49 protein-coding genes and 2 pseudogenes (1 of these 51 only partly in view) are annotated in these 56,675 nt (G+C 71.8%); 19 read left to right on the forward strand and 32 right to left on the reverse strand.

All coding sequences use genetic code 11. The features are described from left to right. Window positions 1–160 precede the first annotated feature (160 nt). Together ACIP93_RS07170 and ACIP93_RS07175 are read right to left on the reverse strand one after the other, a co-directional pair. Window positions 161–526: an ATP-binding protein gene (locus ACIP93_RS07170; RefSeq protein ID WP_345228777.1), complete on the reverse strand. Its 366-nt coding sequence runs from the start codon at window positions 524–526 to the stop codon at window positions 161–163. A gap of 164 nt (window positions 527–690) precedes the next feature. Then, on the reverse strand, window positions 691–1,833 hold the full coding sequence (locus ACIP93_RS07175) for an adenosine deaminase (RefSeq protein ID WP_401756549.1): 1,143 nt from the start codon (window positions 1,831–1,833) through the stop codon (window positions 691–693). 102 nt (window positions 1,834–1,935) lie between these two features. Between ACIP93_RS07175 and ACIP93_RS07180 the strand changes: the two genes are divergently transcribed. Together ACIP93_RS07180 and ACIP93_RS07185 are read left to right on the forward strand one after the other, a co-directional pair. Continuing rightward, window positions 1,936–2,679 (forward strand): alpha/beta hydrolase, encoded by a 744-nt coding sequence (locus tag ACIP93_RS07180; protein ID WP_345228779.1) that lies wholly within the window; start codon window positions 1,936–1,938, stop codon window positions 2,677–2,679. A 174-nt stretch (window positions 2,680–2,853) separates the two neighbouring features. Further along, window positions 2,854–3,957, forward strand: coding sequence for a calcium:proton antiporter (locus ACIP93_RS07185; protein ID WP_401756551.1), 1,104 nt, complete (start codon window positions 2,854–2,856; stop codon window positions 3,955–3,957). Here the strand turns inward: ACIP93_RS07185 and ACIP93_RS07190 are convergent. After that, window positions 3,947–4,936: a LysR family transcriptional regulator gene (locus tag ACIP93_RS07190; protein WP_401756553.1), complete on the reverse strand. Its 990-nt coding sequence runs from the start codon at window positions 4,934–4,936 to the stop codon at window positions 3,947–3,949. The two genes, ACIP93_RS07185 and ACIP93_RS07190, sit on opposite strands and share 11 nt — an antisense overlap. Window positions 4,937–4,998: 62 nt before the next feature. Between ACIP93_RS07190 and ACIP93_RS07195 the strand changes: the two genes are divergently transcribed. The 3 genes from ACIP93_RS07195 to ACIP93_RS07205 all read left to right on the forward strand — a co-directional run bounded on the left by ACIP93_RS07195 (window position 4,999) and on the right by ACIP93_RS07205 (window position 8,483). Then, window positions 4,999–6,318: an MFS transporter gene (locus tag ACIP93_RS07195; protein WP_401756555.1), complete on the forward strand. Its 1,320-nt coding sequence runs from the start codon at window positions 4,999–5,001 to the stop codon at window positions 6,316–6,318. Window positions 6,319–6,477: 159 nt separating this feature from the next. Further along, a complete protein-coding gene (locus tag ACIP93_RS07200; RefSeq protein ID WP_345228783.1) occupies window positions 6,478–7,200 on the forward strand; it encodes a L,D-transpeptidase family protein in 723 nt (240 codons plus the stop codon). A gap of 128 nt (window positions 7,201–7,328) precedes the next feature. Continuing rightward, on the forward strand, window positions 7,329–8,483 hold the full coding sequence (locus tag ACIP93_RS07205) for a sigma-70 family RNA polymerase sigma factor (protein ID WP_401756557.1): 1,155 nt from the start codon (window positions 7,329–7,331) through the stop codon (window positions 8,481–8,483). A 33-nt stretch (window positions 8,484–8,516) separates the two neighbouring features. Here the strand turns inward: ACIP93_RS07205 and ACIP93_RS07210 are convergent. The 4 genes and pseudogenes from ACIP93_RS07210 to ACIP93_RS07225 form a co-directional block, all read right to left on the reverse strand. Further along, window positions 8,517–8,762: pseudogene (locus ACIP93_RS07210) on the reverse strand (STAS domain-containing protein); the annotation flags it as partial. A 43-nt stretch (window positions 8,763–8,805) separates the two neighbouring features. Next, window positions 8,806–10,230, reverse strand: a complete 1,425-nt coding sequence (locus ACIP93_RS07215; RefSeq protein WP_401756559.1) for a hypothetical protein — start codon at window positions 10,228–10,230, stop codon at window positions 8,806–8,808. 187 nt (window positions 10,231–10,417) lie between these two features. Next, window positions 10,418–11,695, reverse strand: coding sequence for a thymidine phosphorylase (locus tag ACIP93_RS07220; protein ID WP_345228786.1), 1,278 nt, complete (start codon window positions 11,693–11,695; stop codon window positions 10,418–10,420). Window positions 11,696–13,418: 1,723 nt separating this feature from the next. After that, entirely contained in the window at window positions 13,419–13,730 is a 312-nt protein-coding gene (locus ACIP93_RS07225) for a hypothetical protein (protein WP_401756561.1), read from the reverse strand. A 532-nt stretch (window positions 13,731–14,262) separates the two neighbouring features. Here ACIP93_RS07225 and ACIP93_RS07230 point away from each other — a divergent pair. Continuing rightward, the gene (locus ACIP93_RS07230; protein ID WP_401756563.1) at window positions 14,263–15,153 is read left to right on the forward strand and encodes a helix-turn-helix domain-containing protein; all 891 of its coding nucleotides are present in this window, start codon (window positions 14,263–14,265) and stop codon (window positions 15,151–15,153) included. Beyond that, window positions 15,150–15,443, forward strand: coding sequence for a DUF397 domain-containing protein (locus ACIP93_RS07235; protein ID WP_345228789.1), 294 nt, complete (start codon window positions 15,150–15,152; stop codon window positions 15,441–15,443). The genes ACIP93_RS07230 and ACIP93_RS07235 overlap by 4 nt, the downstream gene beginning before the upstream one ends. Before the next feature lie 74 nt (window positions 15,444–15,517). Here ACIP93_RS07235 and ACIP93_RS07240 read toward each other — a convergent pair whose 3' ends face one another. The 10 genes from ACIP93_RS07240 to ACIP93_RS07285 all read right to left on the reverse strand — a co-directional run bounded on the left by ACIP93_RS07240 (window position 15,518) and on the right by ACIP93_RS07285 (window position 27,641). After that, window positions 15,518–15,916, reverse strand: coding sequence for a cytidine deaminase (locus ACIP93_RS07240; protein WP_401756564.1), 399 nt, complete (start codon window positions 15,914–15,916; stop codon window positions 15,518–15,520). Beyond that, window positions 15,913–17,193 (reverse strand): ABC transporter permease, encoded by a 1,281-nt coding sequence (locus ACIP93_RS07245; protein WP_401756565.1) that lies wholly within the window; start codon window positions 17,191–17,193, stop codon window positions 15,913–15,915. Before ACIP93_RS07245 ends, ACIP93_RS07240 begins: the two co-directional genes overlap by 4 nt. After that, on the reverse strand, window positions 17,190–18,308 hold the full coding sequence (locus ACIP93_RS07250) for an ABC transporter permease (RefSeq protein ID WP_345228791.1): 1,119 nt from the start codon (window positions 18,306–18,308) through the stop codon (window positions 17,190–17,192). Before ACIP93_RS07250 ends, ACIP93_RS07245 begins: the two co-directional genes overlap by 4 nt. Next, window positions 18,305–19,969 carry an ABC transporter ATP-binding protein gene (locus ACIP93_RS07255; RefSeq protein ID WP_380837330.1) on the reverse strand — a complete coding sequence of 555 codons (1,665 nt, stop codon included), beginning with the start codon at window positions 19,967–19,969 and terminating at the stop codon, window positions 18,305–18,307. Before ACIP93_RS07255 ends, ACIP93_RS07250 begins: the two co-directional genes overlap by 4 nt. 274 nt (window positions 19,970–20,243) lie before the next feature. Then, a complete protein-coding gene (locus tag ACIP93_RS07260; RefSeq protein ID WP_345228793.1) occupies window positions 20,244–21,287 on the reverse strand; it encodes a BMP family ABC transporter substrate-binding protein in 1,044 nt (347 codons plus the stop codon). 281 nt (window positions 21,288–21,568) lie between these two features. Further along, window positions 21,569–22,792 (reverse strand): amidohydrolase, encoded by a 1,224-nt coding sequence (locus ACIP93_RS07265; RefSeq protein ID WP_401757019.1) that lies wholly within the window; start codon window positions 22,790–22,792, stop codon window positions 21,569–21,571. Window positions 22,793–22,925: 133 nt separating this feature from the next. Next, complete coding sequence (locus tag ACIP93_RS07270) at window positions 22,926–24,092, reverse strand: hypothetical protein (protein WP_401756568.1); 1,167 nt, start codon at window positions 24,090–24,092, stop codon at window positions 22,926–22,928. Between the two features lie 5 nt (window positions 24,093–24,097). Next, the gene (locus tag ACIP93_RS07275) at window positions 24,098–25,036 is read right to left on the reverse strand and encodes an N-acetylneuraminate synthase family protein (RefSeq protein WP_345228795.1); all 939 of its coding nucleotides are present in this window, start codon (window positions 25,034–25,036) and stop codon (window positions 24,098–24,100) included. 11 nt (window positions 25,037–25,047) lie between these two features. Beyond that, entirely contained in the window at window positions 25,048–26,331 is a 1,284-nt protein-coding gene (locus ACIP93_RS07280; RefSeq protein ID WP_401756570.1) for a cytidylyltransferase domain-containing protein, read from the reverse strand. Continuing rightward, on the reverse strand, window positions 26,331–27,641 hold the full coding sequence (locus ACIP93_RS07285; protein WP_401756572.1) for a DUF6716 putative glycosyltransferase: 1,311 nt from the start codon (window positions 27,639–27,641) through the stop codon (window positions 26,331–26,333). Before ACIP93_RS07285 ends, ACIP93_RS07280 begins: the two co-directional genes overlap by 1 nt. 175 nt (window positions 27,642–27,816) lie before the next feature. Between ACIP93_RS07285 and ACIP93_RS07290 the strand changes: the two genes are divergently transcribed. Together ACIP93_RS07290 and ACIP93_RS07295 are read left to right on the forward strand one after the other, a co-directional pair. Beyond that, window positions 27,817–28,794, forward strand: coding sequence for a glycosyltransferase family 2 protein (locus ACIP93_RS07290; RefSeq protein ID WP_401756574.1), 978 nt, complete (start codon window positions 27,817–27,819; stop codon window positions 28,792–28,794). Further along, complete coding sequence (locus ACIP93_RS07295) at window positions 28,791–30,092, forward strand: polysialyltransferase family glycosyltransferase (protein ID WP_401756576.1); 1,302 nt, start codon at window positions 28,791–28,793, stop codon at window positions 30,090–30,092. Before ACIP93_RS07290 ends, ACIP93_RS07295 begins: the two co-directional genes overlap by 4 nt. Window positions 30,093–30,890: 798 nt before the next feature. Here the strand turns inward: ACIP93_RS07295 and ACIP93_RS07300 are convergent. The 5 genes from ACIP93_RS07300 to ACIP93_RS07320 all read right to left on the reverse strand — a co-directional run bounded on the left by ACIP93_RS07300 (window position 30,891) and on the right by ACIP93_RS07320 (window position 36,782). After that, window positions 30,891–32,255, reverse strand: coding sequence for a hypothetical protein (locus ACIP93_RS07300; RefSeq protein WP_401756578.1), 1,365 nt, complete (start codon window positions 32,253–32,255; stop codon window positions 30,891–30,893). Then, window positions 32,255–33,022: an RNA polymerase sigma factor gene (locus tag ACIP93_RS07305; protein ID WP_401756580.1), complete on the reverse strand. Its 768-nt coding sequence runs from the start codon at window positions 33,020–33,022 to the stop codon at window positions 32,255–32,257. Before ACIP93_RS07305 ends, ACIP93_RS07300 begins: the two co-directional genes overlap by 1 nt. Window positions 33,023–33,402: 380 nt before the next feature. Then, entirely contained in the window at window positions 33,403–33,948 is a 546-nt protein-coding gene (locus ACIP93_RS07310; RefSeq protein ID WP_345228804.1) for a hypothetical protein, read from the reverse strand. 288 nt (window positions 33,949–34,236) lie between these two features. Then, window positions 34,237–34,749, reverse strand: coding sequence for a hypothetical protein (locus ACIP93_RS07315; RefSeq protein WP_345228805.1), 513 nt, complete (start codon window positions 34,747–34,749; stop codon window positions 34,237–34,239). 266 nt (window positions 34,750–35,015) lie between these two features. After that, a complete protein-coding gene (locus ACIP93_RS07320) occupies window positions 35,016–36,782 on the reverse strand; it encodes a family 20 glycosylhydrolase (protein ID WP_401756582.1) in 1,767 nt (588 codons plus the stop codon). A gap of 234 nt (window positions 36,783–37,016) precedes the next feature. Here ACIP93_RS07320 and ACIP93_RS07325 point away from each other — a divergent pair, with 234 nt between their 5' ends. From ACIP93_RS07325 to ACIP93_RS07345, 5 genes are all read left to right on the forward strand, one after another. Beyond that, on the forward strand, window positions 37,017–37,583 hold the full coding sequence (locus ACIP93_RS07325) for a 2-oxo-4-hydroxy-4-carboxy-5-ureidoimidazoline decarboxylase (protein ID WP_380837333.1): 567 nt from the start codon (window positions 37,017–37,019) through the stop codon (window positions 37,581–37,583). 148 nt (window positions 37,584–37,731) lie between these two features. Further along, on the forward strand, window positions 37,732–38,112 hold the full coding sequence (gene sdhC, locus ACIP93_RS07330) for a succinate dehydrogenase, cytochrome b556 subunit (protein WP_345228808.1): 381 nt from the start codon (window positions 37,732–37,734) through the stop codon (window positions 38,110–38,112). A gap of 8 nt (window positions 38,113–38,120) precedes the next feature. Further along, complete coding sequence (locus ACIP93_RS07335; protein WP_345228809.1) at window positions 38,121–38,600, forward strand: succinate dehydrogenase hydrophobic membrane anchor subunit; 480 nt, start codon at window positions 38,121–38,123, stop codon at window positions 38,598–38,600. Between the two features lie 22 nt (window positions 38,601–38,622). Next, the gene (gene sdhA, locus ACIP93_RS07340) at window positions 38,623–40,377 is read left to right on the forward strand and encodes a succinate dehydrogenase flavoprotein subunit (protein ID WP_401756584.1); all 1,755 of its coding nucleotides are present in this window, start codon (window positions 38,623–38,625) and stop codon (window positions 40,375–40,377) included. After that, a complete protein-coding gene (locus tag ACIP93_RS07345) occupies window positions 40,377–41,159 on the forward strand; it encodes a succinate dehydrogenase iron-sulfur subunit (RefSeq protein WP_345228811.1) in 783 nt (260 codons plus the stop codon). Before sdhA ends, ACIP93_RS07345 begins: the two co-directional genes overlap by 1 nt. Window positions 41,160–41,237: 78 nt before the next feature. On the opposite strand, the gene ACIP93_RS07350 is transcribed toward ACIP93_RS07345, so the two are convergent. Further along, on the reverse strand, window positions 41,238–42,794 hold the full coding sequence (locus tag ACIP93_RS07350; RefSeq protein WP_401756586.1) for an ABC transporter substrate-binding protein: 1,557 nt from the start codon (window positions 42,792–42,794) through the stop codon (window positions 41,238–41,240). 229 nt (window positions 42,795–43,023) lie between these two features. Then, entirely contained in the window at window positions 43,024–44,280 is a 1,257-nt protein-coding gene (locus ACIP93_RS07355) for a metallophosphoesterase (protein ID WP_401756588.1), read from the reverse strand. Window positions 44,281–44,421: 141 nt separating this feature from the next. On the opposite strand from ACIP93_RS07355, the gene ACIP93_RS07360 reads away from it, so the two are divergent. Next, the gene (locus tag ACIP93_RS07360) at window positions 44,422–46,017 is read left to right on the forward strand and encodes a DUF2079 domain-containing protein (RefSeq protein ID WP_401756590.1); all 1,596 of its coding nucleotides are present in this window, start codon (window positions 44,422–44,424) and stop codon (window positions 46,015–46,017) included. Between the two features lies 1 nt (window position 46,018). Here ACIP93_RS07360 and ACIP93_RS07365 read toward each other — a convergent pair whose 3' ends face one another. Then, window positions 46,019–46,276, reverse strand: a complete 258-nt coding sequence (locus tag ACIP93_RS07365; RefSeq protein ID WP_345228815.1) for an SCO4848 family membrane protein — start codon at window positions 46,274–46,276, stop codon at window positions 46,019–46,021. 124 nt (window positions 46,277–46,400) lie between these two features. On the opposite strand from ACIP93_RS07365, the gene ACIP93_RS07370 reads away from it, so the two are divergent. Next, window positions 46,401–47,630, forward strand: coding sequence for a D-alanyl-D-alanine carboxypeptidase family protein (locus ACIP93_RS07370; protein WP_401756592.1), 1,230 nt, complete (start codon window positions 46,401–46,403; stop codon window positions 47,628–47,630). Here the strand turns inward: ACIP93_RS07370 and ACIP93_RS07375 are convergent. From ACIP93_RS07375 to ACIP93_RS07390, 4 genes and pseudogenes are all read right to left on the reverse strand, one after another. Further along, window positions 47,581–48,516: a YihY/virulence factor BrkB family protein gene (locus ACIP93_RS07375; protein ID WP_401756594.1), complete on the reverse strand. Its 936-nt coding sequence runs from the start codon at window positions 48,514–48,516 to the stop codon at window positions 47,581–47,583. The genes ACIP93_RS07370 and ACIP93_RS07375 overlap by 50 nt on opposite strands. A 23-nt stretch (window positions 48,517–48,539) precedes the next feature. Further along, a pseudogene (locus tag ACIP93_RS07380) lies at window positions 48,540–48,662 on the reverse strand (GtrA family protein); the annotation flags it as partial. A gap of 32 nt (window positions 48,663–48,694) precedes the next feature. After that, a complete protein-coding gene (locus ACIP93_RS07385; RefSeq protein ID WP_401756596.1) occupies window positions 48,695–49,684 on the reverse strand; it encodes a decaprenyl-phosphate phosphoribosyltransferase in 990 nt (329 codons plus the stop codon). Next, on the reverse strand, window positions 49,677–50,309 hold the full coding sequence (locus ACIP93_RS07390; RefSeq protein WP_401756598.1) for a phosphatase PAP2 family protein: 633 nt from the start codon (window positions 50,307–50,309) through the stop codon (window positions 49,677–49,679). The genes ACIP93_RS07385 and ACIP93_RS07390 overlap by 8 nt, the downstream gene beginning before the upstream one ends. Before the next feature lie 185 nt (window positions 50,310–50,494). On the opposite strand from ACIP93_RS07390, the gene ACIP93_RS07395 reads away from it, so the two are divergent. Beyond that, entirely contained in the window at window positions 50,495–51,865 is a 1,371-nt protein-coding gene (locus ACIP93_RS07395; RefSeq protein ID WP_401756600.1) for an FAD-binding protein, read from the forward strand. Between the two features lie 20 nt (window positions 51,866–51,885). Next, window positions 51,886–52,641, forward strand: coding sequence for a decaprenylphospho-beta-D-erythro-pentofuranosid-2-ulose 2-reductase (locus tag ACIP93_RS07400; RefSeq protein ID WP_401756602.1), 756 nt, complete (start codon window positions 51,886–51,888; stop codon window positions 52,639–52,641). Between the two features lie 23 nt (window positions 52,642–52,664). Here ACIP93_RS07400 and ACIP93_RS07405 read toward each other — a convergent pair whose 3' ends face one another. Together ACIP93_RS07405 and trpS are read right to left on the reverse strand one after the other, a co-directional pair. Next, window positions 52,665–53,246 (reverse strand): 2'-5' RNA ligase family protein, encoded by a 582-nt coding sequence (locus tag ACIP93_RS07405; RefSeq protein WP_345228822.1) that lies wholly within the window; start codon window positions 53,244–53,246, stop codon window positions 52,665–52,667. Between the two features lie 173 nt (window positions 53,247–53,419). After that, a complete protein-coding gene (gene trpS, locus ACIP93_RS07410) occupies window positions 53,420–54,430 on the reverse strand; it encodes a tryptophan--tRNA ligase (protein WP_345228823.1) in 1,011 nt (336 codons plus the stop codon). Between the two features lie 240 nt (window positions 54,431–54,670). Here trpS and rocD point away from each other — a divergent pair, with 240 nt between their 5' ends. After that, window positions 54,671–55,921: an ornithine--oxo-acid transaminase gene (gene rocD, locus ACIP93_RS07415; protein WP_401756604.1), complete on the forward strand. Its 1,251-nt coding sequence runs from the start codon at window positions 54,671–54,673 to the stop codon at window positions 55,919–55,921. Between the two features lie 6 nt (window positions 55,922–55,927). Here rocD and ACIP93_RS07420 read toward each other — a convergent pair whose 3' ends face one another. Continuing rightward, window positions 55,928–56,675 carry the 3' portion of a glutathionylspermidine synthase family protein gene (locus ACIP93_RS07420; RefSeq protein WP_401756606.1) on the reverse strand. 437 nt of this gene lie beyond the right edge of the window, so the window shows 748 of its 1,185 coding nt (coding positions 438–1,185); its start codon lies off the right edge, out of view; the stop codon is at window positions 55,928–55,930.

Raw genomic sequence — 56,675 nt, forward strand, 5'->3', positions numbered from 1 at the left:
GCGGGGTGTGTATAGCCCGGCGGGGCGATACCACCCCCAAGCCCCCCGGGCCCCCGGGGGGCCGTCCGGGCCCGCCCCCGGTTCCTTCCCCGGGGGGCCGGGGGGGGGGCCCCCCCCCGGGGGGCGCCCCGCCCCTTGTCGTGTGCCCGGGTGCGGCGGATCAGGCGCCGAGGCCCGGGAGGGCGCCGGTCGGCAGGCCCTGGGTGGGCAGGCCGCCCAGGAGGCCCTTGACCGGGTCCTGGCCCTCGCCGTTCGGCATGACCTGCGGGAGGGCCTTGTCGGCGGTCTGGGGGGCGGTCATCGCGCTCTTGCCGAGCGCTTCCTGGCCTGCCTTCAGAGCCTCGGGGCCGCCGGCCGGGAGCTTGCTGGCCACCTGGTCGACCGGCAGGGCCTGGGTGACCGCGCCCAGCGCGGCGGCCACGTCCGGGGCGGCCGGAACGGCGGCGCCGGCGGTACCGGCGGCAGCGGCGACGAAGGCGGCGCCGAGAGCGGCGGCACCGAGGGTCTTGGCAGCAGACTGCTTCATGGAAAAACGTCCTCAGAAAGGGGGGAATGAGCGGCCCTGCAAGCTAGTCAGAGCTTTCCGCACCCCGCAAACACCTCCAATCGGCCGAGGCTTGATGTTCCCGGCCGATTGTGAAAGGCGTGAGATCGGTTCTTTCCGATGACAGAACCGCTGGTCAGACGGGCTTACCGAAAGAGCCACTCCGACTTCAGTTCGGCATAACCGGGCTTGATGACCTCGCTGATCATGGCGAGTCGTTCATCGAAAGGAATGAAAGCGCTCTTCATCGCATTGACGGTCGTCCACTGCATGTCGTCGAGCGTGTAGCCGAAAGCGTCGATCAGGTGCTCGAACTCGCGGCTCATGCTGGTGCCGGACATCAGACGGTTGTCGGTGTTCACCGTGACCCGGAACTGGAGCTTGCGCAGCAGGCCGAACGGGTGCTCGGCGTACGAGTCGGCCGCCCCGGTCTGGAGGTTGGAGGTGGGGCACATCTCCAGCGGGATGCGCATGTCCCGTACGTACGCGGCCAGCCGTCCGAGCTTCACCGCGCCGGTGGCCGCGTCGACCTCGATGTCGTCGATGATGCGGACGCCGTGGCCCAGGCGGTCGGCGCCGCACCACTGGATGGCCTGCCAGATGGAGGGGAGCCCGAAGGCCTCGCCGGCGTGGATGGTGAAGTGGTTGTTCTCGCGCTTGAGGTACTCGAAGGCGTCGAGGTGGCGGGTGGGGGGGAAGCCCGCCTCGGCGCCCGCGATGTCGAAGCCGACGACGCCGAGGTCCCGGTAGCGGTTGGCGAGTTCGGCGATCTCCAGGGCGCGGGCGGCGTGCCGCATGGCGGTGAGGAGGGCGCCGACGCGGATGCGGTGGCCGTTCTCGCGGGCGCGCTTCTCGCCTTCGCGGAAGCCGTCGTTGACCGCTTCGACGACCTCTTCGAGGGTGAGGCCGGCTTCGAGGTGCTGCTCGGGGGCGTACCGGATCTCCGCGTACACCACGCCGTCCTCGGCGAGGTCCTCGGCGCACTCGGCGGCCACCCGGAAGAGCGCTTCGCGGGTCTGCATGACGGCGCAGGTGTGGGCGAAGGTCTCCAGGTAGCGCTCCAGGGAGCCGGAGTCGGCGGCCTCGCGGAACCAGATGCCGAGCTTGTCGGCCTCGGTCTCGGGGAGGCTGTCGTAACCGGCCTCGCGGGCGAGCTCGACGATCGTGCCGGGGCGCAGGCCGCCGTCGAGGTGGTCGTGCAGCAGCACCTTGGGGGCCCGGCGGATCTGGTCCGGGGTGGGCGTGTGGAGCGGCTGGCCGGGGTTGTGCTGAGTGGTCTGGCTCGTCATTGAGGCACTGTAGCCCCTACGCGCGTAGATGGTGCCGGTCGATACGTAACAGTGACCGTGCGGGAGGGTGGCGAGCCCCTCGGGTTCTGCGACTGTTCTGTCATGACACAGCAAGTCGAGCCGGGCCCGACCGCCCGGCTGGGGCGGGCGGTGGGGCCCGGCGGGTCCCGCGGCCGGGTCGCGGGCGTGGCACTCGTACTGCCCGCCGGGGAACCGGAGTCGACGCGCGGCCCCTCGGCACGGGCCCACGCGTCCGTACGTTCGCTGGCCCGCGAGGTGGCCCTCGCCGGGGCCGCCGACGGCCTCGTCGCCCATGTGGTGCGCTACCGGGGGCGCGGGTGGAACGGCGGCGACGCCCGGCTGGCGGCGGACGCCGAATGGGCCGTCGCGGAGGTCGTGCGCCGGTACGGGGACGTGCCGGTGTGCCTGACCGGGGTCGGCATGGGCGGCCGGGCGGCACTGCGGGCGGCGGGGGCGGCGGCGGTGAACTCCGTTGCGGCGCTGGCCCCCTGGCTGCCGGCCGGGGACGCGGAACCGGTGCGGCAACTGGCGGGGCGCCGGGTGCTGATCGCGCACGGGACCAACGACGAGCGGGCGGACCCCGAGCTGTCGTTCCGTCTTGCGGAACGGGCGAAGAAGTCGAACCGGGACGTGTGCCGGTTCGAGGTGCACTCGGACGGCCACGGGCTGCGGGAGCACCGGGCGGAGGTACGGGCGCTGGTCGCGGACTTCGTGCTGGGCTCGCTCTTCGGCCGCCCCTACGCCCGTCCGCTGGCGGACGCGTTGGCGGCGCCCCCGCCGCTGGGCCTGCGGATGCCCCTGGCGACGGGCTTCGGCCAGGGGTAGGCCGCGCGCCCCCGCCGAGGGCTCCGGCCGAGGGCCCCGGCCGGGGTGGGCCGCGCGGGCCCGGCGCCGGGCTTCGGCCAGGGGTGGGCCGCCCGCCCCTGCCGGGCCGCGGTCCGGTGTGTGCGGCAGGGGCGCCGGGGGCGGGACTTTGGTCCCTCTGGCAACCTCGACACCATGAGCACCAGCGTCGATCGTGTCCGCCCGACCCACTGGGCCTCCTTCGTGCCCGTACTCGCCCTCGTCCTGCTCGCGTTCTCGTGGGGACGGGAGATGCCCGGCCCCGTGGTCGCGCTGCTCGCCGTCTTCCTCGGCGGCGCGGTGCTGGCCGCCGTGCACCACGCGGAGGTGGTGGCGCACCGGGTGGGCGAACCGTTCGGGTCGCTGGTGCTCGCGGTGGCCGTCACCATCATCGAGGTGGCGCTCATCGTCACCCTGATGGCCGACGGCGGCGAGAAGAGTGCCTCGCTGGCCCGCGACACCGTCTTCGCCGCCGTGATGATCACCCTGAACGGCATCGTCGGCATCTCGCTGCTGGTCGGCTCGCTCAAGCGGCGGGTGGCGGTGTTCAACCCGGAGGGGTCCGTGGCCGCCTTCGGGGCCGTCGCCACCCTGGCCGGGCTCAGCCTGGCGCTGCCCACGTTCACGACGAGCACGCCGAAGGCCGAGTTCACGCCCACCCAGTTGGTCTTCGCGGCGATCGCGGCCGTCTTCGTGTACGGACTGTTCGTCGTGACGCAGACCGTCCGCCACCGCGACTACTTCCTGCCCGTGACCCAGCAGGGCAAGGTCATCGACGAGGACGAGCACGCCGATCCGCCGCCCGCGAAGGTGGCGCTGATCAGCCTCGCGCTGCTCGCCGTGTCCCTGGTGGCGGTCGTGGGGCTCGCGAAGGGGGTGTCGCCGACCATCGAGAAGGGCGTGGAGGCGGCCGGGCTCCCGGCGTCCGTGGTGGGTGTGATCATCGCGCTGCTGGTGCTGCTGCCGGAGTCCATCGCGGCGGTGCGCGCCGCCAAGCGGGACCGCGTGCAGACGAGTCTCAACCTCGGGCTCGGATCGGCGATGGCCAGCATCGGGCTGACCATTCCCGCCGTGGCGCTGGCGTCGGTCTGGATGGAGGGGCCGCTGCTGCTCGGGCTCGGGGCGACCCACATGGTGCTGCTGGCGCTGACCGTGGCGGTCGGCACCCTGACCTTCGTGCCCGGGCGGGCGACGCCCCTGCAGGGCGGGGTGCACCTGTCGCTGTTCGCCGCGTACCTGGTGCTGGCCGTCAGTCCGTAGCGGTTCCGCCGACCTCCAGCAGGGGGTTCTGCGGGAGGATGTGGCCCCGGCGGGAGAGCAGGAAGCGCTTGAAGGCGGCCACCGGGAGCGTGTCCGGGTGGCCGTCCAGCCAGGCGACGCCGATCTCGCGGGCCGCGCGCGGGGCCGTCACCGTCAGCTCCACGACCCCGGGGCGGGCCACGGCGGGCGGCGGCAGCAGGGCCACGCCCAGGCCCGCCGCGACCAGGCCGCGCAGGGTTTCCGCCTCCTCCCCCTCGAAGGCCACCTTCGGGCGGAAGCCCGCCTGCGCGCACAGGTCGTCGGTGATGCGGCGCAGGCCGTAGCCGGGTTCGAGGGTGACGAAGGTTTCCTCCGCCGCCTCCGCGAGGCGGACGCGCTTGCGGGTGGCGAGGCGGTGGTCATCGGGCACCACCAGGCGCAGGCGCTGTTCGTCGAGGCGGCGGGCGACCAGGTCGGGGGCCTCGGGGACGGGCGAGGTCAGGCAGAGGTCGAGGTCGCCCGCGCGCAGGCGCTCCAGCATCGCCTCGCCGTAGTTCTGGACGAGCTGGAAGCGGATGTGCGGGTGGTCGGCGCGGAAGGCGCGGATCAGGGCGGGCACGGTCTCCGAGCCCATGGTGTGCAGGAAGCCGAAGGCGACCTTGCCGGTGGTGGCGTCCGCGTCCGCCCGTACCGCGTCCGCCGCCTTCTCCACCTCGGCCAGCGCCCGTTCGACGGCGGTCAGGAAGGTGCGGCCGGCCGGGGTGAGGGAGACCGTGCGGCCCTTGCGGGCGAAGAGGGCGACGTCCAGGTCGGCCTCCAGGCGGACCATCGCCCGGGACAGCGACGACTGGGGCACGCCGAGTTCGTGCGCGGCCCGGGTCACGTGCTCGTGGCGGGCGACCGCCGCGAACTGCGCGAGGCGCGGCGCGAGCACCTGCTGGATGTCTTCTTCGTAACTACTCGGTGACAGCCGACCCTGTGAGCTCTGCTTATGCGGCATGGGATGGATTATCGCCGATCTGTGCATTGGACGCATGAGAAGGCCGGGTCTAGGTTTCAGGCATGCCTTCCGCCAGTACCACGGCGTCCATACCTGTCATTGTGGGCGCCAATTCTCCCGTTGCCTCTGATTCCTCAGTAACCCCTGTGGTGAGTGAACCCGCCGACACCCGGCTCGCGCCCTCCTCCCCCGGCTTCCGGCGGATGAGCTTCGCGCTCTTCGCGGCCGGCATGGCGGCCTTCGCCCTCCTCTACTCCACGCAGGCGCTGCTGCCCGCGATCTCCACCGGGCTCGGCGTCACCGCCGCGCAGGCGAGCTGGACGGTCTCGGCGGCGACCGGGGCGCTGGCCCTGTTCGTGCTGCCGCTGAGCGCGCTGTCCGAGCGGTTCGGCCGGTGCACGGTGATGACGTACTCCCTGGCGGTGGCCGTCGTCGTGGCGCTGCTCGTGCCGCTGGCGCCGAACGTCGGGTGGCTGATCGCGCTGCGTGCCGTGCAGGGCGCGGCGCTGGCCGGGCTGCCCGCGTCGGCGATGGCCTACCTCGCGGAAGAGGTGCGGCCGAAGGCCCTCGTCGCGGCGATCGGGCTGTTCGTGGCGGGCAACTCCATCGGCGGCATGAGCGGACGCATCGTCACCGGGTGGGTCGCGCAGCTCTGGGGATGGCGGGCGGCGCTCGCCTCCGTCGCGCTGATGGCGCTGGTGTGCGCGGTCGTCTTCCGGCTGCTGCTGCCGAGGGCGCGCAACTTCCGCCCCGGGACGCTGAACCCGAGGGCCCTCGCGCGGACGGTCGGCACCCACCTCTCCGATCCGCTGCTGCGCAGGCTGTACGCGATCGGGGCGCTCTTCATGACCGTCTTCGGCGCGGTCTACACGGTCATCGGGTACCGGCTGGTGGAGGCGCCCTTCAACCTGCCTCAGGGCGTGGTGGGTTCGATCTTCCTCGTCTACCTGGTGGGCACGGTCTCCTCCGCGGCGGCGGGCAAGCTGGTGGCCCGCGCCGGGCGGCGCGGCGCGCTGTACCTGGCGGTGTCCACGACCACGCTCGGGCTGCTGCTGTCCCTCTCCGACTCCCTCGCCGGCGTCCTGTCCGGACTGGTCCTGATCACCGCGGGCTTCTTCGCCGGCCACGCCGTCGCCTCCTCGTCGGTCAGCCACACCGCGAAGACCGGCCGGGCGCAGGCCTCCGCGCTGTACCAGTCGGCGTACTACCTGGGCTCCAGCGTCGGCGGCACCCTCGGCGCGGTGGCGTTCCACGCGGGCGGCTGGCAGGCCACGGTCGCACTCGGCCTGCTGGCGGTCGTCGGGGTCGCGGGGATCACGCTGTACGGGACGCGCTGCGCCCGGGTCGAGCGGCGCTCGCTGATCGTGGCGGCGCGGTCCTGAGCCGCACCGTTCCGGCCCCCTGGGGCGCTGTCACGAAGCCGTGACACTCCAGCTCCCCTCCCGGTACAACGGATTCGCTTCCCCCGTCGTCTACCGGGCAAGAAACGTGCAGTACGGCACGCACGCGCGTGCTGCACGGCAGGGGAAAGGGAGAAGTCCATGGGGGACTCGAAGAGAACGCGTACCGGGCTGCGCGCCCGTACGGGCATAGCCATGGGGATCACCGCGCTGGTGATCCCCGCGGCGCTGACGGTGGGGGCAGCCGCCCCCGCCCAGGCCGCCGCCTCGTGCACGGCCAAGACCGGGCCGTACCAGAAGCAGGCCGAGAAGTTCCTGAAGCTGAAGGTCGACGGCAAGCAGTCGGCGTCCGACTGCAAGGCGATCCGCAGCTTCCAGCAGAAGAACCGCATCACCCCGGCCATCGGCTACGCGGGCCCGGTGACCTGGCGCGCGATGGACGCGATCACCAAGCAGCGAGCCGCCGCGAAGAACCCGAACGCGGCCGGCAAGTGCCCCACCAACAAGGGGCGCATCGCCTGCGTCGACCTCTCCCGGCAGTTGAGCTGGATCCAGGACGGCAAGAAGGTCGCGTACGGCCCGGTGCCGATCCGCTCGGGGCGCAACGGGTACGAGACGCGGACCGGTCTGAAGAAGGTCTACCTGCGCAGCATCAACCACTACTCCACGCTCTACCACGTGCGGATGCCGTACTCGCAGTTCTTCGACGGGGGCATCGCCTTCCACGCGGTCGGCGTCTCGATGTCGGCGCCGCCCGGTTCGCACGGGTGCGTGAACATGCGCACGGGCGACGCGAAGAAGTACTGGGGCCTGCTGAAGAAGGGCAGCAACGTCTTCGTGTACGGGCGCAAGCCGGGAACCTGAGCCGTTCCGGCCCGACGGGGCGCGGGGCGGGGCGAGTTCGCGGCTTTGCCCCTCCCGTTGTCGGACCCCTCCCGTAAAGTCCACAGCACAGTTCGAACGTGGGTGGACGAGCGGGTGGGGTGGACCCTGTGAGTGATGTCGCGACGCCAGGTGTGGACGCACAACTGGAGGACTACCGGACCGAGTTGACCGGATTCTGTTACCGGATGCTCGGCTCCGCCTTCGAGGCGGAGGACGCCGTGCAGGACACGATGGTGCGCGCGTGGCGCAGCCAGGACCGTTTCGAGGGCCGCTCCTCGCTGCGCTCCTGGCTGTACCGCATCGCGACGAACGTGTGCCTGGACATGCTGGGCAGCAGCAAGAAGCGGGCGAGGCCGATGGACTTCACCGATCCCAAGCCGCTCGCCCAGGCCCAGTTGAACCCGCACGCGGAGGCGGTCTGGCTGGAGCCGGTGCCGGACGGGCGGGTGATCGGCCCGGCCGCCGACCCGGCGGAGACCGCCGTCGCGCGGGAGTCCGTACGACTGGCCTTCGTGGCGGCGCTGCAGCACCTGCCGCCGAAGCAGCGGGCGGTGCTGATCCTGCGCGAGGTGCTGGCCTGGAAGGCGAGCGAGGTCGCCGAGCTCCTGGAGACGAGCGTCGCCTCGGTGAACTCCGCGCTCCAGCGGGCGCGGGCGACGCTGGCGGAGTCCAAGACGGACGGCGGCGACACCGTCAAGCCGATGGACGAGGAGCAGCAGAAGCTCCTGGAGCGGTACGTGGCGGCCTTCGAGGGCTACGACATGAAGGCCCTGACGGCCCTCCTGCACGAGGACGCCGTGCTCTCCATGCCCCCGTTCGACCTGTGGCTGGTCGGGCCGGCGGACATCACCGGCTTCATGCTCACGCACGGCGCGGCGTGCAACGGCTCGCGGATGCTGGCGACGGTGGCCAACGGCACGCCCGCCTTCGCCCAGTACCACCCGACGCCCGAGGGTCACTTCCTGCCCTGGGCGCTCCAGGTCATCGAGATCTCAGAGGGTCGGATCGCGCACATCAACACGTTCCTGGACACGAAGCGGTGGTTCCCGCTCTTCGACCTCCCGGAGCGGATCGAGGCCGACGGCACTCCCGGGCCGGTCGCCGCTCCCGGGGGGATCTCCGGATTCGAAGCGGCCTTCGCCGCCGCCGCGGCTGCCGGGGGAGCTCCCGGAGCCGGGGCCCCCGGAGCCGCTGCCGGTGCCGCTGACAATGCCGGTGCCGCTGCCGGTGGTCTCGAAGGTGAGGCCGACAAGTCCGAGTAGGTCGAGCAGCTCGGGGCCGGGGTGCCGCAGGACCAGTCGGCACCCCGCCCTGCGGGCGGCCACCCGCATCCGGGCCAGGGCCTCGACGGCGGCGAGCCCGGGTCCGGTGAGCCCGGAGACGTCGCAGGTCAGCTCGGTCTCGCCGGTCCGCAGCAGGCGGGCGCTCAGACGCTCGCACAGGAGCGGGACATCGGCCTTGGTGACGGGACCGACAATCGCCATGGGTTCGTACGTCGCATCTTCCACGGGGGTTAGACCCGGCGGCCCCCCGAAACTCATCGGAAGCGGAGATTCCGGCCGGTGGCGGGGGCCGGGCCCGTTCTCAACCCGTCCAGCGTCCGGACAAGTACGACACCGCGAACACCACCATCAGGGGCGCGGCCAGCGCCACGTACGCCACCTTCACCCGTGGCCTGCGCACGCTCCACGCGGCGAGCAGCGTCCACAGGGGCCACCACAGGAGGGTGGCCCGGGGGACCGAGGTCAGCCAGAAGGAGGTGGCGAGGGCCCACAGGCTCAGGCCGATGTAGACGGCCTCCGGCCAGCGGCGCAGGGCCACCAGCACCACCAGCAGGGCCAGGCCGGCCAGCAGCGCGACCATCTCCGCCTGCCACATGAAGGCGTAACCCGTGCCGTACGTCCCGTCGAAGGCCGCGTGCCAGGTCGTGTTCCAGGCCTCCCACGGCGGGTGGAAGGTGCGGTACCAGCCGCGCGCCTGGGCGTTCTTCCACGCCATCCAGTCGCCGGTCCGGTGGAAGAGGTAGCCGCTGTAGAGGAGGGCGGGGACGGCCGGCAGGAGGGTCCACGGGAGCGGACGCCAGGCACGGGCCTCGCGGGCCCGCCAGGCGGTGATGAGGAAGTGGACGCCGATGGCCGCCGCGAGGAAGAGGCCGGATATGCGGACGGTGGTGGCGAGGGCGGTCAGGACTCCGGCCAGCAGCCAGCGCTGCTTCTGCGCCGCCAGCCAGGCGGGCAGCGCGAAGGCCAGGAAGAGGGCCTCGGTGTATCCGGCGGCGAGGAAGACCGCGCACGGGGAGAGCAGGAGGAAGAGGGCAGAGCGCTGCCCCACAACGGAAGCAGTGCTCCCGCGGGGACTGGAACGGCGCTCCGGAACGAGAGCGGTGCTCCGGTGGGCGGCGGAGCCGTGCCCCGGGCCGGGAGCAGCGCCCTCGCGGCCGGTGGACCGCTGCTCCGAGGCGAGAGCGGTGCGCTCGCCCGGCATCCCCAGCCGCGCGATGCGCACCAGCGCCAGCACCGCGACCGCGCCCGCCACGAACGAGATCAGCAGCCCGGCGAGCGTCCAGTCCGGGACGACGACGTGCACCGCCCGCAGCACCAGCGGGAAGCCCGGGAAGAAGGCCTCCCGGTTGTCCCAGCCCTCCGAGCCGGGCCCCTCCCCCGGGCCCGTCCCCTCCGGGAAGTAGCCCTCCTGCGCGATGTGCAGGAAGTGCGTCCAGTCCCACCGGGCCCACTGCGACAGGGCCGAGGGCGCGTCCTTCGCCTCGCTGTCGCCCGGGAAGACCCACGCCACCGCGTACGACGTGATCCACAGCCCGATCCGCGCGCACAGGTACAGCCACAGCACGTCGCGGTCCGTCCCGTCCAGCCGGGACAACGGCCGCAGCGGCTGCCGCGGCAGCCGCTTCCGCAGTCCCGCGCCGAAGCCCGCCCCCGGGTCCGCGGGCTTCCGCTGGGCCGGTACGGCGGGCTGTTGCGCGGTCCGCCGGGGCGGGGGCGCGACGGTCATGGGCGTACTCCTGCGACGGCGGCGTGCGGTTCGATTGCGCGTACCGCAAGGGAACACGCGTACGTGCGAGTATGCGTTGCAGGGCCGTCAGCCTGAAATGCCGGGGAACGCGCGGTGGGGCCGACGCGCTTCCGCACCGGCCCCACCCGTCACTCACTCACTCACTCACCGCGTTCGCGGTCCCGCCTCAGGCGATGCGGTCCAGCACGATCGGCGCCGGGACGAAGTCCGTGCTCTCGTGCGCGGTCAGCACGCCGCCGTCCAGCGCCTCGATGGCGTACGCGAACTTCTCCGGCGTGTCCGTGTGCAGCGTCATCAGCGGCTGGCCCGCGACGACCTTGTCGCCCGGCTTGGCGTGCAGCTCGATGCCGGCGCCCGCCTGGACCTGGTCCTCCTTGCGGGCCCGGCCCGCGCCGAGACGCCAGGCCGCGACACCCACCGCGTACGCGTCCAGCTTGGTCAGGACACCCGTCGCGGAGGCGTTGATCACGTGCTGCTCGCGGGCCACCGGCAGCGCCGCGTCCGGGTCGCCGCCCTGCGCCTGGATCATGCGCCGCCACACGTCCATCGCGGAACCGTCCCGCAGCGCCTTCTCCGGGTCGGCGTCCGGCAGCCCGGCGGCGGTGAGCATCTCGCGGGCGAGCGCGACCGTCAGCTCGACGACGTCCGCCGGGCCACCGCCCGCGAGGACCTCGACGGACTCCCGCACCTCCAGGGCGTTGCCCGCCGTCAGGCCCAGCGGCGTCGCCATGTCCGTCAGCAGCGCGACCGTCTTGACGCCGTGGTCGGTGCCCAGTCCCACCATCGTGGACGCCAGCTCGCGCGCGTCCTCGATGTTCTTCATGAAGGCCCCGGAGCCGACCTTCACGTCGAGCACGAGCGAGCCCGTCCCCTCGGCGATCTTCTTCGACATGATCGAGGAGGCGATCAGCGGAATCGCCTCGACCGTCCCGGTCACGTCCCGCAGCGCGTACAGCTTCTTGTCGGCCGGAGCGAGCCCGTCGCCGGCCGCGCAGATGACCGCGCCCGTCGACTCCAGGACGTCGAGCATCTCGGCGTTGGAGAGCAGCGCGCGCCAGCCCGGGATGGACTCCAGCTTGTCGAGCGTGCCGCCCGTGTGGCCGAGGCCCCGGCCGGAGAGCTGCGGCACGGCCGCGCCGCACGCGGCGACCAGCGGGGCGAGCGGCAGCGTGATCTTGTCGCCGACACCGCCCGTGGAGTGCTTGTCGGCGGTCGGGCGCGACAACTGGTCGAAGTTCATGCGCTCGCCGGACGCGATCATGGCGGCGGTCCAGCGGGCGATCTCGGTGCGGTTCATGCCGTTCAGCAGGATCGCCATGGCCAGCGCGGACATCTGCTCGTCGGCGACCGCGCCGCGCGTGTACGCGTCGATGACCCAGTCGATCTGCTCGGGGCTCAGCTCGCCTCGGTCGCGCTTGGTGCGGATGACGGAGATGACGTCCATGGGTTTCCTTCCGGTGATACGGCTGTACGGCCTCAATCTACGCGCGTCACGCCGGGTGGGAAGCCGACGCAGGCAACAAATTGGCCGGTGGGGGCGGAGGGTGACCGATTGGCCCGTATCGGGTGTTGTGGGGGCCGTCCTCTTGTCCGGAGTGTGGCGCTTGCGGGGAGCCCGTCAAGGGCGCTCCTTCGTCGCGTCGGCTTCGCCGATGTCGCGTGCGCTCCACCCTTGACTGTCTCCCCTCCAGCGCTGGTTTCGTGGTGCGGAGGACGGCCCAGAAATGGCCCCGGAGGAGGCCGGGAAGTGGCCGCTCGCCGTTGCCGGGTGCGAGTGGGTGGGTGGGGGGCGCCGGGAAACGGTCCCAGCTGTTCGCTGCCCGTCGGCGGGTGGGTGGGGTGTCGGCTAGTGGTGGCGGGTGCGTGCGCCTGATGCTGCCGGTGGGGGTGCGCCGACTTGAATGGGGCTGCCGGTCTGGGTTTCGCGGGTGCGGGCCGTCGTAGGGCCGGTGCACAAGCTGGTGGCTGAGGTGAGTGGGTGCATTTCAAAGAGAAACAGCGGGTGAAGGTGTGCTGGGACATATGCATTGGGCGCATATGTCGCCACCCGCTCTGCCCCCTGCATCCTGGCTCCCGCCGCGTGCAATGTCCCGGAGGACTTGAGGGCATACATCAACAGGGAGCAGCGGATGGGCCGGTTCGTGTGTGTATACGGACGGAAGGTGCCTTTACGGTGCCGGGCCTGGTCCGCATGGGCAGGTCCGGAGGATGCTTGACGGAGTGGGTTCGCGGGGGTGCGCACCAAAAGTGGGACACATGGACGCGGAAGTGTCCTACTTCTAGGACACCTACACCGCACGAACGAATAACGGAGCCGGCTTGCGGGCACATTCCGACCGTGATGGACATGGGACAACGCGATGAGAAGTGTTCCACGTCTGCTGCGCTCCGCGCTGCCTGAGCCGCCCGGCCAGTAACAGGGACCAGTCAGTTCATGAGCGGTTTTGTACGCGGGCGTGCGAGTGGAATTGCGGGCGCGTGTCGGCCGCGAATAGGACACATGAGCGCAGATGTGTCCCACTTCTGCGATGCCCCACCGCGCCCCGGCCGTTTCCGCACCGCGCCAGGCACCCCATCAACCACTCCCCCCCGATCGCCCTTGTTTGGACGAACGTCCTTCTCCCTTCGGAGCGTCGAGCGCGATGGAAGCCAGGAGGCAGAGGGGCCGGCTGCGGATATGTGCGCCCAATGCATACGTCCCAGCACACCTATGCCTGTCGTTTCTTCTTTGAATCCACCCACTGACCTCAGCCACCAGCTTGTGCACCGGCCCTACGGCGTGCCGCACCCGCGAAACCCAGACCGGCAGCCCCATTGAGGTCGGCGCACCCCCACCGGCGGCATCAGGCGCACGCACCCGCCACCCATAGCCGACACCCCACCCACCCGCCGACGGGCAGCGAGCAACCCGGACCACTTCCCGGCGCCCCCACCCACCCACTCGCACCCGGCAACGGCGAACGGCCGCTTCCCGGCCTCCTCCGGGGCCATTTCTGGGCCGTCCTCCGCACCACGAAACCAGCGCTGGAGGGGAGACAGTCAAGGGTGGAGCGCACGCGACATCGGCGAAGCCGACGCGACGAAGGAGCGCCCTTGACGGGCTCCCCGCAAGCGCCACACTCCGGACAAGAGGACGGCCCCCACAACACCCGATCCGGGCCAATCAATCACCGCTCCTCACCCCCGGCCTCCCACGTGTGCCCGCCCTGATGCCGGGCGAAGAGGCAGCACCCGTCACGCGCGGGAGCGGGCTGGGCCACGTCACAGTCCGGCTGCTCCACCAACTCCACGTCACCATCACCCCACTTGGCCCAGAGCGCATGCCCCCGGTGCAGCGAGTCAACGAGCCCGAAGTGGTCGCCGTCCTCGTGCGCGGCCAGGTCGCACCGCACCCAGCCGTCGTGCAACGGCTCACCGCAGCGCACGGAGGCCGCCTTCACCAGTACGCCGGGCAGCTCGGCCCGTTCCGTGCAGCGCATCAGACTGCCGGCCGCATCGCACGGGCCGGACGCGTACGCCCCGCGAGGCACCGGGCGCACAGACAGTCCGGGTAGCGGACCGGGTTCTCCAGGATCACCACCGGGTCCCCCTCCCGAACGACGGTGGCGGGCGACCACGTCCGACCCGAGTCCCGGGACACCCGGAGGGTCATCAGGGCCCGGGGTTCGCCGTCCGCACTGTCCTCGCCGGAGTCATTGACGCTCCACGCCTTCATTCCGCTTCCTCTCCGTTTCGACCACCCGAGTCACGGGTGTGGCGGGTGCGGCAGCAAGGCCGAAAATACCCGCCCAATTGCCGCCCTATTGAGGCGACTTCCGGAAAGCGTGGCAGCCGGACCGCTACCGTGGAACGGGATCCGAGGGATTTCACCACTCAAATCCACACGCCAACTCACCTGGTCAGAGCGGCAATTCTCGCCAATTCGCGAGATGTTCCACGATTTCGCAGAACGTTCCTTGCACCAGCGGGACGTTCCCCCGCAGACTGAACACAACGCAGAGGGGACAGCAGATGCTCACAGACGTGGAGGCGGGAACGCCCACCCTGTGCCGTCTTCAGCTCGGCAACGAACTCCGCTCCCTGCGGATAGCTCTGGACCTCACGGCCCGCCAGGTGTGCAAGAAGCTCATCTGGAGCCCGTCCAAGCTCTCCCGACTGGAGGCGGGCGACAACACGTCGGTCGAACCGGCGGAAGTCATGGCCCTCTGCGAGATCTACGGGGCCGATCCGGAGCTGCGAGCACAACTCGTCGGGTACGCCACCGTGACCAAGACCAAGAAGGACTGGTGGCAGTCGGCCGAGTACCGGCCGGTCATCCAGCCCGGCGCGAAGGCGTTCTTCGGACTGGAGTCGACGGCGACCGTACTTCAGACGTACGAGGCGGAGTTCGTGCCCGGACTGCTCCAGACGGAGGCGTACATTCGCGCGATCTATAAGCCGGTACACGAAGGGCTCTCCGCGTACGAAGTGGACAAGCTGGTGACCGTCCGCACAACTCGGCAAGAGGTATTGCACCGCAAGAAACCGCCGTTCAAGTACACGGCAATCCTTAACGAGGCGGTACTGCGCCGGACAGTCGGATCGCCGCGCCTGATGCGTGAACAACTGGCACATATCGAGGACCTGGTGGAGTCCCGTCCCAACGTAAGGGTGCAGGTCGTGCCCTTCGCAGCGGGTGCACCCCCTGGTATGGAAGGGAAGTTCTCCGTGCTGCATTTCCCGGAACGCGCGGCGCTGAAGCCCCTCGTCTACCTGGAGAACCGTGCGTCCACATGGGTGATCCGTCAAGATGACGCCATCGAGCAGTACGAGGACGCGTTCGCGGACCTCAGCGCACTCGCCGCAGGGCCGCAGGAGTCCATGGACATGATCAAGACAGCCATCGAGGAGCACAGAACGTGACGATCACCAACGCGGAAACTCTGAGCGGCGTCAACTGGTTCAAGTCCAGCTACAGCAACGACCAGGGCGGTGCCTGCGTCGAAGGCGCACGCCTCTGCGCCGAGGCCACGCGCGGCATGGACTGGTTCAAATCCAGCTACAGCAATAGCCAGGGCGGCGACTGCGTCGAAGGCTCCTGCCTCCCCGGCGCAATCGCCATCCGCGACTCCAAGACCCCCGACGGCCCCGCCTTCGTCGTCCACGCCGCCGCCTGGACGGCCTTCATCGCGGGCCTCCCCCACACCCGGTAGCACAAAGACGACGAGCCCCGTCCGGCCCGCTGACGCAGGTCGGACGGGGCTCGTCGTTCGTCGGCCGCCGCCGCTCAGGCCAAGTGCTGCGGACCGAACGCGTCCGGCAGCATCTCACCGAGCGTGCGGACCCCCGCAGAGGTCTCCAGCAGCAGCTCCGGCCCACCGAACTCGTACAGCAACTGGCGACAGCGCCCGCACGGCATCAGCGTCTGCCCGGCACCGTCGACACAGGTGAAGTGGGTCAGCCGGCCGCCACCGGTGGCGTGCAGGGCGGAGACGAGGCCGCACTCGGCGCACAGGGAGAGGCCGTAGGAGGCGTTCTCCACGTTGCAGCCGGAGACCGTGCGGCCGTCGTCCACGAGGGCCGCCGCGCCCACCGGGTACTTCGAGTACGGGACGTACGCCCGGGACATCGCGTCCCGGGCCGCCTCCCGCAGCGCTTCCCAGTCGACGCCGTCGACGGCCGTCACTTGCCCTGGCCCTTGCGGTAGCGCATGCCGTCGGCCTTGGGCATCCGCAGCCGCTGCGCGGACAGGGACAGGACCAGGAGCGTCACGACGTACGGGGTCGCGCTCACGAACTCGGTCGGGACCGTGTCCGTGCCCAGGTACCAGACCAGCATGCCCGCCGCGATCACGGCGGAGACGGCGGCCGCGATGTACGCCTTCTTGTACGCCTTCCAGAGGGCCAGGCCCGCCAGGAGGACGACCAGGAGGAGCAGCAGCGCGTGGACGGAGGAGCCGCCGTTGCGGAGCTGGAGCGCGTCGGCGAAGCCGAACAGGCCCGCGCCCATGGCGAGGCCGCCCGGACGCCAGTTGCCGAAGATCATGGCGGCGAGGCCGATGTAGCCGCGGCCGCCGGTCTGGCCCTCGTTGTAGATGTGGGAGGTGACCAGGGACAGGAAGGCGCCGCCGAGGCCCGCCATGCCGCCCGAGACGATCACGGCGATGTACTTGTACTTGTAGACGTTCACGCCGAGGGATTCGGCGGCGATCGGGTTCTCGCCGCAGGAGCGCAGGCGCAGGCCGAAGGAGGTCTTCCAGAGGACCCAGAAGGTCAGGGCGAAGAGGAGGACGGCGACGATCGTCAGCAGCGAGACCTTGGTGACCAGGCCGCCGAGGATGCCCGCGAGGTCCGAGACGAAGAACCAGTGGTGCTTCTCGATCGAGGACAGCCAGTCGGAGAGGCCGGGGACGGTCACCGTGTCGATGCTCTCGGCCGGCGGGGACTGCTTGGGGCTGCCGCCCTTGGCCGCCGCTTCGCCGGTGTTGAACCACAGCTTGGCGAAGTAGGTGGTGAAGCCGAGCGCCAGGATGTTGATCGCGATGCCGGAGATGATGTGGTCGACACCGAAGGTGACCGTGGCGACGGCGTGCAGCAGGCCGCCGAGCATGCCGCCGACGACGCCCGCGAGGACGCCGATCCAGGGGCTGGTCTGCCAGCCCGCCCAGGCGCCGAAGAAGGTGCCGAGGATCATCATGCCTTCGAGACCGATGTTGACGACGCCCGCGCGCTCCGCCCACAGGCCGCCGAGACCGGCCAGGCCGATCGGGACGGCCATCGAGAGCGCCGCGCCGATCTGGCCGGCGGCGGTGATGTCCTGGGCGCCGGTGACGGCGCGGACGGCGGACAGGGCGACGAGCGCGCCCGCGATGATCAGGAGGACCATCGGGAAGGTGAGGCGGGACGCCGCCGCCTTCACCGGGCCCTGCTTCTTGGGCGCCGGGGTGGAAGTCGCCGTACTCACGCCGACACCTCCTGCTTCTGGGAGTTGTTGGCCTGGGCGGCGAGCTTGGCGCCCACCTGGCGCTGCTGGCGCTTGAGGCCGTAGCGGCGGACCACTTCGTACGCGATGACGACGCACAGGACGATGACGCCCTGGATCACGCCGACGATCTCCTTGTCGTACCCCTCGAATTCGAGCTTGCCGGTGCCGCGCTCCAGGAAGCCCCAGAGCAGGGCGCCGAGCGCGATGCCCACCGGGTGGTTGCGGCCGAGGAGGGCGATGGCGATGCCGGTGAAGCCGATGCCGGTGGGGAAGTCGCCGCCGTACTCGTAGGAGTCGTTGAGCAGGGTCGGCATGCCGACCAGGCCCGCGACGACGCCGGAGATGACCATCGAGGTGACGACCATCTTCTTGACGTTGACGCCGCTCGCGTCGGCCGCGGACTCCGAGGCGCCGACCGTGCGCAGGTCGTAGCCGAAGCGGGTGCGGGACAGGATGAACCAGTACGCGACGCCCGCGATCGCGGCGATCACGATGAAGCCCCAGATGGGGTCGGCATCGGGCTGCGTCGGGATCGAGAAGAAGTGCGAGGACTCGGGGAGCGGCTTGGTGGCGACCTTCGTGCCCGCGCTGTCCAGGTGGCCGAGGCGGCCCTGCTGGAGGAGGTAGCCGATGATCGCGGTGGCGATCATGTTGAGCATGATCGTGGAGACGACCTCGGAGACGCCGCGGGTGACCTTCAGGACACCGGCGATGCCCGCCCACATCGCGCCGACGATCATCGCGGTGAGGATGATCAGGGGGATCTGGAGGAAGCCGGGGAGGGTCAGCGCGCCGCCGAGGGCGGCGGCGAAGAAGGCGGCCAGGCGGTACTGGCCGTCGACGCCGATGTTGAAGAGGTTCATGCGGAAGCCGACGGCGACCGCGAGACCTGCCAGGTAGTACGTGGTGGCCTTGTTCAGGATGTAGACCTGGCTGTCGGACTTGACGCCGTAGTCGAACATGATCCCGAAGGCGCTGAACGGCTCCTTGCCGGTGGCGAGCAGCACCACGGCGGTGACCAGGAACGCGGCCACGATCGCGAGCAGCGGGGCCGCGATTCCCAGGAGCAACCGCTCCTTGTCGAACTTCTTCATCGGTCCTCTCCCCCAGTCCGGGGGTGGGTGTCGGGGGCGTCTTCGCGCCCTGCGGCCGCCTCGGCCTGGGCCTGTGCCAGGTCCTCGGCGGAGGCCTCCAGGTGGCCGGTGGCCGCGCCGGTCATGGCGGAGCCCAGTTCCTCCGGGGTGACGGTGGCCGGGTCGGCGTCCGCGACCAGGCGGCCGCGGTACATGACCCGCAGGGTGTCGGAGAGGCCGATCAGCTCGTCCAGGTCGGCGGAGATGAGCAGGACGGCCAGACCCTCGCGGCGGGCCTCGCGGATCTGGTCCCAGATCTGGGCCTGCGCGCCGACGTCCACACCGCGGGTGGGGTGGGCGGCGATGAGCAGCTTGGGCTGGTGGCTCATCTCGCGGCCGACGATCAGCTTCTGCTGGTTGCCGCCGGAGAGGGAGGCCGCGGTGACGTCGATGCCGGGGGTGCGGACGTCGTACTCGCGCACGATCCGCTGGGTGTCGGCGCGGGCGGCCTTGAGGTCGAGGATGCCCTTGTTGCTGTTGGGCTTCTCGGTGACGTGGCCGAGGATGCGGTTCTCCCACAGCGGGGACTCCAGGAGGAGGCCGTGCTTGTGGCGGTCCTCGGGGATGTACCCGATGCCGTCCTCGCGCCGCTTGCGGGTGGGGGCCTGCGAGATGTCCTGGCCGTCCAGGGTGATCGCGCCCGCGTCCGGGGTGCGCATGCCCATGATGGCCTCGACCAGCTCGGCCTGGCCGTTGCCCTCGACGCCGGCGATGCCGAGGACCTCGCCCTTGTGGATGGTGAAGGCGATGTCGTCGAGGACCGAGCGGGAGACGCCGTCCGGGTCGACGGCGCTGAGCCTGAGGTCGGAGACGGTGAGCATCGGCGTCGTGGTGACGGTCGACTCGCGGGTCTCCGGCGAGGGCAGCTCGCTGCCGACCATCAGCTCGGCGAGCTGCTTGGGCGTGGTGCTCGCCGGGTCGGCGGTGCCGACGGTGGTGCCGCGCCGGATGACGGTGATGTCGTCGGCGACGGAGAGCACCTCGCCCAGCTTGTGCGAGATGAAGATGACGGTGAGGCCCTCGGACTTGAGGTCGCGCAGGTTCTCGAAGAGCGCGTCCACTTCCTGGGGGACCAGGACGGCGGTGGGCTCGTCCAGGATCAGGGTGCGGGCGCCGCGGTAGAGGACCTTGAGGATCTCGATGCGCTGGCGGTCGGCGACGCCGAGGTCCTCGACCATCGCGTCGGGCCGTACGTTCAGGCCGTACGCGTCGGAGATCTCCTGGATCTTGGCGCGGGCCCGGTCGCCGATGCCGTACAGCTTCTCCGAGCCGAGCACGACGTTTTCGAGGACCGTGAGGTAGTCCGCGAGCATGAAGTGCTGGTGCACCATGCCGATGCCGCGGGCGATGGCGTCGCCGGGGGTGTTGAAGGACACCTGCTCGCCGTCGATGGCGATGGTGCCCTCGTCCGGCTTCTGCATCCCGTAGAGGATCTTCATCAGGGTGGACTTGCCCGCGCCGTTCTCGCCCACGAGGGCGTGCACGGTGCCGCGGCGCACGGTGATGGCGATGTCGTGGTTGGCGACGACACCGGGGAACCGCTTGGTGATGCCGCGCAGCTCCACAGCGGGGGTGCTGTCGGCGGCTCGGGATGCGGCGTGGGGACTGCTGGACGCTTTGATGGCGCACTCTCCTAGGCAGGAGGCGAAGAAGCTGAGGCGGGGGGTGCGTACGAAGGACGCTGGACGGCGTGAAGGAGTGTGGCGGAAAACTACCGCGCACCGCGCGTGCTACGCGCGTAGCTACGCCGAATTGTGAAGCAGCCTTGCTCAAAAGTGAAGCGCGGCAGGGCGGCTTCCGGTTGCGGCCGATGGGGGCGGGGCCGCGCCGGGTACAGGAATCGGGGCCCGAGGAGCCGCGTGCGCGACTCCTCGGGCCCCGCCCTCAAACGGTGGCTCAGAGGGTGGACTTGACCGTGATGGCGCCGTCCACGATTTTCTTCTTCGCCTCGTCCAGCTTGGCCTGGACGTCCTTCAGGTGGTCACCGGTGGTGGTGAGGGTGACGCCGTTCTCCGCGAGGGAGTAGGTCGAGGTGCCCGTCTTCGGCTTGCCGTCCTTGATGGACTTGGCCAGCTCGAAGACACCGGCGTCGACGTTCTTCACGACGGAGGTGAGGATCGACGTCTTGTACTTCGACAGCGACGGGTCCAGGGCCTGGTCGGAGTCGACGCCGATCGCCCAGGCGCCCTTGACGCCCGCGACGGCCTCGATGGCGCCGGCGCCGGAGCCGCCCGCGGCCGCGAAGATCACGTCGATCTTCTTGTCGAGCATGCCGTTGGCCGCGGCCTTGCCCTTGTCGGGGCTGCCGAAGCCGGACAGGTCCGTACCGGTGGTCAGGTACTGGATCTGCACCGAGGCGTCCGGCTTGGTGTCCTTGACGCCCTGCTGGAAGCCGGCGGCGAACTTCTTGATCAGCGGGATGTCGACACCGCCGATGAAGCCGATCTTGCCGTCCTTGGACTTGTTGGCGGCCGCGACGCCCGCCAGGTAGGAGCCCTGCTCCTCGGTGAAGACGATGCTGTTGATGTTCTTCGCCTCGGCGATCGAGTCGACCAGGCCGAAGGTGGTCTTCGGGTGCTTCTTGGCGACCTTGTCCAGGGCGTCCTTGTACGCGAAGCCGACGGCGACGACGGGGTTGAAGCCGCCCTCGGCCAGCGAGGCGAGGCGCTGCTCGCGGTCGGCCGGGGTCTCACCGGTCTTGGCGGTGAGCTCCTTGGTCTCGGCGCCCAGGTCCTTCTTGGCCTTGTCCAGGCCGCGCGCGGCGGAGTCGTTGAACGAGTTGTCACCACGGCCGCCGACGTCGTAGGCCATGCCTATCTTGAGCTTGCCGCCCTCGCTGGAGCCGGAGCCCCCGGTGGACGACTCGCCACACGCGGTGGCGGTGAAAGCGAGGGCCGCAGTGGCGATGCTCGCAGCAGCGATCTTGGATACCCGGCGCACGGGACGCTCCTTCAACCTGACCGAAGCGCCTCTGTCCGGCGCTGGTTTCGCGGCGATCGTAACGCGCGTAGATGCCGGTTAAGGACCCGTTCATGAGTCGTTATCGGATCGTCGCGCGTTCGATTCGCCAGGGTGTGTCGTACATAAGCAAGGTACATACTCACAACGGACATTGCGACCGGAGCTGGAGGAAAGCACAAAGGGCGCCCTCGGTGCACCGAAAGGTGTGCCGAGGGCGCCCCGCGCTCGCTGACGAAGCCGAGCCCGTTGTGCCGTGCGCGCTAGCCCTTGGCGTCCATCAGCGCGGCCGCCGTGAAGAGCTCGACGCCGACCGTGATCGCGCTCTCGTCCACGTCGAAGTCGCCGCGGTGCAGGTCGCGCTTGACGGTGTCGCCCGGGGTGCGCACGCCCAGGCGGGCCATGGCGCCGGGGACCTCTTCGAGGTACCAGGAGAAGTCCTCGCCGCCGAGGCTCTGCTCGGTGTCCTCGATGGAGTGCGGACCGAGCCGGGCGGTCATGGCGTTGGCCAGGAGCTCGACGACCGCCCCGTCGTTGACCACGGGCGGGACGCCGCGGATGTAGTTGATCTGGGACTTCGCGCCGTGCAGGTCGGCGATGTCGGCGACGGCCGCGTGGATGAGGTCGGGGGCCTCGCGCCAGGTGTTCAGGTCCAGGCAGCGGACCGTGCCGGCGATCTCGGCGTGCATCGGGATGACGTTGCAGGCGTGGCCGGACTCGATGCGGCCCCAGGTGACGGAGAGCCCGGAGCGGGCGTCCACGCGGCGCGCGATGACCGCGGGGACCTCGGTGGCCACCTTCGCCACGGCCGTCACGAGGTCGGTGGTCAGGTGCGGGCGGGCCGTGTGTCCGCCCGGCCCGTCAAGGGCGATTTCCAGCCGGTCGCAGGCCGACGTGATGGGGCCCACCCGCAGGCCGATGCGCCCCGCGTCGACCTTGGGGTCGCAGTGCACGGCGATCATGCGGCCGACGCCCCGGAGCACGCCCGCCTTGATCGCGTCGGCGGCCCCGCCCGGCAGCACTTCCTCGGCGGGCTGGAACAGCAGCCGTACCGCGCGCGGCAGGCGTCCCCTGCGGTCCAGCTCGGCGAGGACCAGGCCCGCGCCGAGGACGACGGTCGTGTGCACGTCGTGCCCGCAGGCGTGCGCCCGGTCCGGAACGGTGGAGCGGTAGGCCACACCGGTCTTGGCGTCCGGAATCGGGAGCGCGTCGATGTCCGCCCGCATCGCGAGCATCGGCGTCACGCCGTCCCACTCGCCGATGTCGCAGATGAGCCCGGTTCCGCCAGGGAGCACGCGCGGCGTCAGGCCCGCCTTCTCCAGGCGCGCCTTGATGGCGGCGGTGGTGCGGAACTCCTGGTTGCCGAGCTCGGGGTGCATGTGCAGGTCCCGGCGGAAGGCGATCAGTTCGGCACGCAGCGCGTCGGGCAGCGTGCCGGGCAGATCGTCTCCGGCGTCGGGACCGGCTTCGGACACGAGGGAGATCAACTGGTTCACCCCGTCAACGGTAGGCGCAATCGACACCCGATTGCCTACCCATCGGGAAAACTTCAGCCCGATCGGCGTAAGAAAAATGGATGACGAAGGTGTGTCCAGGATGTAAGACGGGTATCAAGCGGGGTTACGTCACGGGCAGCACGCGGAGTTTCCGCACGTCACGGGCGGTCTGGCTGACTCCGGCAAGGAATCCCCGGGCGCGCGGCGAGGCGTCGGCCGCCAGCCATCCGGGATCCACGTCACACACCGCAACTCTCACGTCCGTCCCCACGAGTGCCCTGGGGAGCGTGTGTACGACCGTGGAGGGGAAGCTCAGGATCGTACGCCCGATCGGACCTCGGCGAGCGATGAGTTCGAGGGGCAGATCGGGGCGGACGATCTCCAGGCCGGTCTCCCGGGCGAGCCGGTGCAGTTTGTCGGTGTTCTCGCGGCGGTGGGCGAAGTAACGGGTGGCGCCGTGGTCGAGGGTGAGCGAGCGGACCGCGCCGATGTAGTGCTCCAGGTCGACCACGCCGGTCTCCACCAGCGAGGTGCCGACCAGGTCGGCGGTGCGGGTGAGGCGGGGCGGACCGAAGCGGGAGCGGGTCCAGGCCAGCTCGTTGGCGGTGACGGTGATGCCGGGCAGGGCCTCGGTGAGGGGCATCGCGGTGAAGAGTTCCACGGTGCGCCGGGGGCCGGGGGCCAGGCGGCGGCGCGCGGAGGTGGTGACGGGGGCGAGGAGGAGTTCACGGGCCCCGCCGCCGGTGCCGCGCCGGTGCCAGCGCACCAGGCGCTCGCCGCGGGCGAGCTGTCCGGCGAACTCCATGGTGGCGGTGCCGTCGTCGACGACGACCAGGTGCGGGGCCTTGACGAGGGTGAGCAGGAGCTGGACGTACCGGGAGAAGGGGTCGCCGATGACGACCGTTCCCGCCCGTCGCAGGGCGGGGGCGAGCCCTGCGACGGTGCGCAGCGGCGCCCCGGCCCCCTCGCGGGCGTCCTCCCAGCGCACCGCGCAGCCCTCGCCACGGGCGAGCTCTGCCATCCGGCGGAGCTGGCCGCGGGACATGGGGTCGCGGGGGGAGAGGACGACGACGGTCAGGTTCGCCATGTCGAACGGCTCGGCGGCCGACCGGGAGACCGCCGGGGCGGCGGGCCGGGGGGACGCCTGGCCGGTGGCCCGGCCGGTGGGCCGGGGAGCGGCCTGGGCGGTGGCCTGGGCGTGGGCCCATTCCAGGACGTTCAGGAGCTGGACGGGGCTTTCGACGAAGGCGAGCGTGCCGGGGGTGTTCGGGGCGCCGGTGCTGGGGGTCATGGCCGTCAGACTCCTGCGGGTGCGGGCTGGGGGTCGGTTGTCTCCGCCTGGGCGACGACGCCCGGGACGCGGCGGAGCTTGCGCATGGGGGCGAGCTCGGACTCGTAGACCTTCTTGACGCCGTCGCCGAGGGAGGCCTCGATGGTGCGGATGTCGCGCACGAGGCGGGTGAGGCCGCCGGGCTCGACCGAGGCGGCCTGGTCGGAGCCCCACATGGCGCGGTCGAGGGTGATGTGCCGCTCGACGAAGGCGGCGCCGAGGGCGACGGCGGCGAGGGTGGTCTGGAGGCCGGTCTCGTGGCCGCTGTAGCCGATGGGGACGTTGGGGTACTCGGCCTGGAGGGTGTTGATGACGCGGAGGTTCAGCTCGTCGGCGACGGCGGGGTAGGTGGAGGTGGCGTGGCAGAGCAGGATGTTGGCGCTGCCGAGGACCTCCACGGCGTGCCGGATCTGGGCCGGGGTGGACATGCCGGTGGACAGGATGACCGTGCGGCCGGTGGAGCGCAGCGCGCGCAGCAGCTCGTCGTCGGTGAGGGAGGCGGAGGCGACCTTGTGGGCGGGGACGTCGAACTTCTCCAGGAAGGCGACGGCCTCGGTGTCCCACGGGGAGGCGAACCAGTCGATGCCGCGCTTCTCGCAGTGGGCGTCGATGGCGCGGTACTCGTCCTCGCCGAACTCCACGCGGTGGCGGTAGTCGATGTACGTCATGCGGCCCCAGGGGGTGTCGCGCTCGATGTCCCACTGGTCGCGCGGGGTGCAGATCTCGGGGGTGCGCTTCTGGAACTTCACGGCGTCGCAGCCGGCCTCGGCGGCGGCGTCGATCAGGGCGAGGGCCTTGTCGAGGTCGCCGTTGTGGTTGATGCCGATCTCACCGGTGATGTAGACGGGGTGGCCGGGGCCGGCGGTCTTGCTGCCGAGGGTGCGCAGGCGGGTGGTGTCGCTCATGTGGTGCTTCCTTAAGGGGTGGTGGGGGTGGTGCTCTTGCGTGGGGTGCTGAGGCTCGGGCCAAGGAGCCAGGCGGCGATCTCGCGGAGTGCTCCGCGGCCGCCGGGGGTGGTGGTCACGGCGCGGGCGGCGGCCCGCACGTGGTCGTGGGCGTCGGCCACGGCGACGGGCCAGCCGACGAGGGAGAAGCAGGGGAGGTCGTTGACGTCGTTGCCGACGTAGAGGACTCGGGAGGGGTCGATCTCCTGTTCCGCGCACCACTCCTTGAGCGCGACGTCCTTGCGTTCGACGCCGTGCAGGACGGGGATGCGGAGCTTGCGGGCGCGGGCGGCGACGACGGGGTTGACCTCGGTGGAGAGGGTGAGGAGGGGCAGTCCGCCGGCGCGCAGGGCGGCGATGCCCAGCCCGTCCCCGCGGTGCACGGACACCACCTCGTGCCCGTCCGCGTCGATCCACACCCGGTCGTCGGTCTGGGTGCCGTCGAAGTCCATGACGAGGGCGTCGATGTCGCCGAGCGCGGGGCGCCGGGGCGCGTCGAGCAGGGGGGCGAGGGCGCGGGCGCGGGCCAGGTCGTGCGGGTCGTCGATCTCCAGGACCCGGGCCGCGTCGGTACGGACCAGCTCGGTGCGGCCGAAGAAGCGGTGCCGGTGGGTGCGGAAGCCCGCGACGTCCATGGCGTAGGCGGCTCCGGTCTCCAGGAAGTCCTGGGGGCGGTCCTGCCGCCGGGGGCGGTGGGCCTTGTCGTGGTTGACCCCGGTCCCGGTGGCGGCTTCCTCCGGCCCGCTTCCGGCACCTTCCGGTCCGCTTCCGGTGCCCTCCGGCCCGCTCCCGGTGCCGGGCGGGCGCTCGGCGTCCTCCGGTCCGCCCTCCTCCCGCCACACGAACCCGTGAAAGGGGGCCACCGTCACCGCGCTGTCCGCCCCCGCGAGGACCGCCGCCGCCACTCCGTCCACGTCGGCCGCGGTCACGAACGGGCTGGTGCACTGCACCAGGAGCACCACGTCCACGGGGGCCGCCTGCGCGTCCAGCGCGTGCAGCACCGCCGCCTCGCTGGAGGCCGTGTCCCCGGACAGCTCGGTCGGCCGGACCACCACCTCCGCCCCGGCGGCCAGCGCCACCCCGGCGATCTCCTCGTCGTCCGTGGAGACCACGACCTCGGTGACGTGGCGCGCCGCGAGGCAGGCCCGTACCGCACGGACCACCAGGGGCACTCCCCCGACCGGAGCCAGGTTCTTGCCGGGCACTCCCTTGGAGCCGCCCCGGGCGGGGATCACGGCCAGCACCGAGCGTTCCATCACAGCTCTCCCATCCGTCGAATGACCGGTGCGACCCTCTGCACCCCGTGCCGGTACGCCCCCCGCGCCGCCTCCCTGACCGCCTCGCGCACCACTCGCCGCACCCCGGTCGCCTCCGCGCGCGGGGTCTCGTCGAGGCGGTGGCGGGCGAGGATGCCGGGGAGGTATCCGGTGGCGGTGGCGGTGCTGTAGTACGGCGACACCGGCGGCAGCACCGGCCGGGCGAGGAGGGCGTCGATCCGTTCCCGTACGGCGTCGTACGGGTCGCCGTGCGCGGACACCCCGTGCTCCCGCAGCCACTCCTGCGACGCCTGCGGGCGCTGCCCCGCGTCCAGCGCGTCCCAGGAGGTCAGGCAGCCGGAGCCGAGGAAGTGGTGGTTGCCGAGGGGTTCGCGGACGCCGAGGTCGGTGAGGATCGCGGTCGGGATGCCCCGGTGCAGGGACTCCAGGGCGGCGGTGGAGCTGACGGTGACCAGCAGGCCCGTGCGGTCCAGCACCTCGCCCATGTGCCCGTACGCGAGACGGAAGTTGGCGGGCGTGTCGAGGTCCCGTACGAGACGCTGGTAGGGCAGTTCCTCGATGTGGGTGGTGTGCTCGCCGGGCTTGCTGCGCAGCTTGAGGACGACCTCCCGCCCGGGGTGCAGCCGGGCGTGCTGCACGAGCCGCCGCAGCAGGTAGGCCCGGTCCGCGCGCCGTTCCGGCACCGACGGCTGCGCGGCGAAGACCACCGCGTCGGCGGCTCCGGTGTGGGGCGTGCCGCCGAGGAAGGGGAGCGCGGCGCGGGTGACGGCGGACGCGTCGGCGCCCACTCCTTCGTACACCTGCGTGAACCGCCGCTCGTCATACGGGGAGTTGGCGAGGACGACGTCCGCGCCGTGCCGCAGCAGCAGGCCGTCCGCGAGCTTCTCGTAGACGACGCCCACGTACCCGGTGACGAGCACCGGCCGCCGCTCGTGGCCGGGCCACAGCCGTGCCATGCCGTGCAGCAGCGCCTGTACGGAGCCGCCGACGAGGGCGAGCACGACGACGTCGTACGGTCCCCGCTCGACGGCCGTCAGGAATTCCGCCCCGGTCACCTCGCGCGGCTGCCCCCACTCGACTCCGACTTCGGAGAGCTGACGTGCCGTGGGGGTCGCCCGGCCGCGCAGCAGGAAGCCGTGCAGCTCCGCGTCCGCACACCCCTCGGCGATGCGGCGCGCCGTCAGCGCACCCCATTTCCAACGCGTGTCCGAATCCGCAATTACGGCAACTCGCAGGGAATTCCTCGCACGTGCCGTGCCGGTGAATGTCGTTCTGGTGACTGTGGGCACGACGGACAAGTTAGGGACCGGTTCCACTGGGCGGCCCAACTCGGCTGCAACAAAGGGTTAACAGGAGTCGACGGGCGCGACGCACCCAGAATTCGGGGGCGAATACCCGCGCCCTTCACCGCCCGGACACGGCCGGTTCATCCGGCATCCGCCCCCGCGCCCTAATGTCGCGGCCGTGGTCAAGCTCTCCGTCGTCGTGCCGTTCTACAACGTGCAGACATACGCTCCCGATGCCCTGCGAAGTCTGCGCGCGAACACCCGCGCCGACTTCGAATTCCTCCTCGTCGACGACTGTTCGACGGACGCGACCCCGGAGCTCCTGGCCCGGGCGGAGCGCGACCTCCCCGGGGCGGTGCTGCTCAGACACGAGCGCAACGGCGGCCTGGCGACGGCCCGCAACACGGGCCTGGACGCGGCGCGCGGCGAATACCTGACCTTCCTGGACGGCGACGACTGGCTGGCTCCGGGCTACCTGAGCCAACTCGTCGCCGTCGCCGAGGAGTTGAACTGCGACTTCGTACGGACGGACCACGTGCAGTGCACGGGGCGCACGCGCGTGGTGCAGCGCGTTCCGCACGGGCGGCGCGGCGAGTCGCTCTCGCCGCGGGCGGCGATCCTGCCCGCCGACCGCTCCACGTCGGTGGACTACGCGTACGCCTGGGCGGGCGTCTACCACCGGCGGCTGCTGGACCGCGGGCTGCTGCACTTCACGGACGGGCTGCGCACGGCGGAGGACCGGCCGTGGATCTGGCGGCTGCACCGGGAGGCGCGGTCCTTCGGCGTGGTGGGGCTGCTCGGCGTCTTCTACCGGCGCGGCATCGCGTCCTCCCTGACCCAGATCGGAGACGTACGGCAGCTCGATTTCATCCGCGCATTCGACCAGGTCCTGGAAGAAACGGCACGGGACGTGGACGCGCGCACCCTGCTGCCGAAAGCCGTGCGCACCTACTGCGCGATCATTTCCCACCACTTGGGAAGTGCGGACGACTCAAAAAGGTTCGAACCGGCGGTGGCGAGGAAATTGCGGACAATGAGTGCGGCGGCGCTGCGGAGAATGCCGCAGGGAATTCTGGCGGAGGCGCTGAACGCGATGGACGCGGACCGCGCGTCACGGCTGCGCCGGCTGCGCCGCGGGCTGGGGGCGGCGGCGTGAGCACCGTCCAGCTCTTCCTCGCCTCGACCCTGTACGGCACGGCCACCCTGGCCGCCGCCCTGGACGGCGGCCGCTTCCCGCCCGCCGACCGGCGCATCCTGCTGGCCAGCAACAACGCCCCGACTCCGGAGACCACGCCGCCGTTCACGCAGGCCCCGGGCTTCGAGACGCTCCGGACGCGCTTCGACGACGTACTCGACTGGAACGCGACGATCCGGCCGCTGCATCCGTCCGGGTGGACGCCGCGGCCGGACGACGTGCCGTTGTGGGAACGGCAGTTGAGGGACGTCTGGGGCCTCGGGGACTGTTCGGTCACGCTGGTCCTGGAGTCGGTCCAGGTGGCGCCCGCGCAGGCGGTGGCGCAGCTCTTCCCGGACGCGCCGATCGAGGTGTACGCGGACGGGCTGATGAGCTACGGCCCCACCCGCAACAAGCTGGACCCGCTGATCGGGGGGCGGGTGCGGCGGCTGCTGCACCTGGATCTGGTGGCGGGGCTGCGGCCGTTGCTGCTGAGCGAGTTCGAGGTGCCGGCGGAGGTCGTGCCGTCGGCCGACTTCCTGCGGGTGCTGGCGGAACTTCCGTACCCGGACGACGACCTGCCGCCGGACCCGGCTCCGGCGCTGCTCCTCGGGCAGTACCTCGCCGCGCTGGACATCCTCACCGTGGCGGAGGAAGAGGCCCTGCACGTACGGATGCTGCGGGGGGCGGTGGCGCGCGGGCACCGGCGGGTGGTCTTCAAGCCGCACCCGTCGGCCCCGGCGGGCTGGTCGCGCCGGCTGGAGGAGGAGGCGGCGGCGCTCGGCGCGGAGCTGACGGTCTTCGGCTCGCCGCTCCTCGCGGAGGTCCTCTTCCGGCGGCTGCGCCCGGCGCTGGTGGTGGGGTGCTTCTCCACGGCGCTGTTCACCGCGCACGCGCTGTACGGGATCCCGGTGGCGCGGGTCGGCACGGACGTACTGCTGGAACGCCTGGCACCGTACGAGAACAGCAACCGTGTCCCGGTGACGCTGGCGGACGCGCTCCTGCCGGACCTGGAGGGGCCCGGGACGCCGCCGCTCGCGGCGCCCGCGCTGGTCGCCGCGGTGGGTTACGCGATGCAGCCGCAGGTCCTCGCGGGGCGGCGGGCGGACGCGGAACGCTACCTCCGCTCGGGGCTTTCCCCGCGCACCCGCCGCTACTTCAAGCGACGGCGGCTGACAGCGCTGGGTCTGCCGGGCGGACTGCCGCGACGGCTGGCGTTCGTCCCGCGCAATCCGACGGTGCGGCGGGTGGCCCGGAGGGTGAGGCGGTTGGCGGCTTGAGGGGGGTGGGTCCGGTGGTGGGTGTGGAGGGGCGGTGGGTGTGGAGGCCCGGTGGCCAGTGCGGGGCGGGCGGGCCCGGTGGCCGGTGCGGGGCGGGCGGGCCCGGTGGCCGGTGCGGGGCGGGCGGGCCCGGTGGCCGGTGCGGGGCGGGCGGGCCCGGTGGCCGGTGCGGGGCGGGCAGTGCGGGGCAGGCGGGCCCGGTGGCCAGTGCGGGGCGGGCGGGCTCGGTGGCCGGTGCGGGGCGGCGGGCCCGGTCAGCCCCGTGGCGAGCCCGGGCCTCGGAGTGCGTGTCGCGTCGCGGGGTGCCCCTCCTGGTACCCAGGTACTACGCGGGAATTGGACCCACGGGTTGACGTCCCGGGGCTGCCGTCGGCCTACCTTCGAATCACTGGCAGCCGGCCCCACCAGCACCCGGACCACCGAAGGGAGTCCCCATGGCCACCCGTATCCCACGCCGCCACCTCGTCATCGCCTTCCTGCGGGAAAGGTGCCGGCTCGGTCACCGGCCTGCCCACTTCTCTGTGGCCGGGACCGCGCTGCACGACGCCCATTACAGGCCGTCCGGTCCGGAGGTGTCAACAGTGCTCCGCACCAGCCCGGGCCACGGAGAGGACGTCGGTCCCGAACAGGGACACGGCGGGGCAGCGGAGGCAGGGAAAAGGAGGCGCGGGCGGGACCGGGGGAACGAATCCCGCCCGCGCCAGGTGCGCAGAGCCGCAGATACGGGGGGAACCCCGGCTCGTGCGCGGCCGATGACCAGTCGGCACATTCCCTACAGCGTCACCCGTCCCGAAAACGTCACACCCGGGCCGGAGAAAGCTGTCGGACCGGTGTCGACGCCGTGCGGCGGGCCGGGCCGAGGGAGCCCGCGGGGCCGCGGTACGTGTCCTTCGCGCCGGTGCGGTGATTGCCCTTGCCGCCTCCGGAGCCGTTGCCGCGGCCTCCGCCGCTGTCCCCTTCGCCGTGGTTGCCGCCCTTGCCGCCGGTTCCGTTTCCGCCCCCGGAGCCGCTTCCGTTTCCGTGTCCGGGGCCCTGGGCGCCCTCGTCGTTGTCGGGCGGGGAGCCCGCGCCGTCGCCGTCGCCCTTGCCGCCGCCGAGCAGGCGGTCGCAGAAGCGGCTGATGCCGTCGGAGCCCTTGGCCTGGACCTCCAGGTACTGCTTCACGTGATCGGGCATCCGGTTGGCCCGGTAGTCGCGGCACGCCTTGACCGTGCGCTGCCGCCAGTCCTTGGCGGGTTTGCCCTTGTCGCCGGACCCTCGGGAGGTGTCGGGCCGTTCGCCGCCCGAGGGGTCGGAGCCGTCCGCCTCCGCGTCCGTGTCCGGGCCGGTTCCGGTGCCCCGGGAGCCGCCGTCGGATTCCGCGGAGCCGCCCGGGCCGCCGCCGGTGCCGCCGGTGACGGCGGTCCCGCCGTCGGCAGTGCCGCCGTCACCGGGGAGCGGCGGACTGGTCGCTGCCGGGTTGTCGGGTACGGGAACACGTTCCGGACGGCCGCTCTCGGAGGATTCCGGTTCGGGCATCCTGCGGTCCCCGGAGTCGGGGCTCGCCACCGACACCGACGAGGCGGGCTCCGGTTCCGCGTGGCCGAACAGGAAGGGGCCGGGCAGCACTCCCGTACCGGCGGCGACGGCGACGCCGCCCAGGGCGCCCGCCGCGAACACGGTCACCAGGCCCAGCCGCACCGGCCGCCCCCAGCGGGAACGCCGCCGCGCCGACACCGCACACCGCGACTGCCGGAACGCCGCCAGCGCGGCCGCCTCCCCGGGCAGCTCCCGGCCACCGGAACGGGCATCCGCGCCGAGCCCCGGCCCCTCACCGCCGGCGGACCCGAACCCCGCCCCCGAGCGCAGCCCTTCGAGCGCGGCCGCGAGCTCGGCGGCCCCGGCCATGGAGGTCCCGGTCCCGGACGACCCCGCTCCGGACGCCCCGGCCCCGGACGATTCCGCCCCGGACGATTCCGCCCCGGGCGCCCCGGCCCCGGACGATCCCGTCCCGGACGGCCTCGCCCCGGACGCACCCGCTCCCGTACCCGGAGCGGAACCGTCACCGGACCGCTCGCGCGCCGCGCCCGAAGGGCTTCCGTTCGCCGCGTTCTCGTCCGGTTCGCCGCGCAACAGCCGTTCCGCCGCCGCCTCGTCAAGCCACTCGTAGCGCTCGTCGGCCATCACGTTTTCCTCTGCGTCCGCGCGCGTGAATGCGTCACACACGGGCCCTGCGCCAACGTCCCGACGGCCGCGCCCGCGGGTCCCGCGTGCCGCCGGTCCCGCTGCGCCGGGACCACGTCCAGCATCTCGTCCGCCGGGCCGTCACCATGGCCGCCACGGTCGTCCCCGTCACCTCGGTCACTCCGGGCGCTCCGCTCGCCCGCACCACCCGGATCGCCCACTCCCCCCAACAGCTCGGCCAGCCGCTTGAGTCCCCGGTGGGCCGCCGTACGCACCGCGCCCGGCCGCTTGCCCAGCGTCTTGGCCGCGCTCTTGGCGTCCAGCCCGACGACCACGCGCAGCACCACGGCCTCCGCCTGGTCCTGCGGCAACTGCGCGATGAGCGCCATGGTGCGGTCGGTGGCGAGGGACTCCATCGCCTCGCCCGCCGTGTCGGAGGCGGCGGGCTCCTCCGCGAGTTCGGTGTCGTCGCCGCCCACGGCCGGTCTGCGGCCCCGCATCCGGATGTGGTCGAGCGCCCGGTTGCGGCCGATGCGCGCGGCCCAGCCCCGGAAACGGTCGGCGTCCCCGTGGAAGCGGTCCAGGTCACGGGCTATCTGAAGCCAGGCCTCGGACGTGACGTCCTCGGCGTCCGGTTCGCCGACCAGCGTGCGTATGTAGCCCAACAGCCGTGGATGCACGGCGCGGTACACAGTCCGGAACGCCTGTTCGTTCCCGTCCTGTGCCGCGAGCACCGCGGCAGTCAGCTCCGCGTCGTCCCCCAGCACTATCTCAACCTGTCCCCAGTCGATGCTGGCTGTCCCGAGTGGTGCCGGTCCCCCGGGCTGCACCGCGTGCACCCCGTGCACCACGTGCCCCCGCCCCGGCGCGAATGTGCACGCTACGTCGCCGACGGGCGATAAGTCCATGACTTGTACAACCTGCAACGACTTGCTGACGTACCGAGGTGTGACAGAAAACGCGCCGGCGGCGCAGTAAGGGGTACGGGCTCGTCGCACAGCCCGTACGGATTGGCGGCCGGGGTCACTCCTGTGGGGGGTGGCGGCCTCGGCCGCCCTTCCGGCAACACCACTGCCGCCCGTCCGGCCACCACTGCCGCTCCTGCGACCGCGGCTCCCGCCCCCCGGCCGCGCCCCGCACCCGAAGCTCAGACCCGCCGCGCCCGCCTGGCCGCCGACCTGCGGGCCGCCGCGCGCAGCACCCGCTTCCCCTCCGTCGACTGCACGAAGGCGGCCCGCAGGCCGTCGCCGTTTCCGGCGAGCAGGTCCAGCAGGCGTTCCTGGCGGCGCAGTTCGCCCGTGGCCAGCGGGCCGCCGTCCCGGTCGCCGTCCAGGTACCGGTGCACGGCGAGGGCCGCCGCCGAGCACTCGCCGGCCCAAACGCGCAGCTCGTCCGCCGCGTACACGCGCGGTACGGACGCGGCGCGGCGCAGCACCGACACCGGCCGGGACGTCTCGTGCGCCACGGCCCGTACGACCAGGGCCGCGGCCGGGCGCAGCCGGCTGAGCCACTCCTCGCCACCCTCGGCGGCCTCCCAGAGCGGGCGCAGGGCGGCGTCCGCGTCGACGGTCACCCCGTCGACGTACTCCAGCAGGGGCAGACAGCGGTCCAGGCAGGCGAGCGCGCTGACGGCGAGTGCGCGCTCGTCGGCACGGGCGATCCGGTCGGTCAGCTCGACCGTCGGCAGGCTCATGCGTCCTCCTCGGCCCCGTACGGGCTTTCGTCCCCGCCGGCCCTGCGCGGGACGGCTGGGCGTCACGGTACGACGGCGGTCCGGCCCGCTCGACACGGGCCCTCCGCTTGCGACTGCGCGAGAGGGACGAAAGGCGTCACGCCGGGATTTTCCAGGCGGGGAGGGATCTTCTCCGCAGCCGGGCCCGCCTCCGTCGCCGCCCGCCCCCGTCGCCGCGCGGCGGCGGCGACGGGGGCGGGCGTTGAGGAAACGTCACCGTGGAGCGGGGCGCTCACCCGTGGCGGAACGTCACTGCCGGCGCTCGAGCCCCAGGACGTCCAGGAAGTACCCGAACAGTTCCTCGGCCAGCGGGTCCGCCTCCGCCTTCAGCACCGTGGTCAGCGGCTCCAGCTCGACGGTCCTGCCCGCTTCCGCGGCCCAGGCCACGGCCTTCTCGGCGGCGTCCTCCGCCGACAGGAACAGGTCCTCCAGGAGCAGCCCGTCCGCCTTCAGGTACTCGGCCATCGCCTGCCGGCCCAGGCACGCGAACCACGAACCGCCCTCGGGCGACGCGGCCTCGATGACCACGCAGTCGCTGCCCATCACGAACGCGAACAGCGCCGGCGCCCCGGTGTCCCGGCACACCCCGCGCGCCAGCGCCCCCATGTCGCCCACCTCGGGCTCGCTCGGGCGCTCCCAGACCTGCCAGCCGCCCGCGCGCTCGTCGTAGAGCGCCAGATCCTGTCTGACCTCGGCCAATGCATCCAGTTCCGAGAGCGGCCCGGCGTTCTTCCCTACGACGAAGTAACCCCAGAAACCCATGTTTCCCACTCCCCCCACGCGTTGACCTCAAGAGGCTCAAGCCTCACCCGGACTTCGCCGGAACAGCCAGTTGCGCACGTATCCACCACAGTCCTGGCACATTGTGCCCACATGACGGGGGGTCCTGGCCATCCGAGCGCGACTGCGGCCGGAATCACATCGAGGATCCGACCGGAATTGTGCTTCCGGTTCTGTTGGTCGGCGTGCGGTCGGCCGGTGGGCGAAGTGGGGCATAGCCGGGCAGAGCGGGTGGATTTGAGGGGGCCTCACCTCACCTTCGCGGCCAGCTCCTTGAAGCCCGTCCAGTCCAGGGCCGGTTTCCGGGGGTCCCAGAGTTTCTGGGCGACCGCCCGCAGCGGCAGCCGCACGCCCCTGGCGACCTGGGCCTGCGTCTGCGCGTTGTGGTAGTCGCACCACACCGCGAGCTGCCCGCCGGTGATCTGCGCGTCGTAGCGCGCCGGGACGGCGTCGGAGTGGCGCAGGACGCGCGGGGTCCACTCGTCGTAGATGCGGCGGCCGGTCGGGTAGCTGAAGGTGTTGGGCTCGCCGAGCACGTAGTAGAGGTACTCGTCGTTGACGTTCAGGACCGTGCGGCCCTCGCGCAGGTACTCCAGCGGCTCGCGCGCGCCGAGCTCCTTGCCCGTCCAGTACGCGACCTCGCGGGACTTCGGGGCGTCGACGGTCCCGCCCGCGAAGTAGCCGTCGTTCCACGCCCGGAGCTGCGACTTGCCCTTGCGCCGGACCGTCGCCGCCCGGTCGTTCAGCCAGCTCGTGGCCAGGTCCTGGACCCGGGCCCGGGGGCCGTGCTTGGCCCGCGCCGCGCGGGTGAGCTGCGGGTACGTCGCCTCCGGGTCGGAGACCGTGAGCGCCCGGTACTCGTCGCCGCCCAGGTGCCAGTACGACCCGGGGAAGAGGTCCGCGTACTCGGCCAGCAGCTCGTCGACGATCTTCGCGGCCTCGGGGTTCGCGATGTCCACCGCGCCCCGCGAGGGCTTCCCGGAGACGCTGCGCAGCTGGAGCCCGGGGTGCGCGGCGATGACCGCGCCCAGGTGGCCCGGCGAGTCGATCTCGGGGACGACGCGGATGTGCCGGGAGGCGGCGAGCGCGACGATGCGGCGGATCTCGGCCTTGGTCAGGCGGTCCTCGGAGACGATCTCGGGGTGCGTGGCGGACTCGATGCGGAAGCCCTGGTCGTCGGAGAAGTGCAGGCCGAACTCGTTCAGCTTCAGGTCGCCCATCTCGCGGATGCGGTCCTCGATCCAGGCGGCGTCGAAGTGCTTGCGGGCCGTGTCGAGGGCGAACCCGCGCCTGGGCTTGGCCGGGGCGTCCCTCAGCACGCCCTCCGCGAGCCCGCCGCCGGAGCGCACGGCCTGCTTGAGGGTGCGGGTGCCGTAGAAGACGCCCGCCTCGTCGCCGCCGGTGATGCGGACCTTTCCGCCGGAGACGGTGACGCGGTACGACTCCGGGGCCCCGGGCGGTCCCGCGGCGGGCATGGCCAGCTCCACGTCGCCGGGCCGGGCGGCGACGCCCTGCGCGTACGGCTTCCCGAGCTCGTCGGCGAGCAGCCTGCCCTCGTCGGCCAGGGCCCTCTCGCTGCCCGCCGCGACGACCACCCTGGTGGTGGCGGTGGGCCGCCAGCCGGGGCCCTCGGCGGCCCGCACGTCCCGGACGAAGGGGATGGTGCGGGGCGGCCCGGTCACCGGACGGGCCCGGGAGGCCGCCGGGGCGGGCGGCTTCGCGTCGTCGCCCACGGAGCCGGGAACGTCCGGCGGGCCCGGCGAGGCGGGGGCGGCCGGGCCGGACGCGGTCGCGGGGGGTCCCGCGGGCTCCGGGGACTGCGGCCAGGCGGCCACCGTGACGGTCGTCGCCCCGGCGATCACCAGGGCCGCCCCGGCCACCAGGGCGCCGCGCGGTGTCCGGCGCGCGGCGCGGTGGGCCGGGGAGCGGTGCGCACCCGTACGCCCCCCGCTCGCTCCGCCCGCCCCGTGCGCGTCCGGAGCTCCCGCGTCCAGTGGCTCTCGGGAATCGTTCATCCGTGCCCAACTTTCGCTCGTGTCACAAACCGCACCGAACCCACCCGAAAGTACGAGCTTCCGGGGCCTGAACCGTCTATCGCGCGCACATAAACCCTCTCGTTCGGATGAAATTCGTGCATTCGTCGGACACTTCTCTCCTGCCGTGGCTAGCGTTGACCGCTCCCGCCACAGGATCCGATCCGGACCGATCCGGCCGGCGGCCGTCGGCCGCCGCCCGCCCAAGGAGTCACGCTGTACCCCTCCGTCTTCCTTACAACGAGCGGCCGTGGCGGCCCGGCACACCCGACCCCCCTGGAGCGGTTCAACGCGGCCCCCGCGCGCACCGCCGAGGCCGCGCTGCTCACCTGCTGCCGCAGCCGCCGGTGGGCCGGGCGGCTCGCCGCACACCGCCCCTACCCCGATCTGGACGCGCTCCTCGCCGCCGCCGACGAGGCCTCGTACGACCTCTCCTCCGCGGAGATCGCCGACGCCCTGGCCTGCGAGACCCCGCCCCGCCCGGCCGCCGACACGCCGCCAGCCGCGCACACCGCGCTGCGGGCCGCGCACGCCGCGTACGAGAGCCGCTTCGGGCACGCCTTCGTGATCTGCCTGGACGGTGTCGCGCCGGGCGAGCAGCTCGACCAGGTGCTCGCCGGAATCCGCTTCCGGCTGGGCAACGAGCCGGACGAGGAGCGGGCCGTGGCCGCCGACGAGCTCCGGCGGCTGGCCCGCGGGCGGCTCGCCCGAACCGTACATGAGGTGCATTTCGACCAGGGCGGGGCGACGGAGGGCCCCGATAGCCCGTCCGTGGCCGTTTGACTGCCTGTTTGATCACACCGGAGGCCCCCGCGCGAGGGAACCGACAACTCGTCGCTACGATGACCGGGGCCGGTGGACCGTACCCGGCCGGGTCTGACCGACAAACCAAGCCGGCCGACCCCAATCCCCGCTCCCGGAGGGTATTTCCGTGCCGGCTGGAACGCTGTATCGCGGCCGGGAAGGCATGTGGTCCTGGGTGGCTCATCGAGTCACCGGCGTCCTCATCTTCTTCTTCCTGTTCGTACACGTCCTCGACACCGCTCTCGTCCGCGTCTCTCCCGAGGCGTACGACGACGTCGTGGCCACCTACAAGACCCCGCTCGTGGCCTGCCTCGAGTACGGCCTTGTCGCCGCCATCCTGTTCCACGCGCTGAACGGCCTTCGGGTCATCGCCGTGGACTTCTGGTCCAAGGGCCCCCGCTACCAGAAGCAGATGCTCTGGACCGTCATGGGCGTCTGGATCGTGCTGATGGTCGGCGCCCTGTACCCCGTGCTCGGTCACGCCGTACGCGAAGTCTTCGGGAGCTGAGTCAGAACATGTCCGCTGAGACCTCTTCCGCAGGCGTCGGCCCCGTCGAGGGCGTCACGCTCTACGACGCCGACAACCCGGCGCCCGTCATCGAGCCCCCGCGCAAGCGCACCTCGAAGACCCCGCGCACCACGCGCACCAACTTCGAGCTGTACGGCTGGCTGTTCATGCGCCTGTCCGGCATCGTGCTCGTCGTCCTCGTCCTCGGCCACCTCCTCATCCAGCTCGTGCTGGACGGCGGTGTCTCGAAGATCGGCTTCGCCTTCGTGGCCGGCCGCTGGGCCTCGCCGTTCTGGCAGGCCTGGGACCTGATCATGCTGTGGCTGGCCATGCTGCACGGGGCCAACGGCCTGCGTACCGTCATCAACGACTACGCGGAGAAGCCGAACACGCGCTTCTGGCTGAAGAACCTGCTGTACACCGCCACGGTGTTCACCGTCCTTCTGGGCACGCTGGTGATCTTCACCTTCGACCCGAACATCCGCTAGGCCCGGGGCTGAGGCAACCAAGATGAAGATTCACAAGTACGACACCGTCATCGTCGGCGCCGGTGGCGCGGGCATGCGCGCGGCCATCGAGTCGACCAAGCGCAGCCGCACCGCCGTCCTGACGAAGCTCTACCCGACGCGTTCCCACACGGGCGCCGCGCAGGGCGGCATGGCCGCCGCGCTGGCGAACGTGGAGGAGGACAACTGGGAGTGGCACACCTTCGACACGATCAAGGGCGGCGACTACCTGGTCGACCAGGACGCCGCCGAGATCCTGGCGAAGGAGGCCATCGACGCGGTCCTCGACCTGGAGAAGATGGGCCTGCCGTTCGGCCGTACGCCCAGCGGCCAGATCGACCAGCGCCGGTTCGGCGGTCACTCCCGCAACCACGGCGAGGCCCCCGTCCGCCGGTCCTGCTACTCGGGCGACCGCACCGGCCACATGATCCTCCAGACCCTCTACCAGAACTGCATCAAGGAGGGTGTGGAGTTCTTCAACGAGTTCTACGTCCTCGATCAGCTCATCGTGGAGGAGGACGGCGTCAAGAAGTCCGCGGGCGTCGTCGCGTACGAGCTGGCCACCGGTGAGATCCACGTCTTCCAGTCCAAGGCGGTCATCTACGCCTCGGGCGGCACCGGCAAGTTCTTCAAGGTGACCTCCAACGCGCACACCCTGACCGGTGACGGCCAGGCCGCGTGCTACCGCCGCGGGCTGCCGCTGGAGGACATGGAGTTCTTCCAGTTCCACCCGACGGGCATCTGGCGCATGGGCATCCTGCTGACGGAGGGCGCCCGCGGTGAGGGCGGCATCCTCCGCAACAAGGACGGCGAGCGCTTCATGGAGAAGTACGCGCCGGTCATGAAGGACCTCGCGTCCCGTGACGTCGTGTCCCGCTCCATCTACACGGAGATCCGTGAGGGCCGCGGCTGCGGTCCCGAGGGCGACCACGTCTACCTCGACCTCACGCACCTCCCGCCGGAGCAGCTCGACGCCAAGCTGCCGGACATCACCGAGTTCGCGCGCACGTACCTGGGCATCGAGCCGTACACGGACCCGATCCCGATCCAGCCGACCGCGCACTACGCCATGGGCGGCATCCCGACCAACGTCGAGGGCGAGGTCCTGGCGGACAACACCACCGTCGTCCCGGGCCTGTACGCCGCCGGCGAGGTCGCCTGCGTCTCGGTGCACGGCGCGAACCGCCTGGGCACCAACTCGCTGCTGGACATCAACGTCTTCGGCAAGCGGGCCGGCATCGCCGCCGCCGAGTACAGCCACGGGAACGACTTCGTCGAGCTGCCGGAGAACCCGGCCCAGCTCGTCGTCGACCAGATCGAGCGGCTGCGCAACTCCACCGGCACCGAGCGCGTGGCCGCGCTCCGCCTGGAGCTGCAGGAGACGATGGACGCCAACGTCATGGTCTTCCGCACCGAGCAGACGATCAAGACGGCCGTCGAGAAGATCGCCGAGCTGCGCGAGCGCTACCTGAACGTGTCCATCCAGGACAAGGGCAAGCGTTTCAACACCGACCTCCTGGAGGCCGTCGAGCTGGGCAACCTGCTCGACCTGGCCGAGGTCATGGCGGTCTCGGCGCTGGCGCGCAAGGAGTCCCGCGGCGGTCACTACCGCGAGGACTTCCCCACCCGCGACGACGTCAACTTCATGCGCCACACCATGGCGTACCGCGAGGTCGCGGCCGACGGCACCGAGTCGATCCGGCTCGACTACAAGCCGGTCGTCCAGACCCGCTACCAGCCGATGGAGCGTAAGTACTGATGGCTACCCCGACGATGGACAAGGTGGAGAAGGACGGCAAGGGCGCGCCCGAGCCCGGCTTCGCCGACTCTCCGTACATCAAGGTCACCTTCCGGATCCGCCGCTTCAACCCCGAGGTGTCCGAGGACGCCGAGTGGCAGGACTTCGAGGTCGAGATGGACCCGAAGGAGCGTGTCCTCGACGCCCTCCACAAGATCAAGTGGGACCAGGACGGCACGCTGACGTTCCGCCGCTCCTGCGCGCACGGCATCTGCGGTTCGGACGCCATGCGGATCAACGGCAAGAACAGGCTCGCCTGCAAGACGCTGATCAAGGACATCAACCCGCACAAGCCGATCACGGTCGAGGCCATCAAGGGCCTGACGGTCCTCAAGGACCTGGTCGTGGACATGGACCCGTTCTTCCAGGCCTACCGCGACGTGATGCCCTTCCTGATCACCAAGGGCAACGAGCCGACCCGCGAGCGTCTGCAGTCCCCCGAGGACCGCGAGCGCTTCGACGACACCACCAAGTGCATCCTGTGCGCCGCGTGCACGTCCTCGTGCCCGGTGTTCTGGAACGACGGCCAGTACTTCGGCCCGGCGGCGATCGTCAACGCGCACCGCTTCATCTTCGACAGCCGTGACGAAGGCGGCGAGCAGCGGCTCGAGATCCTCAACGACAAGGACGGCGTGTGGCGCTGCCGCACCACGTTCAACTGCACCGACGCGTGCCCGCGCGGCATCGAGGTCACCAAGGCGATCCAGGAAGTGAAGCGTGCGCTGATCACGCGTCGCTACTGATCCCCGGCCGGACACGAGAAGGGCCCCGGCCTCCGGTGATCACCGGGGGCCGGGGCCCTTCTCGTGCTTCCGCGGCCGTCACAGCCGGCTGAGCTCCCACAGGCGCCAGACGCCCGTGCCGTCGGAGAGGTACTCCGCGCCGCCCACCTTGCCGTTGCTGAGGATGTAGTCCTTGGTCTGCCACAGCGGGACCAGCGGGACGTCCTTGGCGACGATCTTGTGCATCCTCTTGAAGTCGTCGACGGTGGACCCGCGGTCGGACACGGCCTGGGTCCGGGTGATCAGCTTCTCGATCTCCGGGTTCTCATAGGCGCTCGCGTTGGAGTTGTTCTTGCCGACGAGGGGCTGGCTGTAGTTGTCGGGGTCGGGGAAGTCGGCGACCCAGCCGACGTTGTACGCGTCGAACCTGGCGCCCTTGTAGTCCTTCTGGAACGCCTCCCACTCGGCCTTCTCGACCAGCTTGACCGAGAAGAGGCCGCCCGCCTCCAACTGCTTCTTCAGCTCCTGGGCCTCGGCCCGGGACGAATCGCTGGCGAAGTAGCCGAGGGTGAAGGAGACCGGGGCCGTCAGGCCGGCCTCCTCCAGCGCCGCCTTCGCCCGCTTCGCGTTGGGCCGGGAGGTGACGTCGAAGAAGGGGGTGCTGTGGCCGACGATGCCCTTGGGGATGGCGTCGTACAGCGGCTCGACCGTGTTGTGGAAGACGTCCTGCGCCAGCTTCGGCCGGTCGATGAGGAGGGCGACGGCCCGGCGCACGTTCACGTCGTGGAACTTCGACTTCTCGCGCACGTTGAAGACCATGTTGCGGGTCTCGGTGGCGTCGACCTCGCTGATGCGCACGTTGGCCTCGCCGGGCTTGAGCTTGGCGAGCATCTCCGGGGGGAGCTGGCGGTAGGTGAGGTCGATCTCCTTGGCCTCCCAGGCGGCCTGGAGGTCCGTGGACGCGTTGTAGTAGTGCACGTCGATGGGGCGGCCGGTCTTGGCCACCGACCCCTTGTAGGCCGTGTTGGGACGCAGCCGCGCGATCTCGCCGTTCTTGTACTCCGCCATCGCGTACGGTCCCGAGCCGTCGACGGCGCCGCCCTTGCGCTCCTTGTCGGCCGGGTACTTGGTGCTGTCCACGATGGACCCGGCGCCGGAGGCGACCTTGAACGGGAAGGTGGAGTCGCCGGACAGCAGGTTGAACGTGATCTTCTGCCCCTCGACGGCCACCGACTTCAGCGAGGACAGCAGCGAGCGCGGGCCGACGTCCATGCCGTTGCGCAGGATGCGGTCGAAGCTGAACTTCACGTCCGCCGGAGTGAGCGGCTTGCCGTTGGCGAAGGTGAGGTCGGTGCGCAGCTCGCAGGCGTACGTGGTGAGCTTCGCCCCGACGAATCCGCAGCTCTTGGCCGCGTCCGGGGTCGGCGTCACCGAACCGGTCTTGAGGGTGAGCAGCGACTGGAAGACGTTGCTGTACAGGGCCCAGGAACCGGCGTCGTACGCGTAGGCCGGGTCCAGTGATGACGAGGCGTCCGTCGTGCCGATCCGGATCGCGGGGCCCTGGTCGCCGTCCGAGGGGAGGAGCATCCACCCCCCCACCGCTGCGGCTGCCACGACCACGACCGTCGCCCCGACCCGCAGGCGCACGGAACCCATCAACCGCATTGTCTTGCTCTCCTTGCACTACCCCCACCCAGGGGCAGACGGAAAACCAACACGCCCTACCCCACGATTCATTCACCTAATCACACGAATTAGAGCGACGGAAGGGGCGAATCTTTCGCAAGTGGTCACAGATGCAGGACAACTCGTCGTGATGGGACAGTCGGACGGGCAGGTCGGCGGGTCGGTGAGTCGGCGGAACGGCGGGTCGGCGGGTGTCCGTTCATGCCTCGTGGGAGGCCAGCCGGACGACGGTGATGTCGGAGCGGGCGCCGACCCGGACCGGCGGGCCCCAGGCGCCCGCGCCCCGGGTGACGTAGAGCTGGGTGTCGCCGTACCGCTCCAGGCCCGCGACGGTGGGGTTGGCGAGGGCGGCGACGAGGTTGCCGGGCCAGAGCTGGCCGCCGTGGGTGTGCCCGGAGAGCTGGAGGCCGACCCCGTGGCGCACGGCCTCGTGGATCTGGACGGGCTGGTGGGCCAGGAGGACCGAGGCGCGGGAGCGGTCGCGGTCGCCGAGCGCCCTGGCGAAGTCCGGCCCCTGGCCGAAGGCTTCGCCGCCCACGTCGTTGACCCCGGCGAGGTCGAAGCCGGCGATCTCGACGCGGTCGTTCTCCAGCGGGTGCAGGCCGAGTTCGCGGAGGCGGGCCAGCCAGGGGGCGGCGCCCGCGTAGTACTCGTGGTTGCCGGTGACGAAGAACTGGCCGTGCCTGGCCCGGAGTCGGCGCAGGGGTTCGGCGGCGTCCCTGAGGTCCTCGACGGTGCCGTCGACCAGGTCGCCGACGACGGCGATCAGGTCGGGCTGGGTCGCGTTGACGGCGTCGACGACGCGCTGGGTGTGGGCGCGGCCGAGGACGGGCCCGAGGTGGATGTCGCTGACGACGGCGATCCGGAAGCCGTGGGCGGCGCGGGGAAGCCGGCGGAGGGGGACGGTGACGTGGGTGGTGCGGGGGCCCTTCAGCACGGACCGGGTGCCGTACGCGACGGTGCCCAGGGCGGCCGCCGATGCGGTGCCGGCGAGCGCCCGGGAGACGACGAGCCGCCGCCCGGGCGCACCGGCCTCCGGGCGGGGCGGTGCGGCCCCGGACGCGGCCTCCTCCCGGTGGACCGGAGCGGCGGCGTGCGGCTCTTGGGTCCGGGGGGCCGTCGCGGCGGCGTGCGGCTCACGGGCCCGGCGGCGGAGCAGGAGCGGGCGCAGGAGCTCGGCGGCCAGCAGCGCCAGGGTCAGGTAGAGCAGGACCGCCAGCCACAGGTAGCCCGGCCAGGCCAGGACCTGCTGGAGCCGGAAGGGGAACCCGGCGCGGCCGGAGACGAACGCGGAGACCGAGAGGAGGGGCAGCACGGTGAGCGCCGCCGCACCGGCGCGCCGGACCCGCCGGCCGCGCGCGCCCGGCGGTGCCGTGTCGCGGACCACGCGTTTCCAGACGTACCAGTGCACCGCCCCCAGCAGCAGGAACAGGCACAGGACGAACACAACGACCACGACGACCCTCACCAGGTGTGCCGGATTCTGCCGGACGAACCCTCAAAATACCCGTGAGCACGATCATGGGACCGGCCGGGCGACGACACCCGGCCCGGGACGCAAGCCCCGCCGAGTCCCCTACGCAGGAGTCCGCGAACCTTGACCACGTTCACACTCCGCCCCCCTGTGCGCGTCGGCGAGGCGGTGGCCGCCGGACGGCAGCGGGAGCGAATACGCGTCGCGGCTGTCGCCGTCGGCTGTGTCGCCGTATGCCTGCTGATCGGGCTCCAGCGGTTCCGCCAGCTCCAACTCGGGGGGTTCGACCTGGGGTTGTTCGACCAGGCGATAAGGGCCTACGCGCGTTTCGAGCTGCCCCGGTCGCTGATAAAGAGCGTGCATCACGGATTTCCGCCGGAATTCTCCCTGCTGGGGGATCATTTCTCGCCGGTCCTCGCGCTCGCGGCCCCGTTCTACTGGCTCTGGGACGATCCCCGGGTGCTGCTTCTCGTGCAGTCCCTGCTCTTCGGCGCGGGAGTTCCGGTCGTGGCCCGGCTGGTGCGCCGGGAATGCGGGAAGGCGGTCGGTCCGCGTGCGCTCTCCTGGCTCGTGCTGGGATTCTGTCTGGTGTACGGGTGCGGGGCCGCGCTCTTCTACGCGAGCCGCGCCGGTTTCCACGAAGTCGCCTTTGCCGTACCGCTGTTCCTGCTGCTCTTCGAGCGGGCGCGGGCGCGGGCGTACGGGCGGGCGACGGCGGCGGCCCTGCTGCTGTGCCTGACCAAGGAGGACCTCGGGCTGTCCGTCGGGATCTTCGGGGCGGTGCTCGCGCTGCGGGCACACCGCGCCGGGGACCGGGCGGGGGCGCGGGCCGGCGGGGCCCTGCTGGTGCTCGGGCCGCTGGCGTCGCTGGCGGCGATCGTGGTCGTCATCCCGGCGATGGGCGGGGACGCCCGGTTCTACTGGCAGTACAGCGAGCTGGGGGCGAGCGCGAGCGAGGCGCTCGTCCATGTCGTCCTGCACCCGCTGGACACCCTGCGGGCGGCGCTCACCCCGTCGGCGAAGGCCCTGCTCCTGCTGTGGACGTTCGGCTCGCTGCTCTTCCTGCCGCTGCGGTCCGCGCTCACCCTGTGCGCCCTGCCGCTGCTCGCCGAGCGCGTCTTCTCGGACAACGGCAACCACTGGCAGGCCCTGCACCACTACGGCGCTTTCGTCTGGCCGATCCTGGTCGCCGCGTCGATCGAGACGACGGGGAGAATGGCCCGCGGGTGGGAGAGGGAAAGGGCCGCAGCGGCGGCGAAATGGGCCGCCGGTCTCGCCGCCGGAATCACCCTCTTCGGTGTCCTGATATCGGGTTCCTGGCACATCGTGCTGCCCAGTCACTGGCAACGTGACGCCCATCAGGAGGCGGCGCTGACCGCCGTGGGGAGAATTCCCGACGGAGTGACCGTCGAGGCCGACAACAATCTCGCCCCGCGCCTGACCCGGCGCACCCGCGTGATGATTCTCGACCTCCTGCCGAGAAACGCGGAATGGGTCCTCCTGGACACCACGAGAAAGGCGTTCCCGTTCCCCGACGCACAGGCCCAGAAGGACCGGCTGCGGCTGCTCCGCGCGTCCGGTTACACCGTCGCGTACGAGTCCCGGGGCATCGTCCTGCTGCGCCGCGCCTCCCCCGCCGTCGTCGTGCCGGGCAGCGTCGAGCAGGGGCGCGGCGACCTGCCGGGGCACGACACGGCGGACATCAGGGTGTTCGGCTGACTCACCGGGCGCCGGTGGCCTTTTCCCGCCGCAGCGCGCGCACCGAACGGAACCCGATCGCGCCGATGCCCGTCCCCAGAAGGAAAGACGTCACGGCGAGCAGCAGATGGACCCAGAAGTACGCCGTCGGGTCACCCGCGTCGTCGAAGGCGAGGCCGCTCCCGTCCGCGACGAGATTCTTGACGAAAGTGATCCAGATGAACCAGCTCCACACCCCGAAGGCGAGCAGGAACCAGGAGAGGGTGCGGTTGAGCTTCATGGGTCCAGTATCGCCGTCCACGGCCACGGCCGAGGTGAGGGGGGATGGGCTGTCCCGGCGGAGCTTGCGGCGGGTCCGGCACACGGTGGCCGTGTCCACAGGCGCGCACGGTACGTTCACGTCCGTGTCTGCCGTGAAAAGGACCGCCGTCGCGGTCGTCTCCGCCGCCCTGCTGGCCCCCGCGCTGCTCCTCGCTCCCGCGGCCCAGGCCGCCCCGGACCCGAAGTCCGACGACAAGCCGAAGCCCCCGGCGCGGATGTCCTCGGTCGGCGGCGAGCGGCTGGGCAGAGCGGGCGTCCAGGTCGACCTCGGCCCCGGGGTGCCGGTGCTGCCCCAGGGACTGTCCGCCCGGTCGTGGATCGTCGCGGACGCGCAGACCGGCGAGGTGCTCGCCGCGCAGAACGCGCACTGGCGGCTCGCCCCGGCGTCCACCCTGAAGATGCTCTTCGCGGACACGGTGCTGCCCAGGCTGCCCAAGGAGCAGGTCTACCAGGTGAAGCCGACGGACCTGGAGGGGCTGGGGGCGGGCGGCAGCGCGGTCGGGGTGAAGGAGAACCACACGTACAAGGTCCACGACCTGTGGCTCGGCGTGTTCCTGCGGTCCGGCAACGACGCCGTCCGGGTCCTGTCCTCGCTGAACGGCGGCGTCGCCAAGACCGTCGACGACATGAACGCGCATGCCCGCGACCTCCAGGCCGTCGACACCACCGTCGTCTCGCCGGACGGATACGACGCGCCGCGCCAGGTCTCCAGCGCGTACGACCTCACGCTGATCGCGCGGTCCGGCATGCAGAAGAAGGACTTCCGGGAGTACGCCGCGACGGTGCGGGCGGACTTCCCCGGTGAGCAGGGCGAGGACGGCAGGCGCGGCTCGTTCCGGATCGAGACCACCAACCGGCTGATGACCGGCCAGGGCGGGGTCACCCCCTACCCCGGCATCGCGGGTGTCAAGAACGGCAACACCACCCACGCCGGCGCCACCTTCACCGGGGTCGCCCAGCGCGGCGAGCGGGTGCTGCTGGTCACCGTGATGAACCCGCAGTCGGGCGAGAGCCAGGCGGTCTACCGGGAGACGGCCAGGCTGCTCGACTGGGGCTTCCAGGCGGCCGGGAAGGTCAAGCCGGTCGGCGAGCTGGTCGCCCCGAAGAACGTGGACACCGGCGCGCAGGCCGCTCCCCCGGCGCCGAAGGCCAAGCAGCCGCCGACCCGGCTGGCCGCCGCCGAGGAGACCTCCAGCGGGGCCGGCATCGCGCTCGCGGTGGCGGGCGCGGCGCTGATGGTGCTCGCCGGCGCGGTGTTCCTGGTCAACCGGAAGTGGCCGGTGCCGGCGTTGGCCCGTCGCCGCCAGGACTGACGCCGGCGGGCTCGACGCCGCTGCGGGCGGGGCCGTCGGCGTGCGGCGCCGCCGTCCAGGCGGCGCAGCACAGCATCAGCTTCGCCGTGAAGTTGATCCACAGCAGCAGGGCGACGGGGACGCCGAAGGCGCCGTACATGCTCTTGGAGGCGACGCCGCTCATGTAGCCGCCCAGCAGCATCTTCAGGAGTTCGAAGCCGACCGCGCCGATGAGCGCCGCCACGACGAGCCGGCGGCGCTCCGGCTGCACGCCGGGCAGCAGCGTCAGGACGTACAGCAGGAGCAGGAAGTCCGCGCAGACGGCGACCAGCAGGGCGGCGATCCGCAGCAGGACGCCGCCCGCGCCGTCCTCCGGGATGCCGACCGCGCGGGCCGTCCAGCCGACCGCGGACGAGCCCACGGTGGAGGCGGCCAGCGAGCCGAGACCGGTGAGGCCGAGGCCCGCGAGGACCACGGCGTCCTTGGCCTTGCGCAGGACCGGGTTGCCCTCGTCGACGTCCTCCAGGTCCCACACCACGCGCAGGCACTCGCGCATCGAGCCGACCCAGCCGATGCCGGTGAAGAGCAGCAGCGCACCGGCGACGAGGCCGACGGTTCCGGCGTTGTCGATCAGGGCGTCGATGTTGAGCTGGTCGGAGATGCCGGGGACCTGCTCGGCGATGCTCTTCTTGATCTGGGCGATCTGTTCCGGGGTGAGCACCGCGGCGCTGATCGCGGCGCCGACCGTGATCAGCGGGAACAGCGCGAGGAAGCTGATGAAGGTGATCGCCGCGGCGAGCCTGCTCCACTTCGCCCGGTCCAGGGTCTCGTACGTGCGCCAGACGTGGGTGCCCATCAGGCGCGTGATCCACGGCCCGATCACCGGGAGGTTCTTCAGCCAGTCCATGATCTTTGTGTACCCGCCTGCTCTCAGTTACGGAAAACCAGTGTGCGGGTACCCCAAAACCGCAGGCAGGTCGCCAACGCCATGCCGACGAGTGAACCGGGGACGGTGTCGGCGCGCGGGGAGGTGAGGCCGACGGCGGCGAAGGAGCCGAGCTCGGCGAGGTCCGGCGGGCGCGGGCTCACAGCTCGGCGACCGCCAGCGCGTACAGCGCCGTCCAGACCAGGCCGGTCAGGAGCAGGCCGCGGTCGCGCAGGACGACGTCCTCGGGGGCCCCGGCGGCGCCCCGGTCGGCGAAGACGGCGTACCGGAGGATGCCGGCGATGTAGGCGATCATGGACAGTTCGCGCCAGGGGAGGAGGCCGCCGTGGGCGGCGCCGCCGCGTTCCATGGCCCACAGGCAGTAGCCGAGCAGGGTGACGCCGGCCGCGAGCTGCCAGACGAAGCGCAGGTAGCCGGTGGTGTATTCGCCGATCAGGGCGCGGGTGCTGCCCCTGTGCGGGGTGTCGGCGAGCTGGACGGCCTCGGAGTAGCGCTTGGCGGCGACCATGAACAGCGCGCCGAAGCCGGTGGTGATGAGGAACCAGCGGGAGAGCGGGATGCCGAGCGCGATGCCGCCGATCATGGCGCGCATCAGGAAGCCGCTGGTGACGACGGTCAGGTCGAGCACGAGGACGTGCTTGAGGCGCAGGCAGTACGCCATCTGCATCACGACGTAGCCGGTGAGCAGGGCGGCGGTGGGCGGGTTGCAGAGGAGGGCGGCGGCGGTGGGCGCGGAGACCGCCAGGAGCGTGCCGACGGCGTGGGCGAGGGGGACGGGGACCTGTCCGGCGGCGACGGGACGGCGGCACTTGACGGGGTGGGCGCGGTCGGCCTCGACGTCGAGGGCGTCGTTGATCAGGTAGACGGCGGAGGCGGCGGCGGTGAACAGGACGAAGACGATGCCGAGCTGGATCGCCGAGCGGGCGGAGAGCAGCTCTCCCGCGGCGGCCGGGGCGGCCACCACCAGGCCGTTCTTGATCCACTGCCGGGGGCGGGCGGTGCGCAGCAGGCCCAGCGGGAGGGCGAGCGGGCGCCGGGCGCCGCGCTGCGGCGGGAGGGCGGGGCCGCCGGGGGCGGCGCGGCGGCCCCGCTGTTTCTCCAGGAGCGGGATGACGGTGCGGTCAGCCACGGAGGGCCTCCCGCAGCGGGCGTGCGGCGGGGCGTGCGGCGGGGCGTGCGGCGGGGCGTGCGGTCCACCTCGGCGGGCCCGCGGCACGGGAGATCCCCTTCAGCGGGTCCGCGGCGGCGCGGGCGGCCGCCCTGGCCGTCAGCCACCTCGCGCCGAGCCCGGCGGTGAGGCCGCCGAGGGCCGCGCCCGCGACGACGTCGCTGGGGTAGTGCACGCCGACGACCAGGCGGGAGACGCACATCGCGGCGGCCAGCGGCGGGACGACCTGCCGGCCGAACGGGCCGAGCGCGCCGAGGGCGACGGCCGCGGCGGCCGCCGAGGTGGCGTGCGAGCTGGGGAAGGAGTGCCGGCCCAGGGTCCGCACCAGGGGCCGGCGCCCCGGGAGTTCGGGGCGCGGGCGGCGCACGGCGCGCTTGACCCCCATGCTGGCCAGGTGGGCGGCGCCGATCAGTGCCGTACCGCGCAGCCAGGCGCCGCGCCGGTCGCGGTCCAGGCCCGCGCCGAGGAGTCCGGCGGCCAGCCACAGCGCGCCGTGCTCGCCGCTGAGGGACAGGGCGCGGGCGGCGGCGGCCACGCGCGGGTCCGTACCGCAGTCGCGCAGCGCGGACAGCAGACGGTGCTCCACTTCTCGCATGGTCATCCCCAGACATCGGTGCGCGTGGCCCGGAGGGGCGCACATCAGAGGAGACTCTTGTCGGGAAAACACCCATATGCACGGCATTCCGCGGTGACACTCGGTCAACCACCCATTCCGCCGAAACGGTGCATATCTCCGCCAGTGCCCGCGTAGGGGGCTATAACGTCACGCCCATGGCTGACCACACCACGCTCTCCGTCGACTCCTTCGCCTCCGTGACCGGCTGGGGGCGCACCGCCCCCACGACCGCCCTGGTGGTGCGTCCGCGCACCTACGAGCAGGCCGCGGCGGCGGTACGGGGCTGCGGGGCGCGCGGCTCGATCGCCCGGGGCCTCGGCCGGGCGTACGGGGACGCGGCGCAGAACGCGGGCGGCTCGGTCCTGGACATGACCGGCCTGAACCGCATCCGCAGCGTCGACGCGGACGCCGGGATCGTGGTGTGCGACGCCGGGGTGAGCCTGCACCGGCTGATGGAGGTGCTGCTGCCGCTCGGCTGGTTCGTGCCGGTGAGCCCGGGCACCCGTTACGTCACCGTCGGCGGGGCGATCGGCGCGGACGTGCACGGCAAGAACCACCACGTCTCCGGCGGCTTCTCCCGGCACGTGCGCTCGCTGCGCCTCCTGCTCGCGGACGGCGAGGTGCACGAGGTCCGCCCCGGCACCGACCTCTTCGACGCGACCGCCGGCGGCATGGGCCTGACCGGTGTCATCCTCTCCGCGAAGATCCAACTGCTGCCCGTCGAGACCTCGTTGATGTCGGTGGACACCGAGCGCGCCGCCGACCTCGACGACCTGATGACCCGGCTCACCGAGACCGACCACCTCTACCGGTACTCCGTCGCCTGGATCGACCTGCTGGCCCGCGGCGCGGCCATGGGCCGCTCCGTCCTCACCCGCGGCGACCACGCCCCGCTGGACGAGCTGCCGCCGCGCGCCCGCCGCCACCCGCTGGCCTTCCGCCCCGGCCGGCTCCCGGGAGCGCCGTCGTTCGTGCCCGAGGGGCTGCTGGGCAGGAAGTCCGTCGGCCTCTTCAACGAACTCTGGTACCGGCGGGCCCCCCGCTCCCGGACCGGCGAGCTCCAGCGCATCCCGGCCTTCTTCCACCCCCTGGACGGCGTCCCGCACTGGAACCGGATCTACGGCCGCGGCGGCTTCGTCCAGTACCAGTTCGTCGTCCCGCACGGGCAGGAGGAGGCCCTGCGCCGGATCGTCGGCCGGATCTCCCGGCGCGGCTGCCCGTCCTTCCTCGCCGTGCTCAAGCGCTTCGGCGCCAGCGACCCGGGCTGGCTGTCCTTCCCGGTGCCCGGCTGGACGCTCGCCCTGGACATCCCGGCGCACCTGCCCCGGCTGGGCGCCTTCCTCGACGGGCTGGACGAGGAGGTCTGCGCCGCCGGCGGCCGCCTCTACCTCGCCAAGGACTCCCGGGTGCGCCCCGAGACGCTCGCCGCGATGTACCCGGAGCTGGACCGCTTCCGCGCCCTGCGCGCCGCACTCGACCCGCACGGGGTCTTCACCTCGGACCTCTCCCGCCGCCTCTCCCTCTGACCCGTTCCAGGAGCCCCACCATGAAGGACGCCTTCGGCGCCCCGCAGTCCCTGCTCGTCCTCGGCGGCACGTCCGAGATCGCGCTCGCCACCGCCCGCCGCCTCATCGCCCGCCGCACCCGCACGGTGTGGCTGGCGGGCCGCCCCTCCCCCGCGCTGGACGCCGCCGCGCACCGGCTTCGCGGCCTGGGCGCAGAGGTCCGCACGGTCCCCTTCGACGCCCTGGACAGCGCCGCGCACGAGGAGGCGCTGGGCAAGGTCTTCACCGAGGGCGACATCGACATGGTGCTCGTCGCCTTCGGGCTGCTCGGCGACCAGACCCACGACGAGGCCGAGCCGATGGCCGCCGTCCGGGTCGCCCAGACCAACTACACCGGCGCGGTCTCCGCCGGTCTGGTCTGCGCGAACGCCCTGCAGAGCCAGGGCCACGGCTCGCTGGTCGTGCTGTCCTCGGTCGCGGGCGAGCGGGCCCGGCGGGCGAACTTCATCTACGGCTCCAGCAAGGCGGGCCTGGACGCGTTCACCCAGGGCCTCGGGGACGCGCTGCACGGGACGGGGGTGCACGTCATGGTCGTACGCCCCGGATTCGTACGGACGAAGATGACGGAGGGCATGGCGGAGGCCCCCCTCGCGACGACGCCGGAGGCCGTGGCGCGGGCCATCGAGACGGGGCTGCGCAGGCGCGCGGAGGTGGTGTGGGTGCCGGGGGCGCTGCGCGCGGTGATGTCGGCGCTGCGGCACGTGCCGCGTCCGCTGTTCCGGCGGCTGCCGGTGTAGTGCCGGGCCGCCGGCGCGGGGCCCTAGTGGAGGGCGGGCGCGTCGTGGGGCAGGCCCTGCGGGGGGACCTCGCCCGCCGCGCCGCCGCCGAAGGCGTAGTCGCACAGCTTGCGCCAGACGCCGTCCGCGCCCTGCTCGTACAGGGCGAAGGATTCGCAGGACCACTCGGCGGCGTACGTGGACAGCTCCTCGTACGCCCGGTCCATGCCCTCCTCGGTGATGCCGTGGGCGACCGTCACGTGCGGGTGGTAGGGGAACTGGAGCTCGCGCACCAGCGGCCCCGACGCGTCCCGCACCCGCTTCTGGAGCCACGCGCACGCGGACGCGCCCTCGACGACCTTCACGAAGACCACCGGCGACAGCGGCCGGAAGGTGCCCGTGCCCGCGAGCCGCATGGGGAACGGCTGCACGGACGCCGCGACCGACGCCAGGTGCGCCTCCACCGCCGGCAGGAGTCCGGCGTCGATCCCGGTCGGCGGCAGCAGCGTGACGTGGGTAGGGATGCCATGAGCGGCAGGGTCCCCGAAGGCCGCGCGCCGCTCCTGGAGCAGGCTGCCGTACGGCTCCGGGACCGCGATCGAAACGCCGAGCGTTACGGTCCCCACGTCGTTCTCCTCAGTCGTCGGTGCGAGTTCGGTGCCCGCCGGTGCCGGCGGGCGGGGCGGCTGCGCGAACGAAGCCGTCGCAGTGCAGTGTGGCGGGCGCGCGGCCCGGGGGCCAGAGTCCAAGGTCCGGGGCCTGCGGGACATGCGTCCGCCACCGCTGTGAACGTGACGAATCAGTGTTTTGCGGGCAGGAAGCCGATCCGGTCGTAGGCCTGGGCGAGGGTCTCGGCGGCGACCGCGCGGGCCTTCTCGGCCCCCTTGGCGAGGATCGAGTCCAGCGTCTCCGGGTCGTCCAGATAGGCCTGGGTGCGCTCCCTGAACGGCGTGACGAACTCCACCATCTGCTCGGCGAGGTCCGTCTTGAGCGCGCCGTACATCTTGCCCTCGTACTCCTTCTCCAGCTCGGCGACCGGCCTGCCGGTGAGGGTGGAGGAGATGCTGAGGAGGTTGGAGACGCCGGGCTTGCCGACCGGGTCGAAGCGGATCACCGTGTCGGTGTCGGTGACGGCGCTCCTGACCTTCTTCGCGGTGGCCTTCGGCTCGTCCAGGAGGTTGATGAGGCCCTTGGGCGTGGACGCCGACTTGCTCATCTTGACGGTGGGGTCCTGGAGGTCGTAGATCTTCGCCGTCTCCTTGAGGATGTACGGCTCCGGGACGGTGAAGGTCTCGCCGAGGCGGGCGTTGAAGCGCTCCGCGAGGTCGCGGGTCAGCTCGATGTGCTGGCGCTGGTCCTCGCCGACGGGGACCTGGTTGGCCTGGTAGAGCAGGATGTCGGCGACCTGGAGGACGGGGTACGTGAAGAGGCCGACGGTGGTGCGGTCGGAGCCCTGCTTGGCGGACTTGTCCTTGAACTGGGTCATCCGGGACGCCTCGCCGAAGCCGGTGAGGCAGTTCATCACCCAGCCGAGCTGCGCGTGCTCGGGCACGTGGGACTGCACGAAGAGGGTGCAGCGGTCCGGGTCGAGGCCCGCGGCCAGGAGCTGGGCGGCGGCGAGGCGGGTGTTGGCGCGCAGCGCGGCGGGGTCCTGCGGGATGGTGATGGCGTGCAGGTCCACGACCATGTAGAAGGCGTCGTGCGTCTCCTGCAACGCCACCCACTGGCGCACGGCGCCGAGGTAGTTGCCGAGGTGGAACGAGCCTGCGGTGGGCTGGATGCCGGAGAGCACACGGGGTCGAGAGGCCATGTTCATCATTCTCTCAGGTGGCGGACCCGATCCCGCCGGGTGGTCGCGCCGCGCGTCTCGCGGCCTCGGGGGGCCGCCGGGGCGCCGGGCCGGCTCGTCGGCGCGGGAACGACGGTTCGAGCGGAGGAGGCGCGGCGGGCGGCAAGGTTTCCGGGGCCGCGCCGTGACCGACGATAGAAAGGGGCGCCGTCCGCACCTCGCGCGGGACGGCCGTATCCGCACCCGACGATCGGAGTTCCCGTGTCGACAACGGAGGCCACCACGAACACCACGGACGCCACCGCCACGACCGCCACCGCGGCGGCCATCGCCTCGGCGGAGGCGCACAGTGCGCACAACTACCACCCGCTGCCCGTCGTCGTCGCCTCGGCGCAGGGCGCGTGGATGACGGACGTCGAGGGGCGCCGCTTCCTCGACATGCTCGCCGGATACTCGGCGCTCAACTTCGGGCACGGCAACCGCCGGCTGCTCGACGCGGCGAAGGCCCAGCTCGAAAGGGTGACGCTGACCTCGCGGGCCTTCCACCACGACCGGTTCGCCGCGTTCTGCGACGAGCTGGCGGACCTGTGCGGCATGGAGATGGTGCTGCCGATGAACACCGGCGCGGAGGCCGTCGAGACCGCCGTGAAGACCGCCCGCAAGTGGGGCTACCGGGTCAAGGGCGTGCCGGACGGGCGGGCCAGGATCGTCGTCGCCTCGGACAACTTCCACGGCCGTACGACGACGATCGTCAGCTTCTCCACGGACCCCGAGGCGCGCGCGGACTACGGGCCGTACACGCCGGGCTTCGACATCGTGCCGTACGGGGACCTGGCGGCGCTGGCCGCGGCGGTCACCGACGACACGGTGGCGGTGCTGCTGGAGCCGATCCAGGGCGAGGCGGGGGTGCTGGTGCCGCCGCCGGGCTACCTGGCGGGGGTGCGGGAGCTGACGACGGCCCGCAACGTGCTGTTCGTCGCGGACGAGATCCAGTCGGGGCTGGGCAGGACCGGGAAGACCTTCGCCTGTGAGCACGAGGGCGTGGTGCCCGACGTGTACGTCCTGGGCAAGGCGCTCGGCGGCGGGGTGGTGCCGGTGTCGGCGGTGGTGTCGTCGCGGGCCGTGCTCGGGGTGTTCAGGGCGGGCGAGCACGGTTCGACGTTCGGCGGCAATCCCCTGGCGTGCGCCGTGGCCCTCGAAGTCGTCGCGATGCTGCGCACCGGCGAGTACCAGCGGCGGGCCGCCGAACTGGGCGATCACCTGCACCGCGAGCTGAACCTGCTGGTCGGCGGGGGCGCGGTGCGGGCGGTGCGCGGGCGCGGGCTGTGGGCGGGCGTCGACATCGACCCGGCGCTGGGCACCGGCCGGGAGATCTCGGAGCGGCTGATGGAACGCGGGGTGCTGGTGAAGGACACCCACGGGTCGACCATCCGGATCGCGCCGCCGCTGGTGATCGGCAAGGAGGAGCTGGACTGGGGGCTGGACCAACTGCGGGCGGTGCTCGGCGGGTAGCGCGCGTCAGAGGATGACGTGGGGCAGGAAGCGGGCGTACTCGTCCGTGACCAGCCCCGCGGACTCCCGGATGCCGAGCCCCGCGGCCTCGTCCTCGACGACCCAGGCGCCGAGCACGGTGCGGTTGCCGTCGAAGTCGGGGAGCGGGGCGAGCTCCTGGTAGCAGACCTTCTCGGAGGTGGCGGGCGGCGGCGCGGAGCCCGGCTCGTGGACGGTGACTCCGGCGCCCTCCCTGCCCAGCAGCGGCTTGGCGACGTAGCCCGTCTCCCGCGCCAGTTCGCGGGGGCCGTCGAGGTGGGCGGCGAGGAGGTTGGGGTGGCCGGGGTAGAGCTCCCAGAGGACGGCGAGGAGCGCCTTGTTGGACAGCAGCATCTTCCAGGCGGGCTCGATCCAGCAGGTGGTGCCGGTGCCGCCGCCGTTGTCGAGGGTGGCCAGCACGTGCGGGCCGAAGCGGTCGGTGGCCAGCCACTCCCACGGGTAGAGCTTGAAGCAGCTGCGGATGAAGCGGAGCTTCTCGTCCACGAAGCGGCGGGAGAGGCGGTCCCAGCCGATCTGCTCGACGGAGATCGCCTCGGTGCGGATGCCGGCCTGCTCGGCGGTCTCGCGCAGGTACGCGACCGTCATCAGGTCCTCGCCGAGTTCGTCGCCGTCGGAGTGGGCGAAGTGCAGCGGGCCGGGCGGCAGGAGGCGGGCCTGCTTCCTCCAGGCGTCGACGAGGCGCTCGTGCAGGGAGTTCCACTGGTCGGCGCCGGGG

This window comes from Streptomyces sp. NPDC088745 (genome assembly GCF_044751045.1).
In the GTDB taxonomy this organism is placed as follows: domain Bacteria; phylum Actinomycetota; class Actinomycetes; order Streptomycetales; family Streptomycetaceae; genus Streptomyces; species Streptomyces cremeus.

Coding starts and splice junctions, on each gene's coding strand:
- ACIP93_RS07175 (WP_401756549.1), bottom strand. CDS start 1,833: ATGACGAGCCAGACCACTCAGCACAACCCCGGCCAGCCGCTCCACACG.
- ACIP93_RS07180 (WP_345228779.1), top strand. CDS start 1,936: ATGACACAGCAAGTCGAGCCGGGCCCGACCGCCCGGCTGGGGCGGGCG.
- ACIP93_RS07400 (WP_401756602.1), top strand. CDS start 51,886: ATGAAGGACGCCTTCGGCGCCCCGCAGTCCCTGCTCGTCCTCGGCGGC.
- ACIP93_RS07350 (WP_401756586.1), bottom strand. CDS start 42,794: ATGGGTTCCGTGCGCCTGCGGGTCGGGGCGACGGTCGTGGTCGTGGCA.
- ACIP93_RS07215 (WP_401756559.1), bottom strand. CDS start 10,230: ATGACCGTCGCGCCCCCGCCCCGGCGGACCGCGCAACAGCCCGCCGTA.
- ACIP93_RS07310 (WP_345228804.1), bottom strand. CDS start 33,948: ATGAGCCTGCCGACGGTCGAGCTGACCGACCGGATCGCCCGTGCCGAC.
- ACIP93_RS07195 (WP_401756555.1), top strand. CDS start 4,999: ATGCCTTCCGCCAGTACCACGGCGTCCATACCTGTCATTGTGGGCGCC.
- ACIP93_RS07320 (WP_401756582.1), bottom strand. CDS start 36,782: ATGAACGATTCCCGAGAGCCACTGGACGCGGGAGCTCCGGACGCGCAC.
- ACIP93_RS07315 (WP_345228805.1), bottom strand. CDS start 34,749: ATGGGTTTCTGGGGTTACTTCGTCGTAGGGAAGAACGCCGGGCCGCTC.
- ACIP93_RS07345 (WP_345228811.1), top strand. CDS start 40,377: ATGGCTACCCCGACGATGGACAAGGTGGAGAAGGACGGCAAGGGCGCG.
- ACIP93_RS07395 (WP_401756600.1), top strand. CDS start 50,495: ATGGCTGACCACACCACGCTCTCCGTCGACTCCTTCGCCTCCGTGACC.
- ACIP93_RS07190 (WP_401756553.1), bottom strand. CDS start 4,936: ATGCCGCATAAGCAGAGCTCACAGGGTCGGCTGTCACCGAGTAGTTAC.
- ACIP93_RS07280 (WP_401756570.1), bottom strand. CDS start 26,331: ATGGAACGCTCGGTGCTGGCCGTGATCCCCGCCCGGGGCGGCTCCAAG.
- ACIP93_RS07300 (WP_401756578.1), bottom strand. CDS start 32,255: ATGGCCGACGAGCGCTACGAGTGGCTTGACGAGGCGGCGGCGGAACGG.
- ACIP93_RS07250 (WP_345228791.1), bottom strand. CDS start 18,308: ATGAAGAAGTTCGACAAGGAGCGGTTGCTCCTGGGAATCGCGGCCCCG.
- ACIP93_RS07365 (WP_345228815.1), bottom strand. CDS start 46,276: ATGAAGCTCAACCGCACCCTCTCCTGGTTCCTGCTCGCCTTCGGGGTG.
- ACIP93_RS07335 (WP_345228809.1), top strand. CDS start 38,121: ATGTCCGCTGAGACCTCTTCCGCAGGCGTCGGCCCCGTCGAGGGCGTC.
- ACIP93_RS07220 (WP_345228786.1), bottom strand. CDS start 11,695: ATGGACGTCATCTCCGTCATCCGCACCAAGCGCGACCGAGGCGAGCTG.
- ACIP93_RS07275 (WP_345228795.1), bottom strand. CDS start 25,036: ATGAGCGACACCACCCGCCTGCGCACCCTCGGCAGCAAGACCGCCGGC.
- trpS (WP_345228823.1), bottom strand. CDS start 54,430: ATGGCCTCTCGACCCCGTGTGCTCTCCGGCATCCAGCCCACCGCAGGC.
- ACIP93_RS07230 (WP_401756563.1), top strand. CDS start 14,263: ATGCTCACAGACGTGGAGGCGGGAACGCCCACCCTGTGCCGTCTTCAG.
- ACIP93_RS07270 (WP_401756568.1), bottom strand. CDS start 24,092: ATGACCCCCAGCACCGGCGCCCCGAACACCCCCGGCACGCTCGCCTTC.
- ACIP93_RS07170 (WP_345228777.1), bottom strand. CDS start 526: ATGAAGCAGTCTGCTGCCAAGACCCTCGGTGCCGCCGCTCTCGGCGCC.
- ACIP93_RS07185 (WP_401756551.1), top strand. CDS start 2,854: ATGAGCACCAGCGTCGATCGTGTCCGCCCGACCCACTGGGCCTCCTTC.
- ACIP93_RS07200 (WP_345228783.1), top strand. CDS start 6,478: ATGGGGGACTCGAAGAGAACGCGTACCGGGCTGCGCGCCCGTACGGGC.
- ACIP93_RS07375 (WP_401756594.1), bottom strand. CDS start 48,516: ATGGACTGGCTGAAGAACCTCCCGGTGATCGGGCCGTGGATCACGCGC.
- ACIP93_RS07225 (WP_401756561.1), bottom strand. CDS start 13,730: ATGCGCTGCACGGAACGGGCCGAGCTGCCCGGCGTACTGGTGAAGGCG.
- sdhA (WP_401756584.1), top strand. CDS start 38,623: ATGAAGATTCACAAGTACGACACCGTCATCGTCGGCGCCGGTGGCGCG.